This is a genomic window from Arthrobacter sp. B0427-1-12 (assembly GCF_059092905.1).
The window spans coordinates 1-55889 of record NZ_JBNHIC010000005.1 but is presented as its reverse complement, the minus strand read 5'-3'; the positions used below and the strand labels follow the sequence as shown (position 1 = coordinate 55889).

55 protein-coding genes, 1 tRNA gene and 1 pseudogene (1 of these 57 running past the window's edge) are annotated in these 55889 nt (G+C 66.4%); 32 read left to right on the top strand and 25 right to left on the bottom strand.

From position 1 onward, the window contains the following. A protein-coding gene (locus tag AC5RWU_RS05615; RefSeq protein ID WP_494030106.1) for a shikimate dehydrogenase crosses the window boundary here: on the bottom strand, nt 1-561 show its 5' portion. 306 nt of this gene lie to the left of the window's left edge; only the first 561 of its 867 coding nucleotides appear in the window; the start codon lies at nt 559-561; the stop codon falls past the left edge of the window. A 115-nt stretch (nt 562-676) separates the two neighbouring features. Between AC5RWU_RS05615 and AC5RWU_RS05610 the strand changes: the two genes are divergently transcribed. Then, on the top strand, nt 677-1984 hold the full coding sequence (locus tag AC5RWU_RS05610) for an MFS transporter (RefSeq protein ID WP_494030105.1): 1308 nt from the start codon (nt 677-679) through the stop codon (nt 1982-1984). A gap of 183 nt (nt 1985-2167) precedes the next feature. Here the strand turns inward: AC5RWU_RS05610 and AC5RWU_RS05605 are convergent, their stop codons facing one another. Continuing rightward, entirely contained in the window at nt 2168-3367 is a 1200-nt protein-coding gene (locus AC5RWU_RS05605) for a 4-hydroxybenzoate 3-monooxygenase (protein ID WP_494030104.1), read from the bottom strand. Nucleotides 3368-3479: 112 nt separating this feature from the next. Next, the gene (locus AC5RWU_RS05600) at nt 3480-4247 is read right to left on the bottom strand and encodes an IclR family transcriptional regulator (protein ID WP_494030103.1); all 768 of its coding nucleotides are present in this window, start codon (nt 4245-4247) and stop codon (nt 3480-3482) included. Nucleotides 4248-4426: 179 nt separating this feature from the next. Between AC5RWU_RS05600 and AC5RWU_RS05595 the strand changes: the two genes are divergently transcribed. Continuing rightward, entirely contained in the window at nt 4427-5191 is a 765-nt protein-coding gene (locus AC5RWU_RS05595; RefSeq protein ID WP_494030102.1) for a hypothetical protein, read from the top strand. A 140-nt stretch (nt 5192-5331) separates the two neighbouring features. Here the strand turns inward: AC5RWU_RS05595 and AC5RWU_RS05590 are convergent, their stop codons facing one another. Further along, complete coding sequence (locus tag AC5RWU_RS05590; RefSeq protein WP_494030101.1) at nt 5332-9222, bottom strand: DNA-directed RNA polymerase subunit beta'; 3891 nt, start codon at nt 9220-9222, stop codon at nt 5332-5334. Between the two features lie 99 nt (nt 9223-9321). Then, nucleotides 9322-12816, bottom strand: coding sequence for a DNA-directed RNA polymerase subunit beta (rpoB, locus tag AC5RWU_RS05585; RefSeq protein ID WP_494030100.1), 3495 nt, complete (start codon nt 12814-12816; stop codon nt 9322-9324). Nucleotides 12817-13150: 334 nt separating this feature from the next. On the opposite strand from rpoB, the gene AC5RWU_RS05580 reads away from it, so the two are divergent. Beyond that, the gene (locus AC5RWU_RS05580; RefSeq protein ID WP_494036934.1) at nt 13151-14479 is read left to right on the top strand and encodes an acetyl-CoA C-acetyltransferase; all 1329 of its coding nucleotides are present in this window, start codon (nt 13151-13153) and stop codon (nt 14477-14479) included. A gap of 27 nt (nt 14480-14506) precedes the next feature. On the opposite strand, the gene AC5RWU_RS05575 is transcribed toward AC5RWU_RS05580, so the two are convergent. Further along, nucleotides 14507-15001 (bottom strand): nucleoside deaminase, encoded by a 495-nt coding sequence (locus AC5RWU_RS05575; RefSeq protein WP_494030098.1) that lies wholly within the window; start codon nt 14999-15001, stop codon nt 14507-14509. Nucleotides 15002-15228: 227 nt separating this feature from the next. On the opposite strand from AC5RWU_RS05575, the gene AC5RWU_RS05570 reads away from it, so the two are divergent. Continuing rightward, nucleotides 15229-15711: an aminoacyl-tRNA deacylase gene (locus tag AC5RWU_RS05570; RefSeq protein ID WP_494030097.1), complete on the top strand. Its 483-nt coding sequence runs from the start codon at nt 15229-15231 to the stop codon at nt 15709-15711. Between the two features lie 110 nt (nt 15712-15821). On the opposite strand, the gene rplL is transcribed toward AC5RWU_RS05570, so the two are convergent. The 9 genes from rplL to AC5RWU_RS05525 form a co-directional block, all read right to left on the bottom strand. Then, nucleotides 15822-16199: a 50S ribosomal protein L7/L12 gene (rplL, locus tag AC5RWU_RS05565; protein ID WP_494030096.1), complete on the bottom strand. Its 378-nt coding sequence runs from the start codon at nt 16197-16199 to the stop codon at nt 15822-15824. 68 nt (nt 16200-16267) lie between these two features. After that, nucleotides 16268-16837, bottom strand: a complete 570-nt coding sequence (rplJ, locus tag AC5RWU_RS05560; protein WP_494030095.1) for a 50S ribosomal protein L10 — start codon at nt 16835-16837, stop codon at nt 16268-16270. Nucleotides 16838-17047: 210 nt separating this feature from the next. Continuing rightward, complete coding sequence (locus AC5RWU_RS05555) at nt 17048-17626, bottom strand: GNAT family N-acetyltransferase (protein WP_494030094.1); 579 nt, start codon at nt 17624-17626, stop codon at nt 17048-17050. A 46-nt stretch (nt 17627-17672) separates the two neighbouring features. After that, nucleotides 17673-18764 (bottom strand): GNAT family N-acetyltransferase, encoded by a 1092-nt coding sequence (locus AC5RWU_RS05550; RefSeq protein WP_494030093.1) that lies wholly within the window; start codon nt 18762-18764, stop codon nt 17673-17675. 79 nt (nt 18765-18843) lie between these two features. Continuing rightward, nucleotides 18844-19551 (bottom strand): 50S ribosomal protein L1, encoded by a 708-nt coding sequence (gene rplA / locus AC5RWU_RS05545; protein ID WP_494030092.1) that lies wholly within the window; start codon nt 19549-19551, stop codon nt 18844-18846. 115 nt (nt 19552-19666) lie between these two features. After that, nucleotides 19667-20095 carry a 50S ribosomal protein L11 gene (gene rplK / locus AC5RWU_RS05540; protein ID WP_494030091.1) on the bottom strand — a complete coding sequence of 143 codons (429 nt, stop codon included), beginning with the start codon at nt 20093-20095 and terminating at the stop codon, nt 19667-19669. Between the two features lie 145 nt (nt 20096-20240). Further along, a complete protein-coding gene (gene nusG, locus AC5RWU_RS05535) occupies nt 20241-21083 on the bottom strand; it encodes a transcription termination/antitermination protein NusG (RefSeq protein WP_494030090.1) in 843 nt (280 codons plus the stop codon). A 101-nt stretch (nt 21084-21184) separates the two neighbouring features. After that, nucleotides 21185-21472: a preprotein translocase subunit SecE gene (gene secE, locus AC5RWU_RS05530; protein WP_494030089.1), complete on the bottom strand. Its 288-nt coding sequence runs from the start codon at nt 21470-21472 to the stop codon at nt 21185-21187. 99 nt (nt 21473-21571) lie between these two features. Further along, nucleotides 21572-21644, bottom strand: a tRNA-Trp gene (locus tag AC5RWU_RS05525). 271 nt (nt 21645-21915) lie between these two features. On the opposite strand from AC5RWU_RS05525, the gene AC5RWU_RS05520 reads away from it, so the two are divergent. Next, nucleotides 21916-23124 (top strand): pyridoxal phosphate-dependent aminotransferase, encoded by a 1209-nt coding sequence (locus tag AC5RWU_RS05520; protein ID WP_494030088.1) that lies wholly within the window; start codon nt 21916-21918, stop codon nt 23122-23124. A 24-nt stretch (nt 23125-23148) separates the two neighbouring features. Here AC5RWU_RS05520 and AC5RWU_RS05515 read toward each other — a convergent pair whose 3' ends face one another. Together AC5RWU_RS05515 and AC5RWU_RS05510 are read right to left on the bottom strand one after the other, a co-directional pair. After that, entirely contained in the window at nt 23149-23811 is a 663-nt protein-coding gene (locus AC5RWU_RS05515; RefSeq protein WP_494030087.1) for a LuxR C-terminal-related transcriptional regulator, read from the bottom strand. Continuing rightward, entirely contained in the window at nt 23808-25229 is a 1422-nt protein-coding gene (locus AC5RWU_RS05510) for a PspC domain-containing protein (RefSeq protein WP_494030086.1), read from the bottom strand. Before AC5RWU_RS05510 ends, AC5RWU_RS05515 begins: the two co-directional genes overlap by 4 nt. 124 nt (nt 25230-25353) lie before the next feature. On the opposite strand from AC5RWU_RS05510, the gene AC5RWU_RS05505 reads away from it, so the two are divergent. The 9 genes from AC5RWU_RS05505 (at nt 25354) to AC5RWU_RS05465 (ending at nt 33397) form a co-directional block, all read left to right on the top strand. Beyond that, nucleotides 25354-27072: a PspC domain-containing protein gene (locus tag AC5RWU_RS05505; protein WP_494030085.1), complete on the top strand. Its 1719-nt coding sequence runs from the start codon at nt 25354-25356 to the stop codon at nt 27070-27072. After that, a complete protein-coding gene (locus AC5RWU_RS05500) occupies nt 27069-27374 on the top strand; it encodes a hypothetical protein (RefSeq protein WP_494030084.1) in 306 nt (101 codons plus the stop codon). Before AC5RWU_RS05505 ends, AC5RWU_RS05500 begins: the two co-directional genes overlap by 4 nt. A 27-nt stretch (nt 27375-27401) precedes the next feature. Further along, nucleotides 27402-27656, top strand: a complete 255-nt coding sequence (locus AC5RWU_RS05495) for a PspC domain-containing protein (RefSeq protein ID WP_494030196.1) — start codon at nt 27402-27404, stop codon at nt 27654-27656. Between the two features lie 145 nt (nt 27657-27801). After that, nucleotides 27802-28776, top strand: coding sequence for an ABC transporter ATP-binding protein (locus tag AC5RWU_RS05490; RefSeq protein WP_494030083.1), 975 nt, complete (start codon nt 27802-27804; stop codon nt 28774-28776). Next, nucleotides 28773-29630, top strand: coding sequence for an ABC transporter permease (locus AC5RWU_RS05485; RefSeq protein WP_494030082.1), 858 nt, complete (start codon nt 28773-28775; stop codon nt 29628-29630). Before AC5RWU_RS05490 ends, AC5RWU_RS05485 begins: the two co-directional genes overlap by 4 nt. 10 nt (nt 29631-29640) lie before the next feature. Further along, entirely contained in the window at nt 29641-30891 is a 1251-nt protein-coding gene (locus AC5RWU_RS05480) for a sensor histidine kinase (RefSeq protein ID WP_494030081.1), read from the top strand. Nucleotide 30892: 1 nt separating this feature from the next. After that, a complete protein-coding gene (locus tag AC5RWU_RS05475; RefSeq protein WP_494030080.1) occupies nt 30893-31522 on the top strand; it encodes a response regulator in 630 nt (209 codons plus the stop codon). Nucleotides 31523-31606: 84 nt separating this feature from the next. Then, nucleotides 31607-32632, top strand: a complete 1026-nt coding sequence (locus AC5RWU_RS05470) for a 6-phosphofructokinase (protein WP_494030079.1) — start codon at nt 31607-31609, stop codon at nt 32630-32632. A gap of 51 nt (nt 32633-32683) precedes the next feature. Then, a complete protein-coding gene (locus tag AC5RWU_RS05465) occupies nt 32684-33397 on the top strand; it encodes a GNAT family N-acetyltransferase (RefSeq protein WP_494030078.1) in 714 nt (237 codons plus the stop codon). A gap of 48 nt (nt 33398-33445) precedes the next feature. Here AC5RWU_RS05465 and ygfZ read toward each other — a convergent pair whose 3' ends face one another. From ygfZ to AC5RWU_RS05450, 3 genes are all read right to left on the bottom strand, one after another. Beyond that, the gene (gene ygfZ / locus AC5RWU_RS05460) at nt 33446-34543 is read right to left on the bottom strand and encodes a CAF17-like 4Fe-4S cluster assembly/insertion protein YgfZ (RefSeq protein ID WP_494030077.1); all 1098 of its coding nucleotides are present in this window, start codon (nt 34541-34543) and stop codon (nt 33446-33448) included. Between the two features lie 28 nt (nt 34544-34571). Beyond that, nucleotides 34572-35186: a heme-binding beta-barrel domain-containing protein gene (locus tag AC5RWU_RS05455; protein ID WP_494030076.1), complete on the bottom strand. Its 615-nt coding sequence runs from the start codon at nt 35184-35186 to the stop codon at nt 34572-34574. A gap of 197 nt (nt 35187-35383) precedes the next feature. Next, nucleotides 35384-36127, bottom strand: coding sequence for a hypothetical protein (locus AC5RWU_RS05450; protein ID WP_494030075.1), 744 nt, complete (start codon nt 36125-36127; stop codon nt 35384-35386). Nucleotides 36128-36318: 191 nt separating this feature from the next. Here AC5RWU_RS05450 and AC5RWU_RS05445 point away from each other — a divergent pair, with 191 nt between their 5' ends. From AC5RWU_RS05445 to AC5RWU_RS05385, 13 genes and pseudogenes are all read left to right on the top strand, one after another. Further along, a complete protein-coding gene (locus AC5RWU_RS05445; RefSeq protein WP_494030074.1) occupies nt 36319-37029 on the top strand; it encodes a winged helix-turn-helix transcriptional regulator in 711 nt (236 codons plus the stop codon). 281 nt (nt 37030-37310) lie between these two features. Beyond that, a complete protein-coding gene (gene mshD / locus AC5RWU_RS05440) occupies nt 37311-38345 on the top strand; it encodes a mycothiol synthase (RefSeq protein WP_494030073.1) in 1035 nt (344 codons plus the stop codon). A gap of 107 nt (nt 38346-38452) precedes the next feature. Further along, a complete protein-coding gene (locus AC5RWU_RS05435) occupies nt 38453-40672 on the top strand; it encodes an RNA degradosome polyphosphate kinase (RefSeq protein WP_494030072.1) in 2220 nt (739 codons plus the stop codon). Beyond that, complete coding sequence (locus AC5RWU_RS05430; protein WP_494030071.1) at nt 40672-41634, top strand: NUDIX hydrolase; 963 nt, start codon at nt 40672-40674, stop codon at nt 41632-41634. Before AC5RWU_RS05435 ends, AC5RWU_RS05430 begins: the two co-directional genes overlap by 1 nt. Before the next feature lie 128 nt (nt 41635-41762). Beyond that, the gene (locus AC5RWU_RS05425) at nt 41763-42293 is read left to right on the top strand and encodes a ferritin (protein ID WP_494030070.1); all 531 of its coding nucleotides are present in this window, start codon (nt 41763-41765) and stop codon (nt 42291-42293) included. Nucleotides 42294-42331: 38 nt separating this feature from the next. After that, on the top strand, nt 42332-42781 hold the full coding sequence (locus AC5RWU_RS05420; protein ID WP_494030069.1) for a DUF1648 domain-containing protein: 450 nt from the start codon (nt 42332-42334) through the stop codon (nt 42779-42781). 22 nt (nt 42782-42803) lie between these two features. Further along, a complete protein-coding gene (locus tag AC5RWU_RS05415; protein WP_494030068.1) occupies nt 42804-43607 on the top strand; it encodes a thymidylate synthase in 804 nt (267 codons plus the stop codon). Then, complete coding sequence (locus AC5RWU_RS05410; protein ID WP_494030067.1) at nt 43604-44146, top strand: dihydrofolate reductase; 543 nt, start codon at nt 43604-43606, stop codon at nt 44144-44146. The genes AC5RWU_RS05415 and AC5RWU_RS05410 overlap by 4 nt, the downstream gene beginning before the upstream one ends. Nucleotides 44147-44262: 116 nt before the next feature. Next, entirely contained in the window at nt 44263-44598 is a 336-nt protein-coding gene (locus tag AC5RWU_RS05405) for a GNAT family N-acetyltransferase (RefSeq protein WP_494030066.1), read from the top strand. Next, nucleotides 44546-45076: pseudogene (locus AC5RWU_RS05400) on the top strand (GNAT family N-acetyltransferase); the annotation flags it as partial. The gene AC5RWU_RS05405 and the pseudogene AC5RWU_RS05400, both read left to right, overlap by 53 nt. Nucleotides 45077-45229: 153 nt before the next feature. Next, nucleotides 45230-46396 (top strand): aspartate-semialdehyde dehydrogenase, encoded by a 1167-nt coding sequence (asd, locus tag AC5RWU_RS05395; RefSeq protein WP_494030195.1) that lies wholly within the window; start codon nt 45230-45232, stop codon nt 46394-46396. 13 nt (nt 46397-46409) lie between these two features. Then, the gene (locus tag AC5RWU_RS05390) at nt 46410-47354 is read left to right on the top strand and encodes an NAD(P)/FAD-dependent oxidoreductase (RefSeq protein WP_494030065.1); all 945 of its coding nucleotides are present in this window, start codon (nt 46410-46412) and stop codon (nt 47352-47354) included. A 31-nt stretch (nt 47355-47385) separates the two neighbouring features. Next, entirely contained in the window at nt 47386-47907 is a 522-nt protein-coding gene (locus AC5RWU_RS05385) for a hypothetical protein (protein ID WP_494030064.1), read from the top strand. Here the strand turns inward: AC5RWU_RS05385 and AC5RWU_RS05380 are convergent. Genes AC5RWU_RS05380 through AC5RWU_RS05370 form a run of 3 tightly spaced genes read right to left on the bottom strand, consistent with a single transcriptional unit; the run spans nt 47904 to nt 49939 of the window. Beyond that, nucleotides 47904-49028, bottom strand: a complete 1125-nt coding sequence (locus tag AC5RWU_RS05380; RefSeq protein WP_494030063.1) for a UDP-N-acetylmuramate dehydrogenase — start codon at nt 49026-49028, stop codon at nt 47904-47906. The two genes, AC5RWU_RS05385 and AC5RWU_RS05380, sit on opposite strands and share 4 nt — an antisense overlap. Before the next feature lie 9 nt (nt 49029-49037). Then, entirely contained in the window at nt 49038-49493 is a 456-nt protein-coding gene (locus AC5RWU_RS05375; protein ID WP_494030062.1) for a MaoC family dehydratase, read from the bottom strand. Then, complete coding sequence (locus AC5RWU_RS05370) at nt 49490-49939, bottom strand: FAS1-like dehydratase domain-containing protein (protein ID WP_494030061.1); 450 nt, start codon at nt 49937-49939, stop codon at nt 49490-49492. The genes AC5RWU_RS05375 and AC5RWU_RS05370 overlap by 4 nt, the downstream gene beginning before the upstream one ends. 156 nt (nt 49940-50095) lie before the next feature. Between AC5RWU_RS05370 and AC5RWU_RS05365 the strand changes: the two genes are divergently transcribed. Genes AC5RWU_RS05365 through AC5RWU_RS05355 form a run of 3 tightly spaced genes read left to right on the top strand, consistent with a single transcriptional unit; the run spans nt 50096 to nt 52435 of the window. Beyond that, entirely contained in the window at nt 50096-50479 is a 384-nt protein-coding gene (locus tag AC5RWU_RS05365) for an ArsR/SmtB family transcription factor (protein WP_494030060.1), read from the top strand. Continuing rightward, on the top strand, nt 50476-52152 hold the full coding sequence (locus AC5RWU_RS05360) for a SulP family inorganic anion transporter (RefSeq protein ID WP_494030059.1): 1677 nt from the start codon (nt 50476-50478) through the stop codon (nt 52150-52152). Before AC5RWU_RS05365 ends, AC5RWU_RS05360 begins: the two co-directional genes overlap by 4 nt. Before the next feature lie 4 nt (nt 52153-52156). Further along, the gene (locus AC5RWU_RS05355) at nt 52157-52435 is read left to right on the top strand and encodes a hypothetical protein (RefSeq protein ID WP_494030058.1); all 279 of its coding nucleotides are present in this window, start codon (nt 52157-52159) and stop codon (nt 52433-52435) included. A 23-nt stretch (nt 52436-52458) separates the two neighbouring features. Here AC5RWU_RS05355 and AC5RWU_RS05350 read toward each other — a convergent pair whose 3' ends face one another. Together AC5RWU_RS05350 and AC5RWU_RS05345 are read right to left on the bottom strand one after the other, a co-directional pair. Continuing rightward, nucleotides 52459-52704 (bottom strand): hypothetical protein, encoded by a 246-nt coding sequence (locus tag AC5RWU_RS05350; protein ID WP_494030057.1) that lies wholly within the window; start codon nt 52702-52704, stop codon nt 52459-52461. 22 nt (nt 52705-52726) lie between these two features. Then, entirely contained in the window at nt 52727-53293 is a 567-nt protein-coding gene (locus AC5RWU_RS05345; protein ID WP_494030056.1) for a type 1 glutamine amidotransferase domain-containing protein, read from the bottom strand. A gap of 636 nt (nt 53294-53929) precedes the next feature. On the opposite strand from AC5RWU_RS05345, the gene AC5RWU_RS05340 reads away from it, so the two are divergent. Together AC5RWU_RS05340 and AC5RWU_RS05335 are read left to right on the top strand one after the other, a co-directional pair. Continuing rightward, on the top strand, nt 53930-54925 hold the full coding sequence (locus AC5RWU_RS05340) for a pirin family protein (RefSeq protein ID WP_494030054.1): 996 nt from the start codon (nt 53930-53932) through the stop codon (nt 54923-54925). Nucleotides 54926-54976: 51 nt separating this feature from the next. Further along, complete coding sequence (locus AC5RWU_RS05335; RefSeq protein WP_494030053.1) at nt 54977-55600, top strand: hypothetical protein; 624 nt, start codon at nt 54977-54979, stop codon at nt 55598-55600. Nucleotides 55601-55889: the final 289 nt, after the last annotated feature.

The window sequence follows — 55889 nt, the reverse complement described above, 5'->3', positions numbered from 1 at the left end:
CGCGGTGGCGGCATTGACCAGGCGGTCCGGAAACATGTCCGCCAGGGCGGCGGCCCGCTCGGCAGCGCGCGCCGGGTCGATATCCGTCACGTACAGCGACTTCACGCCCGCCACGAGCAGAGCGTAGGCGACGGCGGCCCCCGCTCCCCCGGTCCCCAGCTGCACCACCATGTCCAGCTTCGGGCCGGGCAGGCCGGTGGCCAGCGCGGTGCCGAATCCGGAGAAATCCGTATTGTGGCCGACAAAGCGGCCGTCCCGGACGAGGACCGTATTGACGGCACCCAGGCGACGGGCGTCGTCGGACACCTCGTCGAGGTGCTCCAGCACCAGCTGCTTGCAGGGGTGAGTGATGTTGAAGGCGTTGAAGCCCAGGTCCCGTCCCGCGAGCAGCAGATCTCCGACGGCGGTCCCCGGCTTCCCGATCACTGCCAGGTCAATGGGGCGGTACAGGTACCTCAGGCCGTGGTGGCCGGCCTCGCGCTCATGCATCGGCGGAGTCAGCGACTTCGTGATGCCGTCGCCGATCAAACCGACCAGATAGGACTCCGCTGGAGTACTCATCCGCATTCCTTCCCTAGCAAGGGTTTTGTTCAACCAGCGCTCATTCTATACACTTGGTGAGCCAATTCACTAACTAGTGAGTTACCACTTCTCCCGAGCCAGTTAGGAACCTGTCATGTCTGCACAGACGCCATCGCAGGTGATACACAAGGCCACCCCGAAGCGCGCCGCGGTCGCCAGCTTCATGGGCAGCGCCGTTGAGTACTACGACTTCTTCATCTTCGGATCCGCCGCCGCGCTGATCTTCCCCCGCGTCTTCTTCCCGGACGCCGGCGCATCCGCCACCGTGATGTCCCTGGCCACCTTCGGCTTCGCCTACATCGCCCGTCCGATCGGCGCCGTCATCCTGGGCCACTTCGGCGACAAGTTCGGCCGCCGCAACATCCTGGTCCTGACCCTGGTCCTGATGGGCGCTTCGACGTTCATCGTCGGCTGCCTGCCGGACTTCAACACCATCGGCTGGGCCGCCCCGGTCCTGCTGGTGCTCTGCCGCCTGCTCCAGGGCCTCTCCGCCGCCGGGGAGCAGGCCGGCGCCAGCTCCATGTCGCTGGAGCATGCGCCGGACCACCGCCGCGCCTTCTTCACCAGCTGGACGCTGACCGGCACCCAGCTGGGCCAGATCCTGGCTACCCTGGTGTTCATCCCCGTGGCCGCCCTGCCGGAGGACATCCTCTACAGCTGGGGCTGGCGCATTCCATTCTGGGCCAGCCTGGTCGTCGTCGTGATCGCCCTGGTCATCCGGACCCGCCTGCACGAGCCGCCCACGTTCGAGGAAACCAAGGAGCACCACGAGGAGGCGAAGTTCCCGGTCGCCGTCCTGCTGAAGACCAACTGGCGGTCCGTCGTGCGCGTGATCTGCTGTGCCCTGATCGCCGCGGTCAGCACCGTCTTTGGCGTGCTGGCGATCAGCTTCGCCAAGGAGGTCGGCGGGGTGGATGCCTCGATCGCGCTGTGGCTCGTGGTCGCAGCCAATGGAGCGGCGCTGGTCACCCAGCCGCTGTTCGGCATGCTGGCCGACCGGATCGGACGCAAGCCGGTGTTCATCTACGGAGCCGTCGCCAGCGCCATCATGACGTTCGTCTACTTCGCCGTCATCGAATCCGGCGACGTTCCACTGATGTTCCTGACCGCCGTCGTCTTCTTCGCCTTCGGCTACGCCGCGGCGAACGCCGTCTGGCCGTCCTTCTACGCCGAAATGTTCCACACCCGCACCCGGTACTCCGGGCTGGCGATCGGCACCCAGATCGGCTTCGTGCTGGCAGGCTTCATGCCCTCCATCGTCGCCGCCCTGGGCGGCGTCACCGAGGGCGGCTGGCTGAACGTCGGCATCATCACCTCCATCGTGTGCCTCGTCGCCGCCGTCTCGGCGATGACCGCCAAGGAAAGCTTCAGGACGCCCACCAAGCTGCTCGGCGTCAAGTAGCCCCACCCCCTTAACCGCGAAACCTCAGTTTTTGCTGATTTCGGCCCCGATTTGCAGCAACAACTGAGGTTTCGCGCAAGGTGGCGGAAAAGACGCAAGGTGGGCGAGCATACAGCAAAAGGTGCGGGCCGCCGTCGCAATGATTACGACGGCAGCCCGCACCTTAGGTGCATGACTGCCGGTCTACTTGGTGAACGGCCAGCCGGTGTAAGCCTCGGCCAGGTAGGTGGACCCGGCGCGGGAGGAAACCACAGAGGCCAGTTCGCCGACCTGGCGCTTCTTCTCGAACGGGGTGGCGTCCTTGCGGGTGTGCAGCATGCTGGTCATCCAGTAGGAGAAGTTCTGTGCCTTCCAGATGCGCTTGAGCGCACGGTCGCTGTACCCGTCCAGCAGGTCTTCGGACTTGGTGGAGAAGTAGGAGTCGATGGCCTCATGCAGTACCTTCACGTCGGCCAGGGCCAGGTTCAGGCCCTTGGCGCCGGTGGGCGGAACCGTGTGGGAGGCGTCGCCGGCCAGGAACATGCGCCCGTAACGCATCGGCTCACAGACATAGCTGCGGAAGGGCAGCACCATCTGCTCGGTGATGGGGCCGCGCTTGAGCTGGAAGCCGTCCGGGCCTTCCATGCGGCTCTGCAGTTCCTCCCAGATCTGGTCCTCGGTCCACTTGGACGCGTCTTCCTTGGGATCGCACTGGAAGTACATGCGCTGCAGCGTCTCGGTGCGCTGGCTGATCAGGGCGAAGCCGCGGTCCGAGTTGGCGTAGATCAGTTCCGGCGCACTCGGCGGCGCCTCGGTCAGGATGCCGAACCAGGCGAACGGGTACTCGATGAAGTAGTCGCTGCGGTGCTCCTGCGGAATGGCCCACTTGCAGATGCCGCGGGAGCCGTCGGTGCCGGCCAGGATCTCGCACTGGATCTCATAGTCCTGGCCCTCGGCGTCCGTGAAGTGGATCTTCGGGGTGTCCGTGGTCATGTCCAGGACCTGGGAGTCAGTGACGCTGTACCGGACATCGCCGCCGTCGTGCTCGCGGGCCGCGGCCAGGTCCATGAAGACGTCGGTCTGCGGGTAGAGCCACACCGACTCTCCGACCAGTTCCTTGAAGTTGATCCGGTGGTTCTCGCCGTTGAAGCGCAGTTCGATGCCTTCGTGCTCGTAGCCGTCCTTCAGCACGCGGTCGGAGACGCCGGACTGCACCAACATGTCCACACTGCCGTGCTCCAGGATGCCCGCGCGCACGGTTTCCTCGATCTCCTTGCGGCTGCGCTTTTCCACCACGACTGATTCAATCCCGGACTTGTGCAGCAGGTGGGACAGCATCAGGCCGGCCGGACCGGCACCGACGATGCCTACCTGGGTCTTGATGACTTTGCGCTCGTTGGCCATTTGGGGTTCTCCTTTAGTGCTTGAAGTCTCCCTTCAGTGTGACGACGCCCACGGGATCCGGGGAAAGCCATTCGCATTGAATGAGAAATGTCTGGGATGGCCTTCATAGTGTTTATGGCCCGTTGGCCTCGGCCTGGCCCATGGCCCGGGCGATGCCGCGGGCGGCCGTCATCAGCGCCGGAATCGTCCCATGGATCTGCTGGTAGTCCCGGGCCACCACGACTCCGAGCGCCGCTATGGCTTTCCGGCTTCCGTCGAGCACAGGCACCGCGATACCCATGGTGTCTTCATCCACGAATCCGGGAAGTGCCGCATAGCCGTACTGGCGGATTTCCGCCAGGGTCCGCCGGAGCTGTTCCGGTTCCGTGATGGTGCTGCCGGTCAGTTTCTGCAGGTCCTTCCGCAGATACTCCTCCTGGACGTGGACCGGGGCATAGGCCAGGAGCACCAGCCCGGAGGAGGAAACGTGTACCGGCAGGCGCCCGGCCACCTTGGCCCGGTTGACCACCGACCCGGGGCTGGACAGCCGCTCGATGAACAGCACCTCGTCCCTTTGCAGGATTCCCAGCTGGGTGTGCTGGCGCACGACGGCCTGGATGTCCTCCATGAACGGCAGGGCCGCCTGGCGCAGGTCCAGCGCGGCGGAACTCCTGTTGGCCAACTCCCACATGCGGATGCCGACGCGGACCTCTCCCCCGGTATCCTTCTGCAGCAGCCCGTTGTCGGCCAGTTCCTTCACCAGCCGGTGCGTCGTGGCCAGGGGGATGTCCGAGCGCCGGGCGAGGGCCGCGATGCTCATCGCCGGCCTGGCGCTGTCGAAAGCGCTGAGGATCCGGACGATCCGGCTGATCATCGAATCCCCCGATGGCGAATTGGCCACCTGCTTCCCTTCCTCCTCCGCCCCCGCTGCACCCCTACCCGTCCTCCCCTTCCCGCGAAACCTCAGTTTTTACGGGTTTTGGGGGCTAGAACCTGCAAAAACTGAGGTTTCGGTGAAGGGGGGCACGGAGGCTGTGGATAACAGCTTTAGAGTCTATCCGGTTGGCCATGATCGTGGGTATGCCACTCCAACCCGATCCGCCGGGTAGCCCCATGGTCTTCCACGTCCGCGACGGTACCCGCCTGGGCTTCCGGCCGTCGCAGTTGCGCGCGGGCCGGCTTCAGGCTCCGTTCCGAGGCGTCCGGGCCGCCGGCCGCGGCACCTCCGGCCTGACCCTGGCGCAGCGCTGCGAGGCCGCCCGACTGCTCATCGCCGACTCTGCCGTCTTTAGCCATACGACGGCGGGACTCCTCCACCAGCTTCGGCTTCCATTCCGGCTGGAGGACTCCCCCGGCATCCACGTCACGGTCCCGGCCGCAAACCAGGAACCCCGGCTGGGCGGCATCACCGGACATCACTGCCGGCTGCTGGACATTGACAAGCGGACGGTCGGGGACCTGCCGCTGACGTCCCCGGAGCGGACCTGGCTGGATCTGGCCGGCCTGGTCACCGACGAGGAGCTGGTAATCATAGGTGACGCACTCGTCCGCCGGAACCTGCCGCCGTCGTCCATTCCGGCCATCCGCGGCTACCTGGACTGTTGTGCGGGACGACGCCATATCAAGCGGCTGCGGCCGGGGACCGACTCCGCCCAGGAAACCCGGCTGCGGCTGCTGATGGACGACGCCGGTCTGCCGGCGCCGGAGGTCAACGCCCCCATCTACGGCAACGACGGCGGCCTGCTGGGCAGAGCCGATATGAGCCTGCCGTGCTACCGCGTGGCCCTGGAGTACGAAGGCAGGGGCTGGCGTCCCCAGCCTCCCCGCCCTCCGCGAAACTGCTGAAAATGTCGATTCCGGCGCCGAACTCCCGCAGGAAGTGAGGTTTCGCGGGAGGGTGGGAGGAGGGATGGGGATGGCGGGTGGGATAAGGGTTAAATGGCGGGAGCCCCGCACCAAGGTGCGGGGCTCCCGGGACGGGCTTCCTACCGGAAGTCCTGGCCCATGTCATAGTCGTCCAGCGGAATGGCGTGGAACTCGGGGCTCAGCCCGTTGTCCACTCCGGCGTAGTCGAAGTCGCTGAAGGCGCTCGGGCCGGTGAACAGGTTGGCCTTTGCCTCCTCCGTCGGCTCGACCGTCACCTGGGTGTAGCGGTCCAGGCCGGTACCGGCCGGAATGAGCTTACCGATGATGACGTTCTCCTTCAGACCCAGCAGCGGATCGCTCTTGCCTTCCATGGCCGCCTGCGTCAGGACGCGGGTGGTCTCCTGGAAGGAAGCGGCCGACAGCCAGGACTCGGTGGCCAGCGACGCCTTGGTGATGCCCATCAGCTCCGGACGGCCGGATGCCGGCGTCCTGCCTTCGGAGACCACGCGGCGGTTCTCTTCCTCGAAACGACTGCGCTCGGCCAGCTCGCCGGGCAGCAGGTTCGAGTCGCCGGACTCGATCACCGTGACGCGGCGCAGCATCTGGCGGACGATAACCTCCACGTGCTTGTCGTGGATACCGATGCCCTGGCTGCGGTACACGCCCTGGACCTCGTTCACCAGGAACTTCTGGGCGGCACGCGGGCCGAGAATGCGCAGCACCTGCTTCGGGTCCACAGGACCGTTGACCAGCTGCTGGCCGACCTCGACGTGATCGCCGTCGCTCACCAGCAGGCGGGCACGGCGGAGTACCGGGTAGGCGATTTCCTCCGAGCCATCGTCCGGCGTCACCACAACGCGCAGCTGGCGCTCGGACTCTTCGATGGTCACACGGCCCGCGACCTCGGAGATCGGAGCAACGCCCTTGGGGGTACGCGCCTCGAAGAGCTCCTGGATACGGGGCAGACCCTGGGTGATGTCCTCGGCCGAAGCAACACCGCCGGTGTGGAAGGTACGCATGGTCAGCTGGGTACCGGGTTCACCGATGGACTGCGCAGCGATGATGCCCACGGCCTCGCCGATGTCCACCGTCTTGCCGCTGGCCAGCGAACGGCCGTAGCACAGGGCGCAGGTTCCGACGCTGGATTCGCAGGTCAGGACCGAACGGACCTTGATCTCGGTAATGCCGGCGTTGAACAGCTTGTTGATCAGCACGTCTCCGACGTCGGCACCCGCCTCGGCCAGCACCTCGCCGTTGGCGTCGACGACGTCGACGGCCAGGGTACGTGCGTAGGCAGCGTTCTCCACGTCCTCGTGCATGGTCAGTTCGCCATTGAGGTCGGCGACCGCGATCGGCACGGTCAGGCCGCGCTCGGTACCGCAGTCGGCCTCGCGGACGATCACGTCCTGCGAGACGTCGACCAGACGACGGGTCAGGTAACCGGAGTTGGCGGTACGCAGAGCGGTGTCGGCCAGGCCCTTTCGGGCACCGTGGGTGGCGATGAAGTACTCGAGCACGGTCAGGCCCTCACGGTAGGAGGACTTGATCGGGCGCGGGATGATCTCGCCCTTCGGGTTGGCCACCAGGCCGCGGATACCGGCGATCTGCCGGACCTGCAGCCAGTTACCACGGGCGCCGGAGGACACCATGCGGTTGATGGTGTTGCTCTTGCTCAGGTTCTTCCGCATGGCCTCGGCGACCTCGTTGGTTGCCTTGTTCCAGATGTCGATCAGTTCCTGGCGCCGCTCGTCGTCGGCGATCAGGCCCTTGTCGAACTGCGACTGGACCTTGGCAGCCTGCACCTCATAGCCCTCCATGATCGCCGGCTTCTCCGGCGGGGTGGCGATGTCGGAGATGGCAACAGTGACACCGGAGCGGGTAGCCCAGTAGAAGCCGGCATCCTTCAGGTTGTCCAGCGTGGCAGCCGTGACCACCTTCGGGTAGCGCTCGGCCAGGTCGTTGACGATCGCGGAGAGCTGGCCCTTGTCGGCCACCTTCTCCACCCACGGGTAGTCCTCGGGCAGGGTCTCGTTGAACAGGACCTGTCCCAGCGAGGTTTCGACCAGCGCAGGCTGTCCGGGCTCCCAGCCTTCGGGGGCTTCCCAGCCGGCGTAGGGCACGAAGTCCTGCAGGCGGATCTTCACCACGGCGTTCAGGTGCAGCTCACCGGCGTCGAAGGCCATGATGGCTTCGGCGGGCGAGGAGAACATCCGGCCTTCACCCATGGCACCTTCACGCTTGGTGGTGAGGTGGTGCAGGCCGATGATCATATCCTGCGACGGCAGGGTCACCGGACGTCCGTCAGAGGGCTTCAGGATGTTGTTCGAGGACAGCATCAGGATGCGGGCCTCGGCCTGGGCCTCCGGGGACAGCGGCAGGTGGACCGCCATCTGGTCGCCGTCGAAGTCGGCGTTGAACGCGCCGCAGACCAGCGGGTGCAGCTGCAGGGCCTTGCCTTCAACCAGCTGCGGTTCGAAGGCCTGGATGCCGAGGCGGTGCAGGGTTGGTGCGCGGTTCAGCAGGACCGGGTGCTCGGTGATGATCTCTTCGAGGACATCCCACACCTGCGGACGGTAGCGCTCCACCATGCGCTTGGCGCTCTTGATGTTCTGGGCGTGGTTGAGGTCGACCAGCCGCTTCATGACGAACGGCTTGAAGAGCTCCAGCGCCATCTGCTTGGGCAGGCCGCACTGGTGCAGCTTCAGCTGCGGACCGACCACGATGACCGAACGGCCGGAGTAGTCGACGCGCTTGCCCAGCAGGTTCTGGCGGAAACGGCCCTGCTTGCCCTTGAGCATGTCGCTCAGGGACTTGAGCGGACGGTTGCCCGGACCGGTGACCGGACGGCCGCGGCGGCCGTTGTCGAACAGCGAGTCGACAGCTTCCTGGAGCATGCGCTTTTCGTTGTTGACGATGATCTCCGGCGCGCCGAGATCCAGCAGCCGCTTGAGGCGGTTATTGCGGTTGATCACGCGGCGGTACAGGTCGTTCAGGTCGGAGGTCGCGAAGCGGCCGCCGTCCAGCTGGACCATCGGGCGCAGTTCCGGCGGGATCACCGGGACGGCGTCCAGCACCATGCCGAGCGGGCTGTTGGTGGTGGTCAGGAAGGCGTTGACGACCTTCAGGCGCTTGAGGGCGCGGGTCTTGCGCTGGCCCTTGCCGTTCTTGATGATGTCACGCAGGTTCTCCGCTTCGGCCTCCAGGTCGAAGTTCTCGAGGCGCTTCTTGATCGCCTCGGCACCCATGGAGCCCTCGAAGTACAGACCGTAGCGGTCTCGCAGCTCGCGGTACAGGCCTTCGTCCCCCTCCAGGTCGGCGACCTTGAGGTTCTTGAAGCGGTCCCAGACCTGCTCCAGGCGCTCGATGTCGGCATCGGCGCGCTTGCGGATGTTGGCCATCTGGCGGTCCGCGGAATCGCGGGCCTTCTTCTTGTCGGCGGCCTTGGCGCCCTCGCCCTCCAGACGGGCGAGCTCGTCCTCGAGGTCCCTGGCGATACCGGCAATGTCGGCGTCGCGCTGGTCGGCAAGCTGCTTCTTCTCCAGGTCGTGCTCGGCCTGCAGGTTGGGCAGCTCGGCGTGGCGGTTCTCTTCGTCCACCGAGGTGATCATGTAGGCAGCGAAGTAGATGACCTTTTCCAGGTCCTTCGGCGCCAGGTCAAGGAGGTAGCCCAGGCGGGAGGGCACGCCCTTGAAGTACCAGATGTGGGTCACGGGAGCGGCGAGCTCGATGTGCCCCATGCGTTCGCGGCGCACCTTGGCACGGGTGACCTCAACGCCGCAACGCTCGCAGATGATGCCCTTGAAGCGCACGCGCTTGTACTTACCGCAGTAGCATTCCCAGTCGCGGGACGGGCCGAAGATCTTCTCGCAGAAAAGTCCGTCCTTCTCCGGCTTCAGCGTGCGGTAGTTGATGGTTTCCGGCTTCTTCACTTCGCCATAGGACCACTCACGGATTTCATCCGCGGTGGCAAGGCCGATTCGCATGAGGCCGAATGAGGATTCGCTGGACATATGGTCCCTGTTCTCTCTTGTTCTCTAAATCTGAAAGTCTTGTGGGTTACGGGAAGAAGTACGACGGCGGGTGCCCGGCTTTGCCGGGCACCGTCACCGCTAGACCTCTTCGACAGAACTCGGCTCGGCCCGGGAGAGGTCGATGCCCAGTTCTTCCGCGGCCCGGAAGACTTCTTCATCCGAGTCACGCATTTCAATCGTGTTGCCGTCGGTGGACAGGACTTCCACGTTCAGGCAGAGCGACTGCATTTCCTTGATCAGCACCTTGAAGGACTCCGGAACACCCGGTTCGGGGATGTTCTCGCCCTTGACGATCGCCTCGTACACCTTGACGCGGCCGTGGATATCGTCGGACTTGATGGTCAGCAGTTCCTGGAGGGTGTAGGCGGCACCGTAGGCTTCCAGCGCCCACACTTCCATCTCGCCGAAGCGCTGGCCGCCGAACTGCGCCTTACCGCCCAGCGGCTGCTGGGTGATCATGGAGTACGGGCCGGTGGAGCGGGCGTGGATCTTGTCGTCCACCAGGTGGTGCAGCTTCAGGATGTACATGTATCCCACGGACACCGGATCCGGGAACGGCTCGCCGGAGCGGCCGTCGAACAGCCGGGCCTTGCCGCTGGAACCGATTAGGCGCTCGCCGTCGCGGGTCAGGTTGGTGGCATCGAGCAGGCCGCTGATCTCCGCCTCGCTGGCGCCGTCGAAGACCGGGGTCGCCACCGTAGTGCTGTCAATCTCGCGCGGCAGGTTCGGCAGGTTCTTCAGCCATTCCGGCTCGCCTTCGATCTTCCAGCCCTGCTTGGCAATCCAGCCCAGGTGGATTTCCAGCACCTGGCCGACGTTCATACGTCCGGGCACACCCAGCGGGTTCAGGACGATGTCAACCGGCGTGCCGTCCTCAAGGAACGGCATGTCCTCGATCGGGAGGATCTTGGAAATGACACCCTTGTTGCCGTGGCGGCCGGCGAGCTTGTCGCCGTCGGTGATCTTGCGCTTCTGCGCCACGTACACGCGGACCAGCTGGTTGACGCCCGGGGGCAGCTCGTCGTCGTTGTCGCGGTCGAAGATGCGCACCCCGATGACGGTGCCGGACTCGCCGTGCGGGACCTTCAGCGAAGTGTCGCGGACTTCGCGGCTCTTCTCGCCGAAGATGGCGCGCAGCAGGCGCTCTTCGGGCGTCAGCTCGGTTTCACCCTTCGGGGTGACGCGGCCGACCAGGATATCCCCGGCTTCGACCTCGGCACCGATGTGGATGATGCCGCGCTCGTCCAGCTGGGAGAGGACCTCCTCGGACACGTTGGGGATGTCACGGGTGATTTCCTCGGCACCAAGCTTGGTGTCGCGGGCATCGACCTCATGCTCCTCGATGTGGATGGAGGTCAGCACATCCTCGGAGACAACGCGCTGGGACAGGATGATCGCGTCCTCGTAGTTGTGGCCTTCCCAGGACATGAAGGCCACCAGCATGTTCTTGCCCAAGGCCAGCTCGCCGCCGTCAGTGGACGGACCGTCGGCGATGATGCTGTTGACTTCCAGACGGTCGCCCTCGGCGACGGTGACGCGCTGGTTGTAGGCGTTGCCCTGATTGGAACGGGCGAACTTCATGATCGGGTACCGGGTCTCGGTGCCGTCGTCGTTCAGCGTCACGACCTGGTCCGCGGAGACCTCGGTGACCACGCCGGCCTTGGCGGCGGTGACGGAGTCACCGGCGTCGACGGCGGCGTAGCGCTCCATGCCGGTGCCCACCAGCGGAGCCTCGGAGCGCAGCAACGGCACAGCCTGGCGCTGCATGTTGGCGCCCATGAGTGCGCGGTTGGCGTCGTCATGCTCAAGGAACGGGATCAGGGCGGTTGCCACGGACACCATCTGGCGCGGGGAAACGTCCATGTACTCGACGTCGGCCGCCTCGACCAGCACCGGTTCACCGGAGCCGCCGCGGGCGCGGACCAGCACCAGGTCTTCGGCGAAGCGCTGATCTTCCAGCAGCGGCGCGTTGGCCTGGGCGATGGTCCGCTCCACCTCGTCGTCGGCGGTCAGGTAATCGATCTGGTCCGTCACCTGGCCGTTTTCGACCCTGCGGTACGGGGTTTCGATGAAGCCGAAGGCGTTGATGCGTCCGTAGGATGCCAGCGAACCGATCAGGCCGATGTTCGGGCCTTCAGGGGTTTCGATCGGGCACATGCGGCCGTAGTGCGACGGGTGGACGTCACGGACTTCCATGCCTGCACGGTCGCGGGAGAGACCGCCCGGGCCCAGCGCGGACAGGCGGCGCTTGTGCGTCAGGCCGGCCAGCGGGTTGTTCTGGTCCATGAACTGGGACAGCTGGGAGGTTCCGAAGAACTCCTTGATGGCTGCCACCACGGGACGGATGTTGATCAGGGTCTGCGGCGTGATGGCCTCGACGTCCTGGGTGGTCATCCGTTCGCGGACCACGCGCTCCATGCGGGACAGGCCGGTGCGGACCTGGTTTTCGATCAGCTCGCCCACCGCGCGGATACGGCGGTTGCCGAAGTGGTCGATGTCGTCGATCTCGACCCGCAGCTCGTGGTCCTCGCCGTCACGGCGGCCCATGAGGGTCTTCTCACCGGCGTGCAGCGCGACGAGGAACTTGATCATGGCGACGATGTCGTCGATGTTCAGCACCGAAGCATCCGGTGCGTCCAGCGGCTTGTCGATGCCCAGCTTGCGGTTGATCTTGTAGCGGCCGACCTTGGCCAGATCGTAGCGCTTCGGGTTGAAGTACAGGTTGTCCAGCAGGGTCTGGGCAGCCTCGACCGTCGGCGGCTCTCCCGGACGCAGCTTGCGGTAGATATCCAGCAGCGCGTCTTCCTGGGTTTCGGTGGTGTCCTTCTCCAGGGTGGCGCGGATGGAATCATAGTTGCCGAAGGTCTCCAGGATCTGGCCTTCGGTCCAGCCCAGGGCCTTCAGCAGCACGGTGACGGACTGCTTGCGCTTGCGGTCAAGGCGGACGCCGACCTGGTCGCGCTTGTCGATCTCGAGCTCGAACCAGGCGCCGCGGGACGGGATGATCTTGGCGGTGAAGATGTCCTTGTCACTGGTCTTGTCCGCCGTGCGCTCAAAGTAGGCGCCCGGGGAACGGACCAGCTGGGAAACGACGACACGCTCGGTACCGTTGATAACGAAGGTGCCCTTGTCCGTCATCAGCGGGAAATCACCCATGAACACGGTCTGCTGCTTGATTTCGCCCGTGTTGTTGTTCATGAATTCGGCCTTGACGTACAGCGGGGCGGCGTACGTAGCGTCCCGGTCCTTGCACTCGGCCATCGTGTACTTGGGATCGGCGAACTCCGGTTCGGAGAACGACAGGGACATGGTGCCCTGGAAGTCTTCGATCGGGGAGATCTCTTCGAAGATGTCAGCGAGGCCGGACGTGGTCGCGATGCCCTGCTCCCCTGTTTCCAGGGCCTTCTCTACGCGCGCCTTCCAGCGCTCGTTGCCGACGAGCCAGTCGAAGCTCTCGGTCTGAAGGGCAAGAAGATTGGGAACATCCAGCGGTTCGTGAATCTTAGCGAATGACAGCCGGCTTGTGGCCGGACGCGCAGCGGTTACGTTATTAGAGGTGCTCGAGGCGACCAAGAGGGATCCTTCCACAGACCTTCAGGCTTGTTCAGCGCTTCCGCCCCTGCACTGCAGGAAGTGCTACCCGATGGATCCGCTATATGATCCATGGCCCAGGACTGCCTTTGATGAACGGACACACGCTGTGTCGTTAAAAGCAACCGCAAGGCAAAGCCCACCGCTATATGAAGGCCTGAGGTTAAAGGGGGAGACGCAAACACTCAGTCTACGCGGAAGGGCCTGCCATGTCCAATGGGTGTGGCAGGATAATGTGACCGGCCGCGCATCGCAAACCGGACGCGCCCGGAGTAGCCTAGGAACAGCCCCGATTTCAACGATGAAAGAGAGCACCATGACGCGCGACGCCACTGGCCCCAACCCCCCAAACGATGCAGCCGAGGTTATCGCGGCCGCGGACCGTTCGGCAAGTACCCCGCGGGGTACTCCTCCGGGAAATGCGGCCGGGCCGAAACCAAGCGTAGCGCATACCGCGCCAAATGGCACCGACGTCGTGATCGTGGGCGGCGCCAGGACTCCGCTGGGACGCCTCAACGGCCAGTTGGCGCCCCTGACCGCCGTCGAACTCGGTGCCCTGGCGGTGGCCGGCGCACTGGAAAAGTCCGGGGTCGGCGCCGACCGGATCGACGCCGTGGTCATGGGACAGGTTGTCCAGGCCGGCGCCGGGCAGAACCCCGCGCGCCAGACCGCTGTGAAGGCGGGCATCGGCTGGAACGTTCCGACCGTCACGATCAACAAGGTCTGCCTCTCCGGGCTTACCGCGGTAATCGACGCGGCCCGGCTGATCCGCAGTGGGGATGCGGAGATCGTCGTCGCCGGCGGCCAGGAATCGATGACGCGCGCTCCGCACCTGCTGCCCGGTTCCCGGCAGGGCTGGACCTACGGGAACATCCAGGCCGTCGACGCCGTCGCCCACGACGGGCTGACCGATGCCTTCGACAACGAGTCCATGGGTGCCTCCACCGAACGGCACAACAGCCGGCTGGGCATCGACCGCGCGGCCCAGGACGAAGTGGCTGCTGCATCGCACCAGCGCGCCGCGGCCGCGGCCGAAGCAGGTGTCTTCAAGGACGAAATCGTCCAGGTGACCATTCCGCAGCGCAAGGGTGAGCCGCTGGCCCTCACTGCCGATGAAGGCGTCCGCCCGAACACGACGGTCCAGACGCTGGCCGGGCTGCGTCCGGCCTTCGCCCAGGACGGCACGATCACCGCGGGCAACTCCTCCCCCCTGTCCGACGGGGCCGCGGCCCTGGTGCTGACCAGCCGTGACACTGCCGAACGGCTGGGCCTGGATGTCCTGGCCGTCGTCGGCAAACCGGGACAGGTGGCGGGACCGGATAATTCGCTGCACTCGCAGCCGTCGAACGCGATTGCCGCGGCCCTGGGCCGCGCCGGCTGGGAGGCGGCGGACCTGGACTTCGTTGAGATCAATGAGGCCTTCGGCGCGGTGGCCGTGCAGTCGCTGAAGGAACTCGGCCTGCCGCTGGAAAAGTGCAACCTCCACGGCGGAGCCATCGCGCTGGGCCACCCCATCGGTGCCTCCGGCGCGCGGCTGACCCTGCATGCGGCGCTGGAACTGAAGCGCCGCGGCTCCGGACGTGCCGCCGTCGGCCTGTGCGGCGGCGGCGGCCAGGGCGAGGCCCTGCTGCTGTACCGGAACTAGTCACCGGGCTACCGGCCGAGCCCCCGGTCAGTAGCCGGTGCGGGTTTCAGCGGCCAGCCAGGCCTGGAAGGGCTTGCGCCGGTCCGGCAGCTGGATCAGTTCGACGCCGGTGGGCCAGCTGACGCGGTCCCGCATGAAGAGCTCCCAGAACTCGCGGTCGTCGAAGCCGCCCTCCGCCGCGTCGTGGCGGTTGGCGGCGTAGACGACCCGGCGCAGCCGCGCCCACAGCGCCGATGCCATGCACATCGGGCACGGCTCGCAGGAGGTGTACAGCGTGGCCCCGGCCAGCCGGAAGTCGCCCGTGGCGGCGCAGGCCGCGCGGATGGCCGTGACTTCCGCGTGGGCGGTGGGATCGTTGTCGCGGGTGACGCGGTTGTGCCCGGTGGCGAGCAGTTGGCCGTCCTGCACCACCAGGGCCGCAAAGGGGCCGCCGCCGGCAGCGACATTGCCGGTGGCCAGCTCGACGGTCTTCGACAGCCAGCGCACGTCGGCTTCGTCGGGCAGGCTGCCGGCCGTATTCATGTCCGCTCCTCCAGGACGCGATTCCGAGCCGGCGGAATCGCCAGGCTTCGGGATCCACTTTAGGCGCTCCCCCGTTACTTCCCCATAACGATCCGCCGGCCGGGGCCATCCGCCCTTCCCCTTTGCCCCGGGGAAGACCGTAGACTGGCGCCACATGCGCTGCAGGCCGGTACGTCAACCGGCGTCCGCAACCGCCCGCCGGCGGGCCCTTGGAAAGGTTTTTCATCATGCACGATAAGGCGTTAACGGGGAAAGAAAGGGTCCAGGCGGATGCGGATCTGCGCGGACTGGAGCTGGACATCGTGGTTCGGCCCGCGGCCGGCAGCCTCCAGGAAGCCGCCGCGCTGCTGGGCATAGAAACCGCAGACATCGTGAAGTCGCTGGTGGTCAAGCACCAGAACGGCAGCTTCCTTTTCGCGCTCATTCCGGGCGACCGGCAGATCTCCTGGCCCAAATTCCGGACGCTTCTGGGGGTCAACAAGCTGTCCATGCCCAATGCCGATGTAGCATTCGAAGCCACCGGGTACGAGCGGGGCACCATCACTCCGCTGGGCAGCACCACACCGTGGCCGGTCTACGCCGATGAACAGATGCTGGGTAAAAGCGTATCAATGGGCGCCGGCGAACACGGTTACAGCCTCTTTGTCCACGCCGATGCGCTGGTCAAGGCGCTGGATGCCACGGTCGCGGACATCAGCGACCCCATGTAGGGCTCATAACTCGACGGCCCATAACAAGCGAAAAGCCCCGCACTCGCGGTGAGTGTGGGGCTTTTCGGCGGAACTGCCCAGCAGGGCCTGTTCCATGCTGTGAAGCGGAATTACTTGACGGTGACGGTGGCGCCGGCAGCCTCGAGAACTTCCTTCGCCTTCTCGGCAGCTTCCTTGGTCGCGCCTTCCAGCACAGCCTTCGGAGCACTGTCGACCAGGTCCTTGGCTTCCTTCAGGCCCAGGGAGGTCAGGCTGCGAACTTCCTTGATGACAGCGATCTTCTTGTCGCCGGCAGCTTCGAGGACGACGTCGAATTCGGTCTGCTCTTCAGCAGCCTCAGCAGCGCCACCAGCGGCGGGGCCGGCAACGGCAACAGCAGCAGCGGTGACGTCAAAGGTCTCTTCGAACAGCTTGACGAAGTCAGACAGTTCGATGATGGACAGTTCCTTGAAAGCTTCAATGAGCTCTTCGTTGGTGAGCTTCGCCATGGTTGGCGTCCTTCCTATAAGTGGTGCCTGCGCACCAGGAGTTTTGAGTTGGGAGAGAAGCCGTGCTTCTACTCAGCTGCCGGGGCAGCTTCTGCGGCGGGTGCCTCGTCGGCTGCGGGAGCAGCCTCTTCAGCGGGAGCAGCGGCTTCGCCGCCGTTCTCCTCGAGCTTGATGCGCAGTGCATCGACGGTGCGGGCCAGAGCTGCCATCGGCGCCTTGAGGACACCGGCAACACGGGCGAGCTGGTGCTCACGGGACTCAAGAGCAGCCAGTGCCGCGACCTCGCCGGCGTCAAGGGCCTTACCCTCGAAGTAACCGGTCTTGATGACGAGCTGCGGGTTGGTCTTCGCGAAATCCGTCAGGCTCTTGGCAGCTGCAACTGCATCACCCTTGATGAAGGCGATTGCAGTGGGACCGGCGAGCTGGCCTTCGAAGGCTTCGACACCAGCTTCCTTGGCTGCAATTGCGGTCAGGGTGTTCTTGACGACCGAGTACTTGTTGTCCTGGCCGAGCGAACGACGCAGCTCCTTGAGCTGTGCAACGGAGAGCCCGCGGTATTCGGTTAGGACTGCAGCAGTGGATTCCTTGAAATCAGTGGTGATTTCTTCAACTGCTGCCACCTTGGTTGGCGTTGCCATAACCCTCCTTCCGGGGATAGTGCCGGTGGGGTCAGGTCCCGCGCATAAAAAACGCCCCGGGCAGATGCACGGGGCTTGACCTCGGGATGGATCACGGCTGGATCACCATGGAGGTTGCGTTCGTTCACCTGCGCAGGCCGTCCCGGGCACGGGACTTTCGGTTGGATTCTGGTGGGAATTCAACGACCGACGGTCTTTGGTGTTTCCACCTTACCGGAAGGCGGACGCTGCCTCCAAATCCGCGCTGGCCGGCAGCGGCCGCTCCAGGATAAAATCATCGTGCGTTACCGCGCCCACCGTAAAATGTTTGGTGCCGACCCGGCGGAAGCCGGACTTTCCGTAGAAGGCAAGGGCACGGGCGTTCTGCTGGTTGACTCCAAGCCAGAGTACGACGGCGGTCCTTCCGTTCCGCTCCCGGCCCGCCCAGTCGATGCTCGCCTGCATCAGGGCGTGGGACAGGCCCTGCCCGTGGTGGTCAGGGTGCACATAGCACTTGCTCAGCTCGACACTCGGCGTGGCCGTCAGTGCAGCGACGACCTCCGGGTCCGCTGGCTCCTCGGCGACCAGCATGCTGTAGGCGACCAATTCGCCGTCGTCCTCGGCGGTGAACACCACCCGGGCCGGGTCGGCGATGTAGTCCGCGAACCTGGCGGCACTGAGCTGGGTGGCCAGGAAGCCGCGGATGTCCTCCGCCAGCGTCCCGGGCGGGCAGGCCAGCGGAAAGGTGACGGCGGCCAGTGCAGCGAGTTGCGCGGCGTCGGTGGCGGTGGCTTCACGGATGATGGTCACCGTCCAACTTTAACAGCGTCCAGGCACGGCCGGGCCGCGCGCGGACCTAGACGGCCCGCTGCCACAGGCCGATGTACCCGGCAGAGGCGAATCCGAGCCGGACGTTGATGGCCAGCATGTGGGCGTTCTCCGCCGCGTTCCACGTGTACAGCCGCTGCGCCTGTGGCCAGGTTTCCGCAAGCCGGCGAAGGTTCCGGGCCTTGAGCAGCATGCCCAGCCGGTGGCCGCGGTGGGCGGTGAGCACCAGCGTATCCTCCTGGTAGGCCACCTCCGGCTTGTCCGGGTAGCACTCCAGGATGGTATGCCCGGCCAGCTGGCCGGAGGGGACATGCCGGACCGCGGCGACCAGCATCCGGCCGCCCTTTTCCGCGTGGCGGCGCTCCCAGTCGCGGATCCGCGCGGCGTCCCATGCCTCTTCCTCCCACGCCAGCTCCCCGCTGGGCACATCGACGCTCATCCGCTGGCGCAGCCGCGCATACTGGTCCACCACCTCATCGGGACAGCGGTCGTCCCAGGCCAGCAGCTGGTACTCGCGCCCGACCACGGACTGTGCCGCGGCCTCCTCCCGGGTCAGGACGCCGCTGTCCGCCGGCAGCGGCAGGACGCTCATCCGCTCCACCTGCTCCAGCCGGTAGCCGAACCTCTGCGCGAACCGCACGCCGAGATCATTGCCGGGAAGGCTGCCGGTCCCGGTGGCGGGTTCGACGACGGCGGGTCCGCCCGTGTTGAAATCCGCGGCCCGCTCGCTCCAGCTTTGGAGCGTGGTGCGTCCGGCTGTGACGATGAGTGCCTCGGCCGCGGCATGCAGCGCCGAGCCGATGCCCTGCCGCCGGAAGGCCGGATGAACCATGACATACACATAGCCAAGATGCAGGTTGTCGGTACGCGGCAGTTCCACTTCCACGCTGCCGACGACCCTGCCGCCGGCCCGGGCCAGGAACAGGATCCTGTCCGCATAGTCGGTCGGACGGGACCCGGCCAGGCGCACCTCGGGACTGACCCAGTGGTCGTTGTTGCCGTAGATCACGCCGTCCACGAGGTTGGCCAGTTGCGCATAGCCGTGGAAGCCGTCGGCACCGGCCGAATCGACGGCTGCGGGAAGGTCCAGGCGTTCCAGGCGCACCGGCGTCGGGGTCATGGACTTATGGTAGCGGCTGGCGGGATACGGAAAAGGGGGCGGAACAGCTGCTGCTGTTCCGCCCCCTTCATGCCTGTGATTAGGCTTCGGTCAGGACCTTGGTGACGCTCGGGTCAACCGGGATGCCCGGACCGAAGGTGGTGGAAACCGTTGCCTTCTGGATGTAGCGGCCCTTGGAAGCGGACGGCTTCAGTCGCAGGACCTCTTCCAGTGCTGCCGCGTAGTTCTCCGCCAGCTTCTGGACGTCGAAGGACGCCTTGCCAATGATGAAGTGCAGGTTGGAGTGCTTGTCGACGCGGAAGTCGATCTTTCCGCCCTTGATGTCATTGACAGCCTTGGCGACGTCAGGGGTCACCGTGCCGGTCTTAGGGTTCGGCATCAGGTTGCGCGGGCCGAGGACCTTGCCCAGGCGTCCGACCTTGCCCATCAGGTCCGGGGTCGCGACGGCGGCGTCAAAGTCGGTCCATCCGCCGGCGACCTTCTCGATCATGTCGTCGGATCCAACGAAGTCGGCTCCGGCAGCCAGTGCGGCCTCTGCCTTGTCACCGGTGGCGAAGACCAGGACCCGTGCGGTCTTGCCGGTGCCGTGCGGCAGATTGACGGTGCCGCGGACCATCTGGTCCGCCTTACGCGGGTCGACGCCCAGGCGGAAAGCAACCTCAATGGTTGCGTCGAACTTGGAAGGATTGGTTTCCTTCGCGAGGGAAACTGCCTCGAACGGGGCGTACTGCTTGTCCGCCTCGATCTTCGCTACAGCTGCCTCATATGCTTTGCTGCGCTTTGCCATCTGCTTATTCTCCTTGTGCAGTTGTGGTCTGCGGACCGCGCCCGGCCCTGCCACGCGCCGCCGTGCATCACTGGTGTGAGCCGGAGGCCTTATGTATGTCTCTAACGGTGCCGAATTACTCGACGGTAATGCCCATGGAACGGGCGGTGCCTGCGATGATCTTGGCAGCGGCCTCGACATCGTTGGCGTTCAGGTCTTCCAGCTTCGTCTGGGCGATCTCGCGCACCTGGTCCTGGGTCAGCTTGGCGACCTTGGTGGTGTGCGGGGTAGCCGAGCCCTTCTGGACGCCTGCAGCCTTCTTGATCAGTTCGGCGGCCGGCGGGGTCTTGGTGATGAAGGTGAAGGAACGGTCTTCGTAGACCGTGATTTCCACAGGGATGACGTTGCCGCGCTGGGATTCCGTGGCAGCGTTGTACGCCTTGCAGAATTCCATGATGTTGACACCGTGCTGACCAAGGGCAGGGCCAATCGGAGGAGCTGGATTAGCAGCACCTGCCTGGATCTGCAGCTTGATAAGGCCGGTGACCTTCTTCTTGGGAGCCAATGTACGGGTCCTTCTCTATTAACTTTCCCAAGGAACAGGAGCGTCCCGTGGGCTGGTGGCCGGCATGGCGTGCCGGCCGGCCGCACCATCCGGACAAAGCAGGTCCGGAAGGCACGAAGAACAATATTACGGCAATGCCGCGCTGCTACTGGATCTTGGTGACCTGGCTGAAGGACAGCGTCACCGGGGTTTCGCGCTCGAAGATCGACACGAGGACCACCAGCTGCTGCGACTCCGGCTTGATCTCGGAGATCGTGGCCGGCAGCGTCTCGAACGGACCGTCGTTCACGGTCACGGATTCGCCGACCTCGAAGTCGACGACGGTCGCGGCGGCAGGAGCCTTGGCCGGCTTGCCGGCCTGCGGTTCGGCTGCGACGATGGTGTGCTCCAGCATGGAGAACACCTCGTTCAGGCTCAGCGGCACCGGGTTATGGGCGTTGCCGACGAAGCCGGTGACACCGGGGGTGTGGCGAACGGCGCCCCATGAGGCATCCGTGAGGTCCATCCGGACCAGCACGTAGCCGGGAATGCGGACCCGGTTGACGATCTTGCGGACCGTGTTCTTGATTTCCACGACCTCTTCCATGGGCACCTGGATCTCGAAGATGTAATCTTCCATGTCCAGAGTCTGGATTCGGGTCTCCAGGTTCGCCTTGACCCGGTTTTCATAGCCGGCGTAGGAGTGGATGACGTACCAGTCGCCCGGCTGCCGGCGCAGCTTGGCTTTGAAGGCCGCAACCGGATCCTCGGCAGGGGCTTCCGCTTCAGCGGGCGCCTCACCTTCGTCGGTGGCAGGTTCTTCAGCCGCGGCTTCAGCGGGCTCCGCTGCTTCGCCGGAGGCAGGTTCTTCGGCGGCAGCATCCTCCGCCGGAGCGTCCTCGGCAACGTCGGAAGCCGGCGTCGCGTCGACGTCGGCTTCGGCTACCTGGTCCTCGTTCCCGAGATCAATTTCCTCATCGATCTGCCGTTCGAGTTCATGCTCGGACACTTGGTATTCCTGCTTTCTTCTTCAGGGCTCTTCTTGATTCGTACCGGCTCAGGGCTGCCGGATCCCGCTGGCTCTGGTGGCCCGGGTCCCGGCCCGCGACGTTACTGGCCGCCGGCACCGTCACCGAAGATCCAGAGTGCACCGGCACCGAAGACGAAATCCAGACCGACCACGATCAGCATCATGATGATGACGAAGGTCATCACCACGAGCGTGTAGTTGAGCAACTCCTTGCGGGTTGGCGTCACTACCTTCTTCAGTTCGGCAACTACCTGGCGGACGAAGAGAATGAGCCTGGCGAAGATCCCGCGCTTCTCGGTCTTCCTGCTGCCGGAGGGGCGCCCCTTGGAGCTGCTAGCAGCCGTCTCGGTCACCACTACCTCACTCATCCGTTTCGGTCACACGGTCCCTGCAGCGGTTGCGCGTCATTGAGTGCGTGAACTGCTGCTTCAGGACCTGAATGCTGAACTGCACTTGACAGCCATGCGCAGGGCAGACAGGACTCGAACCTGCAACCTGCGGTTTTGGAGACCGCTGCGCTACCAATTGCGCCACTACCCTATGGATCGATTTCACCGGTCTGCCGCGAAGGTGCCTGGGGCCCATTCGCGAGCGCAAACCATCATGGTGATTTCAACACCGAGGGTCCAGTCTACGCAATCTTTGGCGATCCGTCGAACTGAAGCCCACCGGCTCATCGAACTTCACCCATTATGGCCCAGATCGAACCAAATCGATAAACGGCCTCGCGCCGGTGAAAGGCAACCATGCATAGACTGGACCCACGAGAATTTCTCCCTGCCAGCCTCCCCCCAGACCAGACGGGATCCTCATGTCTGCCGAACGCCGCATTTCCCAGCGCATCTCTTCCATCGCCGAATCCGCGACTCTTGCCGTCGACGCCAAGGCCAAGGCATTGAAGGCTGCGGGCAGGCCGGTCATCGGCTTTGGGGCCGGAGAGCCGGACTTCCCCACCCCCGGTTACATCGTCGACGCCGCCATCGAGGCGGCACGTCAGCCCCGGTTCCACCGCTACTCCCCTGCCGGCGGCCTGCCGGAGCTGAAGCAGGCGATCGCCGAGAAAACGAAGCGCGATTCCGGCTACCAGGTCGATCCGTCGCAGGTGCTGGTCACCAACGGCGGCAAGCAGGCGGTGTACGAATCCTTCGCCACCCTGCTGGATCCGGGTGACGAGGTCATCGTTCCGACGCCGTTCTGGACGACCTATCCGGAGGCCATCCGGCTGGCCGGCGGCGTGCCGGTGGAGGTATTCGCCGGTCCTGAGCAGGGGTATCTGGTCACCATCGACCAGCTCGAGGCTGCGCTGACCGAACGCACCAAAGTGCTGCTGTTCGTTTCCCCCTCCAATCCCACCGGCGCTGTCTACAGCCCGGAGCAGACCAGGGAAATCGGCCAGTGGGCGGCAGCCAAGGGCTTGTGGGTCGTCACCGACGAGATCTACGAGCACCTGACCTACGACGGCGTGCCCTTCACCTCGATCGCCACCGCAGCTCCGGAGCTGGGCGACAAGGTGGTCATCCTCAATGGTGTTGCCAAGACCTATGCCATGACCGGCTGGCGCGTGGGGTGGATGGTCGGCCCGCAGGATGTCATCAATGCAGCCACCAACCTGCAGTCCCATGCCACCTCCAACGTGGCCAATGTTTCCCAGATGGCCGCCCTTGCCGCTGTCTCCGGGCCCCTGACGGCCGTCTCCGAGATGAAGGTCGCCTTCGACCGCCGCCGCAAGACGATCGTGGACATGCTTAACCAGATCGACGGCGTCGACTGCCCCACGCCCAAGGGCGCCTTCTATGTGTACGCCGATGTCCGCGGCCTGCTGGGCAAGGAGATCGACGGGGTCCGCCCGGCGACATCCGCCGAGCTGGCGGCACTGATCCTCGACAAGGTGGAGGTCGCCGTCGTCCCCGGTGAGGCCTTTGGCCCCAGCGGGTTCCTGCGCCTGTCGTATGCGCTGGGCGACGAGGACTTGGCCACCGGCGTCGGCCGCATGCAGGAGTTCCTCGGCAAGGCAAAGTAGCTCCCGGCGCCCGGACCGCAGGGTTCAGAGCAGGCGGCGGGCCGCGGCCCATCGGGTGAGTTCATGGCGGGAGGACAGCTGGAGCTTGCGCAGCACCGCCGACACGTGGGTTTCCACGGTCTTGATCGAGATGAACAGTTCCTTGGCTACTTCCTTGTAGCTGTAGCCGCGGGCAATCAGCCGCATGACCTCCAGTTCCCGGGCGGACAGCCTGTCAAGCTCATCGTCGACGCTGGCCACTGCCGCCGTGCCGAAAGCATCCAGTACGAACCCTGCCAGGCGCGGCGAAAAGACCGCGTCGCCGGTGGCCACCCGGCACACCGCATCGGAAATTTCCGCGCCGGAGATCGTCTTGGTGACATAGCCGCGGGCACCGGCCCGGATCACCGTGACCACGTCCTCAGCGGCGTCGGAAACGCTCAGGGCCAGGAAGCGGGTCGAGCCCAGCATGTCCGCGCAGCCGGCCAGCACCTCGGCTCCGCCGCCGCCCAGCCCGCCGGGAAGGTGGACGTCCAGCAGCACCACGTCCGGCTGGCTTCCGCGGATGACGGCGATGGCCTCCTCCACCGTGGCAGCCTCGCCGATGACCTGGATCCGCTCATCCAGGTCGGCCCGGAGCCCGGAGCGGAAAATGGCATGGTCATCGACGATGACGATGCGGACGGGCAAAGTCGGTTCCGGATTCATGATGTTTCTCCCTCGGCTTCGTGCGGCAAGGTCAGCTGGACTTCCGTTCCGGTCGGGTCGGTCCTGATCGCCGCGGACCCGCCATGCCGCTGCATCCGGCCGATCAGGGATTCCCGGACACCCAGCCGGTCCTCGGGGATGGCATCCAGGTCGAAGCCGGGACCCCGGTCCCGGATGAACACTTCCACCCCGGTGCTTCCCGCTTCAAGGTATACGGAGATGGACCCTCCCGCATGCCTGGACGCGTTCAGCAGCGCTTCCCGGCTGGCCTGGACCAGGGCCTCCCGGGCCGGACTCATCGGTGCATCGCCCACCGCCACCACATCGATCGGGTGGCCGTAGGCGTCTTCGATCTCCGCGGCCACCGCACGGATCCGGTCGGCCAGGTTTCCGGCGTTCCGCGACGCGTCCCCGTAGAGCCACTGGCGCAGTTCCCGCTCCTGTGCCCGGGCCAGCCGGGTCACATCCTGCTCGGATGAAGCCCGGTTCTGGATCAGGGCCAGGGTCTGCAGGACGGAATCATGGAGGTGCGCGGCGATTTCGGCCCGTTCGGTCTCGCGGATGCGCCCGGTCCGTTCGGCTTCCAGGTCCCGCCAGAACTTCAGCCCCCACGGAGCCAGCACCAGCGCCACGCCGGCCAGGACGGCGAGGGAGGCCAGCAGCGAGGACCAGATCTGGGGCCATGAAGCCAGTCCGGACACCATCACCAGCACACCGACGATCACCAGCACCAGTCCGGTCACCAGCCGGAGCATTCCGAAGGCCTTGCCGGCTCCCGCCCGGTTCATCAGCCCGGTCCGGCGGTTGTCGTCCAGCTGCAGCCAGGCGATGACTGCCCCGAGGGCAATCGCGGCCACCGGCAGCCACATGTCCCAGCGGATCTCGGCTCCCAGCTGCTGGGCCAGGAACACCGCCGATGCCACCAGCAGCACAGCGCCGGTCACGATCTCCTTGATGCCCACACTCAGGCCGGTCCGTCGCGGCGCGAAGGCGGCGCCAGACGGGCCGCCGGATTGGGCAGCGCCGCTTTCCTGCCAGCCCGGCGGCACAGTACCCGGCGGCACGGTGCGGGGTTCCTCGAGACCGGGCAGCCCCGTGCCGTCCGTGCCGGCGGGCTGGGCCAAGCCGGGCTGCTGGTCACCGGGGACGACCCGCGGGCCGCCGGGCTGCACACCGACCAGGGGATCGAAATTGTCGGCGATGCTGAGCGGGTTGCGCGGTTCCTTCCGCTGCCGCTCCTCCGCCGTAGGCACCAGGATCCACAGCCAGGCATACAGGAAGATCCCGGCGCCGCCCGCCAGCGCCAGCGCGGCCATGGCCAGACGCACATGGTTGACCTGAAGTCCCAGATGGATGGCCAGCCCGGAGCAAACGCCCGCGAGCACGCGGTCATTGGAACGGATCAACGGGGGCCTCATGGGTTAATCCAAGCATGTCCGCCGGTTCCGCGGGGCATTATCCAGGGACGTCCGGGGGTGGGTCAGGGACCGTTCAGGGTAGCCCCCCATGGAATCGGATGCGGGCCGCGGACAAGATTGAAATATGAACTCACACCCAGACCCTGCCGCCGATGGCGGCAGCGGCGAAGCGGGCACGCCGCAGGAACCGCCGGCCCCACGCGGGTCCGCGAATTCCGGGTCCGCGAATTCCGGTTCCACCCTGTCCGGCTCCCCGGCTTCCGGCTCCGCGGACGCCAACCGAGGCGGTCCGGCCCCGGCGAACGACGGCGGCACCGGCGAAAGCGCGGACGCCACCGCGGGTGCCGCCCCACATGGCGCCCCGGGCGGCCCGCATGCCGGCTACCACCTGCCGCCGCAGGCAGGGACCGCCGGTTACCAGGTTCCCCCGCAGACGGGCTCCGGACAGCGCAGCTTCTTCGAATGGGTCCGCAGCCTCGGCCTGGTGCGTGGACCGGACCGGTGGGTCGGCGGTGTCGCCAGCGGTGTTGCCCACCGCTGGGACATCGATCCGATCCTGGTCCGCGGCCTGTTCGTGCTGCTGTTCTTCCTGGGCGGCATCGGCGTACTGCTCTACGGCGTCGCCTGGGCGCTGCTGCCTGAACCGGACGGCCGCATCCATGTCCAGGAAGCGGGTCGGGGTGTCTGGACGGCCGGCATGACCGGGGCGCTCGTGGTCACGATCATCGGCCTGTTCAATCCGGCCTTCAGCGTCTTTGGCTACGACGGGAACCCATTCGGTGGATTCCTCTGGGCGGTCCTGTGGATCGGTCTGGTGGTCGGCTTCGTCATGTGGCTGGTCAACCGCAACAGGAACGACGCCGGTTCCCCGCGCAGGCAATATTCCGCACCGAATGGAGAACACATGAAGCAGCAGCCGCCCGGGGCGCCCGTGCCGGGCCCGGTCCCCGGTCCCGAACACGGCCCCGGACATCCCGGCATGCACCGGTCCGAAGCGGCGACGCAGCCGATCTACCCGTCCCAGCAGGCCGGTTCCTATCCGCCGCGCCCCTCTGCGCCAGGCACCTATCCCCCGGGCCCATACTCCCCAGGGCCCATGCCGCCGGGTTCCGTGCCTCCGGGTTCCTTCCCTCCCGGCGGGCAGCGGTCCGCAGCGGCCCCGCGGCCGGCACGGCCGATCAAATACACACCGGGCCCCACCGGTGCGCAGGTCGCACTGATCACCGGCAGCGCGCTGCTGGTCGGCGCGGGTCTGATGGCACTCCACGTCGGAAACGTGCTGTCGCTGGGCGGGTTCCCCATCGCCGTCGCACTCGCGGCAGCCATGGTGGTCTTGGGAATCGGCATCGTCATCCTGGGCGCCCGCGGCCGCGGTGCAGGCATCATCAGCTTCTTCGCCGTCGCAGCGGTGGTCATGTCCGTCCTTTACGGCGCGGGCGTCGCCACCGTCAACAGCGTCATGGCCAACAGCACGACCTGGCGGCCCAGCATTACCGATCCGGCCAGCGAAGGCTATACCGTAGCGGCCGGCCGCGGCACTCTCGACCTGAGGTACCTCGGCCAGGCCGAGCCCACGGGACGGACCGTGGTCCCGGTGCAGGTAGCGGCCGGGAACATGACCATCGTGGTCCCGGACAACGTCCCGGTCGAAGTCCGGTCCCAGCTGGCCTTCAGCTCTGTCGAAGCCGTCGGGCTGGACGGAGCCGCCGACCAGGATTTCGGGCCCGAGCAGCGCCGGAACTTCACCCTGAATGACGATGGCTCCGGCAACCGCATTGTCCTGGACATCCGCGGGGCCTTCAGCTCCGTCACCATCACAACCGACATCAGCGAGGTGGAATGATGTCCACTGAATCCAGCAATAAGCCAAGTAATAAGCCGCACAACAAGCACGACGGCGAGCGCACCACGGAACTGCCTGCCCCGCCTGCCGCCCCGCTGCTGGAAGCCGAGCGCGGAACACGCGTCGGGACTATTGTGTGGGGACTGGTGATTGCCGTGATCGGCGTCCTGATCCTGGCCGCACAGCTGGCGGACATCACCTTCGACCTGGGGTATGTCTTCCTGGGGCTGCTGCTCGGCTCGGGACTGGCCCTGGTCATCGGCGGCCTGGTCGCCGCCACCCGGAAAAACTCCAAAAAGTAACCATCTGCGAAGAAAGTGGCTTCAAACATGGACAAGTTCTTCAACACGCTGCGTTCCTTCCCCATCAAGCGGGGGCCCGAACGATGGGTGGGCGGAGTCTGCGGCGGCATCGCGGCAAAGTTCGGCTGGGACGTCACGATTGTCCGCATCGCAACCCTGCTGCTGTTCCTGCTGCCGTCCGTGGGCATCGGGACCTACCTGGTGGCGTGGCTGCTGCTGCCGAAGTATGACGGCACCATCGCCCTGGAAAAGCTGATCAGCTCCGCCCGCTCCCGCCGCTAGCGGCCATCCGTTGGCATCGTCCGCCCCGGCCCTTTGGCCGGGGGCGGACGCGGTTCTGGGCAGCCTGTTGTCCTCCGGCCGGTGGACACCGGATTCAGTCTTCCGCACCTGCCGCCGGTTCCCGGTCGCACGGAACACTGGAACCATGCCAAACAGCGCCCCGGATACCGGACCCACAGCCGAATACGTCATCAGCGTCGACCGCCTCACCAAGAGCTACGCCAAACCCAAGGGCGGCACCTTCCTGGCCGTCGACGGGCTCTCCTTCAGCGTCCGGCGGGGTGAAACCTATGCGCTGCTCGGTCCCAACGGCGCCGGCAAGAGCACGACGATCGAAGTCCTCGAGGGGCACCGGAGGGCCACCAGCGGAACGGTCTCCGTCCTCGGCTGCAACCCCCACAAGGCACCGCCCGCGTTCAGGGCACGGATCGGCGTCGTACTCCAGGAAGCCACCGACGCCGGCGAGCTGAAACTCGCCGAATCCCTCCGGAACCTTGCCGCCCTGTACCCGCGGCCGCGACGCGTCGATGAGGTGATTGCCGCCGTCGGACTGGAGCACAAGGCAGGTGCGCGGATTTCCTCGCTCTCCGGCGGCCAGCGGCGGCGCGTCGATGTGGCGATGGGGCTGATCGGCAGCCCGGAGCTGCTTTTCCTCGATGAGCCGACCACCGGCTTCGACCCGGAGGCGCGCCGGCATTTCTGGGAACTGATCCGCGGCCTCGGCAAGGACGGCACCACGATCCTGCTCACCACCCACTATCTGGAGGAAGCGGAGGCGCTGGCGGACCGCCTGGGCGTGATCGCGGGCGGTTCCCTGATCGCGGAGGGGACCCCGGCGGGCCTCGGCGGGCCGGAACTGCGCGTCCCCCGCGTGCGCTGGCGCGACGGCGGCAACTGGCATGAGGAGACGACGGCGGACCCCGCCGCGCTGGTCCACCGCCTCAGCCGCGGCGGAACCGTAGAACCGGCAGGGCTCGAGGTCCGGCGCCCCAACCTGGAGAGCGTCTACCTGCAGCTGCTCGATGCCCACGCCGCAGCTGCCGCCGGCGCTGCTCAAGATGGCACCGCTGAAGGTGCAGGATCCCGCGAAGCCGCGCCCCTCGAGGAGGCCGTGAAATGAACACCTCAACCCGGCAGACACAGCCGACGGCGGAGCACTGGCGTCCTAATACGCTGGCCCTTGGCCTCAACCGGACCGTGGTCGACATCAGGATCTTCAACCGGGATCCGCTGTCCCTGGTTCTGACCTTGTTCTTCCCGGTCATCATGATGGGGCTGTTCGGCAGCGTCTTCGGCACTGAGCCGTCCTTTGGGGCGGGACCCGACGGGGCGGGCGGGATCACCCCGGCCCACTACTACCTGCCGGGCATGCTGGCCCTGGGAACCATCCTCAGCGGCTTCCAGAACCTGAGCAACTACGTCGCGGCGGAACGGTTCAACGGAGCCATCAAGCGCCTGGCCGGCACGCCGCTGCCCGTGCTCTCCTATTTCCTGGGCAAGACCGGACAGACGCTCTACGTCATCGGCGCCCAGTCCATCCTGCTGCTGCTGGCGGCCAGGTTCCTCTTCGACGTGCCCCTGCCGGAAACGGCCGAACAGTGGTTCACCGCCGGCTGGCTGATCCTGCTGGGCACGGCGGCCTGGTCCGCCATCGGCATCGCCTTCGCCTCCCTTCCGCGTACCGCCCAGAGCGCCTCGGCGCTCGCCGTGATCCCGGTGCTGCTGTTGTCCTTCACGTCCGGAGTCTACTTTCCCTTCAGCCAGCTGCCGGAGTGGCTGCAGAACCTGTCCAACCTGTTTCCGCTGCGGTGGACCGCCAGCGGGCTGCGTTCGGTCTTCCTGCCGGAGGAGTTCGCCGCCGCGGAACCGGCCGGTGTGTGGAACGTCGGCCTCAGCGCGGCTGTGCTCCTGGCCTGGCTGGCGGTGGGGCTGCTGGCAGCGCGGCTTACCTTCAAATGGCCGCCCGGAAAATAGAGTTGCAGCCATGACGCACGGAATCGCTGCCGCCCGGAGGGACCGGAAACACCGGACGGCCGGGACGGACCATCTGCTCCCGGACCATTCTGTCTGGGCCCGCACCATGCACTGGTGGCACATCGCGTTCTATGCCGCGCTGGCCGTCCTGGTGCTGTTCATCCTCACCGTCGATTCCGACCAGACCACGGACTTCCGGCTCTTCGGTGCCCTGGCAGTGCTGGGGGCAGCCTATCCGTTCCTCACCCGCCGGCAGGACATGGGCACGTGGCGCCCCAGGTTCTATCTGGGCATCCTGGTGGCAGTCATTACCTTCCTGGCCTTCACCTCCAATGCCGGGCTGATGGTCCTCTTCATCGCGTTCCCACAGATCTGGATGTTTTCGCAGGACCGGCGGCTGGGCCTGCTGCTCACCGGACTTGTCTGCGTCCTGATAGCTGCCGGACAGATCACCATGCGCGGCGGACTGAACGGCGCTTCTGTGGCCTCATCCTTGGTCCAGTCCAGCATCTCCTTCATCGCCAGCACGGCCCTGGGCCTGTGGATCTACAGGATCATTGAACAGAGCGAGGAACGTGCCGAACTGCTGGCCAGACTGGACGCGGCCCAGTCCGAGCTGGCCTCCGCCCACAAGGCTCAGGGCGCGCTGATGGAACGCGAACGGATCGCCCGGGAAATCCACGACACCCTGGCCCAGGGCTTCACCTCGATCGTGATGCTCACCGAAGCGGCCCAGGCCCAGCTGCGCAAGGATCCGGGCGCCTCCGTAGCGGACCGGCTGGAAGCCATCCAGTCCACCGCCCGGGACAACCTGCATGAGGCCCGGGCGCTGATTGCAGCGTCGGGGCCAGCGCCGCTGCAGGGCGGCAACCTGCTCGGGGCGCTGCACCGCCTGCGGTCCGCCTTTCCCGCCGGCGGCCGGACGGCGTTGGCACTGGAGCTGCCCCGGGTGTTGCCGCCGCTCACACCCATCCAGCAGGTTGCCGTGCTGCGCACGGCGCAGGAGGCACTGACGAATGTCCGCCGCCATGCGCAGGCGGCAACGGCCAGGCTGGCGCTGGCCCAGGATTCCGGCGTCCTGTCCCTCACCGTGGACGACGACGGCGTCGGCTTCGACCCGGACTCGCCGCGGGAAGGGTTCGGGCTGCGGTCCATGGCCGCGCGGATCGCGGAGATCGGCGGCAGCATGCAGGTCGATTCCGCCCCGGGACGCGGAACTCAGGTGTCCGTGTCCGTTCCCGTCGATCCGGAAGGAGCTTGAGGTGGACGCTGAACCAATCCGCGTCGTCATTGCGGACGACCATCCCGTAGTCCGTGCCGGCCTCGCCGGCCTGCTGGCCACGGAGGATGGCATTGTGGTCGTCGGCGAAGCGGGCGACGGCGCCGCGGCGCTGGCCGCCGTCGTCGAACATTCCCCCGATGTGGTGCTGATGGACCTGCGCATGCCGGGCATGGACGGCGCGGACGCCACGGCCCAGCTGCGCGCATCCCACCCGGCCGCGAAGGTCCTGGTCCTGACAACCTACGACGGCGACACGGACATCATGCGCGCGGTGGAGGCCGGCGCCGTCGGCTATCTGCTCAAGGACACGCCCGGAGAGACCATTATCGACGCGGTGTTCGCAGCGGCCCGCGGGGAAACGGTACTGGCGCCGCCGATCGCCGCCAAACTGATCTCCCGCATGCGGCAGCCGGAGCTGCCGGCGCTGTCGCCCCGGGAGATCGAGGTGCTCCGTTCCGTTGCCCAGGGCCTGAGCAATCCGGAGATCGCAGCACGCCTGTTCATCGCGGATACCACGGTCAAGACCCACCTGCTGCGGATCTTCGGCAAGCTCGACGTCGACGACCGGACTCGGGCCGTCGTGGTGGCCATGCAGCGGGGTATCTTATGAGCGGTGCGATACCTGCCGCTAGACTCGGAGAGGGCCCAATGGGGTGCCCTTCCTGTTTCGGTACCTTGGAGGATTTGGGCCTTTATGAAAATCGGCATTCTCACCAGCGGCGGCGACTGTCCCGGGCTTAACGCCGTCATCCGCGGCGCAGTGCTCAAAGGCGTCAAGGTCCACGATCTTGAGTTCGTTGGTTACCGCGACGGCTGGCGGGGTGTTGTCGAAGGCGATGTCATGGAACTCGACCGGCAGGCCGTGCGTGGCATCTCCAAGCAGGGCGGCACGATCCTGGGCACGTCCCGGACCAATCCGTTCGAGAACGGCGGCGGACCGGAAGCGATCCAGAAGATCATGAAGCATCTGGGCATCGACTCCATCATCGCCATCGGCGGCGAGGGAACGCTGGCGGCCGCCAAGCGGCTGACCAATGAGGGCATCAAGATCGTCGGCGTCCCGAAGACGATCGACAACGACCTCAACGCCACGGACTACACCTTCGGCTTCGACACCGCCGTCCAGATCGCCACCGAGGCGATCGACCGGCTCCGCACCACCGGCGAATCCCATCACCGCTGCATGGTGGCCGAAGTCATGGGCCGGAATGTCGGCTGGATCGCCCTCCACGCCGGCATGGCCTCCGGCGCCCATGCCATCCTGATTCCGGAACAGCAGGTCAGCATGGACCAGATCGCTGAATGGGTCACGGAGGCGCGCGACCGCGGCCGCGCCCCGCTGGTTGTGGTGGCCGAGGGCTTTGTGCCCGAGGGGCAGCAGATCGCACATTCGGAGCGCGGCCTGGACACGTTCGGCCGTCCCCGCCTGGGCGGCATCGGCGAACTGCTGGCGCCGGAGATCGAGGCCCGGACCGGGATCGAGACCCGCGCAACCGTGCTGGGGCACATCCAGCGCGGCGGAGTGCCCAGCGCCTTCGACCGGGTCCTGGCCACCCGTCTGGGCATGGCCGCCGTCGACTCCGTCGTCGAGGAACGCTGGGGCACCATGGTCTCGCTGCACGGAACCCATATCGAGCACCGCACTCTGGAGAGCGCCCTGGGCAACCTGAAGACGGTTCCGCAGGACCGGTACGACGAAGCAGCCATCCTCTTTGGCTGAAAGCCGCGCTGCTCTGGCCAGCCATTTCCGCCGGACTGTAGCGTGTTTGCTATGACGCTGGATCCAGGTACCACCGCGATCGTTCAGCTTGCATGGTCCCGGCGGCTGGGCCTGCCGGACGGCGCCCTGGCTGCGGCCGCCGGTGCCGGGGACCGCCTGCTCCGCACCGATGAAGAGGCCTCCAAACTCAGCTTTGTCCGGCTTTTCGGAACCTCTGTCCTGGCCGGGCCGTCGTGGGCCCTGGACGCCGCCGGGGACCTGACGGATGAGGAACTGGCCGAGCACCGGACGCTGCTGAACCTGTGCCGCGGACACGGGGGGCGCGGACTGGGCGCCGCCGCGCTCTACTTCACCGACGACTTCCTGGACGTGGTTCCGTCCCGGAGCACGGTGGTGTCCTTTGACAGCAAGCACAGCCTCAAGCTCGAGGAGCTGTGTCCGCCCGACGACGTAGCGGAGGTCGGCCTCTCCGGCCTCGACCGGCAGTTCGTGCTGCTGAAGGAGGAGGACCAGCTGCCGCTGGCCGGTGCCGGCTTCGAGATCTGGGAAGGGATACTGGCGCACATGGGCGTCCTGACCGCCCCCGCTGTGCGGCGCAAGGGGCTGGCCAGCTATATCGCGGCCATCGCCCTGGAGGAGGCGCTGAGCGAGGGCCTGGTCCCGCAGTGGCGCGCGGACGTCGGCAACCTCGCCGCCCGCCGTACGGCCGAAACCCTCGGCTTCATCGAATGCGGCAGCCAGACCTCCGTGCTCCTGGGCCAGTAGCGGCCTGCGGCAGCAGCAGCTCCGGCGGCCACCGGGGCCTGCGGAATCCTAGTGCGGGCCGCGCAGGAAGCCGGTCCGGCGCCCCACCACCTGGCCGGCGTCCGGCGCAACGATGACCTCCTGCGCCGCGGCGTACAGCTCACCGTCGTCGTCGACCGTCAGGTCGGCGGCGGGATCAACCGACCGCTTGATGACCGCCAGTGCCACCGGACCCATCTCATAGTGCTGGGCCACGGATGTCACCGCACCCACCCTGCGCTCGCCGAGAACGACGGCGGCGCCGGCCTTGGGCAGCGTGTGCTGGGAACCGTCCAGTTGCAGGAAGACCACCCGCCGCGGCGGATGGCCCAGGTTGTGGACCCGGGCAATCGTTTCCTGGCCCTTGTAGCAGCCCTTGGCCAAATGGACGGCGGTGCGGATCAGGTCCAGTTCATGCGGGATCGTCTTGTCATCGGTTTCCGCCCCGAACCTCGGGCGCCAGGCCGCGATGCGAAGGGCCTCTGCGGCCCACACCCCGGCCAGCACGGTCCCGTCTGCCTCCAGGGCCGCCACCGCGGTTTCCAGTTCCGACGCGGGCAGCAGGTACTCATGCCAGGGGCGGTCGAGTCCGGGATGGGCGTCTTCCGCCACTGGGGTGTAGGCGTAGCCGCCCGTGCCCACGTGCGGCCACGGATCGGTCCAGACCGGCCGGCCGGTCCAGGCCCCGATGGGCCGCACCGATCCGACCACCGCCCAGTCGGCGGAGACATCCGCCACCTCGACGCGGAGCATGAACTTCATCCTGGTCAGCCAGTCGGCCAGGCCAGCGGCCTCGGCCGCCTCGACGATCAGCCAGGTGGCCGTGCCGTCGTCGATCACCTGCGCATCGTATTCAATCCGGCCCTGGACGGTCAGCAGCAGGGTTTCAGTGCTCTGGCCGGGTTCCAGGCCCAGCAGCAGCTGCGAAGACAGGGTATTGAGCCAGCTCAGGCGATCCGGTCCGGCCACGGTGACCACGCCCAGGTGGGACAGGTCGACGACTGCGCCCGCCATGGCCAGGGCGCGCTGCTCACGCAGCGGCTCCCCGTAGTGGGCAGCAACGCCCGCATCCATGCCGGTGGCTTCGACGGCGCCGGGGCGCGAAAGCAGGGGGCTCTTGTAGGTCATATCGGGTGAACGCTCCTTCGGGCCGGTACTATTCCGCCTGCCGGGCGGAGACCTTCTTCAGGATCGCGGAGGCATGCGCTTCCAGCGCCCCGCCTGGGGTGGCGACGTCCCAGCGCCAGTACAGGTCCCCCTGGACCAGGCCGAAAATGCGGGTCGCGGCGGAGTATTCCTTGGAATGGACACCGCGCATCACCACGTCGGTGGAGAGCTGGATCTGCGGACCCTTGATCTGCCCGTAGTACAGCTCGGCGATTCCGCCCGGATGGACCACCGTGGCCGTGATGTCGAACCCGCCGTCCGCATTGCGCAACTGCTCCACTTCATCCGCGGACTTCAGTGCGGGCACGATGTCCGCGGGAACCAGGCCCGGCCCAACATCGGCGTCAACCAGCTTTCGGTCCAGCGCCCAGAAGCCGGTTTCGACGGAGAGGGGACGCAGCTTTGTGCCCTCCTCATCCGTGAGCCAGCTCTCCGCGCTGTACCGCAGGAAGGGCAGTCCGTTCTGGCTGAAGGACATGGACTGGAAGAAGTATTCCGAGTCCGCGTGCCCCTCGCCCAGGCGTCCGTTGCCCTCCCACGTCCCCAGCAGCCATGACAGCGGCACGAGTTCGGGTGTCAGGTCAGTCGGAATCTCAATAGGCATGAGGCGGACCGTTTCTGAAGGGTCGGTTACTTCTGGCCCTTGAACAAGCGTCCAACAACCAAGGCGGCAACTCCAGCCATGGCCAAGCCGGCAATAACAATCAGGACAATGAAGAAGATTTCAAGAGCTACAAGCGACATGGCTTCATCCTAACCCGAGGTTCCGCCTAAAACTGACTTTGCCGCGCGCACGTAACGCTAGGCCAGCAGCAGCTTGTCGATGAAGTACACCAGCGAGCCGATGGCCAGCACCGGTGCTCCCGCCAGCGACAGCGCTGCCAGCCAGTTTCCCGGCCCCTTGCCGGCCAGGATCAGGCGGCGGAAGGACGCCAGCACCGCCGCAGCGGCGGCGGCAACCGCGGCGGCCACCGCCGGAGGGACGCCCGCGAACAGCGCGGCGGCCAGCGCTCCTGCGAGTGCGGCCATGACGACGGCCAGAGGCGCCACAATGCGGTCCGGCCAGGGGATCTCGCAGACCGCCAGCGCCACGAGCATGGTCAGTCCGGTGACCAGCATTATCCCCGGCTTGGCCGTACTGGCCGCCAGCCGGTCGGCGGCGACCCAGCCCGATCCCATGCCTGCCAGCAGGACGCCGGTGGCGGCACCGAGGGTGGATTCCAGCCGGTGGCTCTGACCGGTTCCGCGCAGCAGCTGCACGACGAAGACCGCAGCTACGCCGAGCGCGACGGCGGTGGGAAGCCACATCAGGAGGCTGCCGGCGGGAGCAAGCAGGGCAGCAGCCACGGCGGCCAGACCGCTCAGCGCAATAACGGTTGAGAGCGTCTTCCTGGCCGGCACCTCCAGCAGGTGCGGCCAGCCGGCAGCCACCATCACGGTGACCAGCCCCACAACTGTTACCAGCACGTTCAGGGACAGATACGATGCCGCGACGATACCGGAAATTGCCAGCGCAGCGACAGCCGCCATGCTCCAGGTTTTCACCCTGCCATCCTGCCCTACCGGCGGGTTTTTGTGTGAACCGGACCAATTTACGGGGCGCAGCCGGGGGCACCTAGGTATAATTCGACCATTCATCTGCGGGGAGCACGGTCCAGGTGCCGGTGTGCATGGGGACGTGCTGTACCCCGCGGATCCGCCCACCGCTGTGCGCAATTCAATCCCTTGGAGGACACATGCCGCACATTCTGCTGTTGACCAATAGCACCGGGCCGTCCATGGAGGTCCTGCCTGCCCTGGAGCTGCTGAACCACAAGGTCCACATCCTGCCGGCCGAGCCGACGGCGCTGCTGGACACCGATCCCTGCGACGTCATTCTGGTGGATGCGCGCAAGGACCTGGTAGGGACCCGCTCGCTGACCCAGCTGCTGCGCACCACGGGGCTGAGCACGCCGCTGATCCTGGTGCTGACCGAGGGCGGGATGGCTGCGGTCTCGGCGAACTGGCAGGCGGACGACGTCGTCCTTGACACTGCCGGCCCCGCGGAAGTTGAAGCCAGGCTGCGCCTGGTCATGGCTCGGGCCAGCACGGCCGAAGCGGAAAGCAGCACCGAAATCCATGCGGCCGGCGTCGTCATCGATGAGGCGAGCTATACGGCGCGGGTGGGCGGAACCCCGCTGAACCTCACTTACAAGGAATTCGAGCTGCTCAAGTACCTCGCGCAGCATCCGGGCCGGGTCTTTACCCGCGACCAGCTGCTGCACGAAGTCTGGGGCTACGACTACTTCGGCGGCACCCGCACCGTCGATGTCCACGTCCGGCGCCTGCGCGCCAAGCTGGGACCCGACCACGAAGGCCTGATCGGCACCGTCCGCAATGTCGGCTACCGTTTTACCCTGACCCGCGTCCCGGAGGACCAGAGCAACGGCATCGGCGCGGAGACCTGACCGGGCCGCCCTGCTGCCGGCACCGGCGCCTCAGCAGGGGGACGGATACCTTAAACACTGCAGGACCCGCCGTCTATCGGGTCCTGCAGTGTTTAAGGAGTCTGTGGAGGACATACGGGTCGAACGTATCGCGGGCACCCCACTGGTGCATCCCCCTCGCGCTGCCGCCGGCAACCGGCGCAACAACGAGAAATGACTATACCCAAGGAAATCCGGCGGCCCAAATCGAACGGCCCGCGGCACCCCTCCCTTTCACCGCACGGCCGGGATACCCTGACTCCATGAACGCAACGCAATCGGTCAACTGGCCCGTCCTGACGATCCATGGCACGCCCGATCCCGACACCCTGGCGGACATCACCGCCCTGGTCGCCGCTGCGGAGGAGGATGACGGAAACCCGCCGCTGTCGGAGCAGACGCTGGTCAACCTGCGCTCCTCCGAGACCGACACCGATGCGCTGCTGCTGTTCGCCACCTACGCCCCGGAAGACAAGTCCGATCCGTCCACGGCGCAGGCGCTGGCGGGCATCGCCGTCGTCAGCCTGCCGCGCCCGGCGGACCAGGACGCCTCGGCCGTTGCCGAACTGGTGGTCCACCCGCTGTACCGCACCGAGGGCGTGGGAACCAGCCTGGCGCAGGCGCTCACCACCAGCGCGGCCGTGCCGCCGCTCAAGGTGTGGTCGCACGGAAACCATGAGGCCGCCGTCGCACTGGCCGCGAAATTCGGCTACGAACCGGTGCGTGAACTGTGGCGGATGCGGCTGACCCGGCCCGCACCGGAACTGCAGGCGGAAACGCTGGAGGCGCAGGCGCCGTCCTTCACGCTGCCCGACGGCGTCATCCTGCGCCCGTTCGTGCCCGGACAGGATGAAGAGGCCTGGCTGAAGGCCAACGCCGAGGCCTTTGCCCACCACCCGGAGCAGGGCGCCATGACGCTGGCCGACCTGCAGGCCCGGACCGCCGAACCGTGGTTCGACCCGGCCGGCTTCCTGCTCGCCGTCCGGCAGGACAACGACGCCCTGCTGGGTTTCCACTGGACCAAGATCCATCCCGCCGGTGTCAATGCCCGGCACGGCAAGCACCCGGCCATCGGCGAAGTCTATGTCGTCGGAGTCACCCCGGCGGCCCAGGGCATGGGCCTGGGGAAGGCTCTGACCATTGCCGGAATCGAATACCTGCACAAGGCCGGCCTCCAGGCGATCATGCTGTACGTCGACGCCGACAACGAGGCCGCCGTCGCACTGTACCGGAAGCTCGGGTTCACCATCTGGGACGTCGACGTGATGTACGCGCCGGTGTCCGGCTCGGCGGGCTAGTAAAGTGGTGCCGGGCGGATTTCAGGACGCGTCCGCCTGCCACACCCCCGGCCCGGCACCGCAGCCCTGAGACTTTTGCCATCGCCTCTAGCACCACAGGAGACTCCATGGAACCCGATACCGTTGCTCCATCCCCAGCACGATTCGGCTCGGAAGCAGCACCTGCCCGGGCCACCCAGGACCGCATCGACATTCCGGAGTTCGCCCCGACCCTGCTGCCTGAGGGCGATTTCAGCCTGGACCGCTTCCTGGACCGGGAACTGAGCTGGCTCGCGTTCAACGCCCGGGTGCTGGAACTGGCGGAGGATCCCGAGCTGTACCTGCTGGAGCGGGTCAACTTCCTGTCCATTTTCGCCTCCAACCTTGACGAGTTCTTCATGGTCCGCGTAGCCGGCCTCAAGCGCCGCATCGCCGCCGGCCTGGCCGTGCCGTCGGCTGCCGGCCTCAGCCCCGTGGAGCAGCTGGAGCAGCTCCGCGAATCCGCAGAAGCCCTGCAGCAGCGCCACTCGCGCGTCTTCACCGAGATCATCCGTCCGGCACTGGCCGAGGAAGGCATCATTCTGACCTCCTGGGACGAGCTGGACGAACCGGCGCGGGACAACCTGACGGCGCTGTTCGAGGAAAAAGTCTTCCCGATCCTCACCCCGCTGGCCGTCGATCCGGCGCACCCGTTCCCGTACATCTCCGGGCTCTCCCTGAACCTGGCCGTCGTCGTCCGCAACCCGGTGAGCCAGAAGGAACTCTTTGCCCGGCTCAAGGTCCCGGACCAGCTGCCGCGCCTCATCTCCGTGGACGGCCCGCGCGCCGGCACTGTGCCGGGCCGCAAGGCGCGGTTCATCTCCCTGGAGGAAGTCATCGCCGTCCACCTGGACCGGCTCTTCCCCGGTATGGAGGTGCTGGAGCACCATGTCTTCCGCGTGACCCGTAACGAGGACCTGGAGGTCGAAGAAGACGACGCCGAGAACCTCCTGCAAGCCCTGGAGAAGGAACTGCTGCGCCGCCGCTTCGGCCCGCCCGTCCGGCTGGAAATCACCACAGACATGAACCCGAGCGTCCGCTCGCTGCTGGCCCGGGAACTGGGCGTGGAGGATGCAGAGATCTTCGCCCTCCCGGCGCCGCTGGATCTGCGCGCGCTGAGCGTCATCGCCGGCATCGACCGGACGGACCTGCACTACCCCAAGCAGGTGCCGCACACCAGCCGGTACCTGAAGGAAAACGAGACCTCCAAGCCGGCCAATGTCTTTGCCGCCATGCGGCGCCGCGACATCCTGCTGCACCACCCCTACGATTCCTTCTCCACCTCCGTGCAGGCGTTCCTGGAGCAGGCCGCGGCGGATCCGCGGGTGCAGGCGATCAAGCAGACCCTGTACCGCACCTCGGGTGATTCCCCTATCGTGGATGCGCTGATCGATGCCGCCGAAGCCGGCAAGCAGGTCCTGGCCCTGGTGGAGATCAAGGCGCGCTTCGACGAGCAGGCCAACATCACCTGGGCGCGCAAGCTGGAACAGGCCGGCGTGCACGTGGTGTACGGCATCGTGGGCCTGAAGACCCACTGTAAGCTCTCCCTGGTGGTCCGCCAGGAAACCGACGGACTGCGTCGTTACTGCCACGTCGGCACTGGAAACTACCATCCCCGTACGGCCCGCTACTACGAGGACCTGGGCCTGCTGACCGCCAACGAACAGGTCGGCGAGGACCTGTCCAAGCTCTTCAACCAACTTTCCGGCTATGCACCCAAGTCCACCTTCAAGCGGCTACTGGTGGCTCCGCGGTCAGTGCGGTCGGGACTGATCGACCGAATCGAGAAGGAGATCGCCAACCGCAAGGCCGGGCTCGCCGCACGGGTGGTGATCAAGGTCAACTCGATGGTCGATGAAGCAATCATCGATGCCCTCTACCGTGCATCGCAGGCCGGGGTGCGGGTGGACATCATCGTCCGCGGCATCTGCGCGCTGCGCCCCGGCGTCCCCGGACTCAGCGACAACATTACGGTCCGGTCGATCCTGGGCCGGTTCCTGGAGCACTCGCGGGTATTCGCCTTCGCCAACGGCGGCCGCCCCGCGGTCTTCATCGGCTCGGCCGACATGATGCATCGCAATCTGGACCGGCGCGTCGAGGCGCTGGTGCAGCTGGCCGCCGAGGACGACATCGCCGACCTGCTGGCCCTGCTGGACCGGTACGTGGATTCGGGAACGGCCAGCTGGCACCTGGACAACCAGGGCGAATGGACCCGGCACCATCTGGACGAGGCCGGTACTCCGCTCAGCGATGTGCAGTCGTGGCTGCTGGCATCGCGCTCGCGGCAGCGAGCCATGGCCCGCCGCTAATGCCCGCAGTATCAGTAACCGGATCCGGGATCGGGGATCCGGCTGTTGCCGTTGTGGCCGCCGGCGCCCTGTGCTGGCGGATCAACCAGGGAAAACTGGAAGTCCTGCTCATCCACCGCCCCCGCTACCAGGACTGGTCCTGGCCCAAGGGCAAACTCGACGACGGCGAAACCCCACCCGAGGCCGCAGTCCGCGAAGTGCAGGAAGAAGTAGGGCTCGATATCCGGCTGGGCATCCCCCTGCCCTCCATCCGCTACCAGGTCTCCGCCGGCCTCAAGGCCGTCCACTACTGGGCGGCCAAGGTGGACAGGGCTACCCCGGTCGCCGACGGCGAGGAAGTCGACAAGCTGCTGTGGTGCCCGCCGGACCGCGCGTTCGAACTGCTCACCAATCCCTCCGATGAAGAACCGCTGGAGGCGCTGCTGACCGCCTACCACCGCGGGGATCTGGACACCTGGCCCCTGCTGGTCGTCCGTCATGCCAAGGCGAAACCGCGTTCTTCCTGGACCCGCGCGGAGGGGGAACGCACGCTGGCGGCCACCGGCCGGCGGCAGGCGCTCGCCATCCAGCGACTGCTGATGGCATGGCAGCCGGACCGGGTGATCTCCAGCCCCTGGACCCGCTGCATCCAGACCATCACGCCCTATGTCAAAATCCGGAAACTGAAGATCAAGCGCTGCGAGGCCATCACCGAGGCGAGCCACCACCGCAAGCCGAAGAAGGCAGCAGCGTTCCTGGAAAGCCTCTTCGACAAGCGGAAACCGGTAGTGGTGTGCACGCACCGCCCGGTCCTGCCCACGGTCATCAAGGAAATGTCCAGGCACATGCAGGACAGCATGAGCGACAGGTTCCCGAAATCGGATCCGTACCTATCGCCCGGGGAGGTCTGGATCATGCAGGTCAGCTGCATGCACCACGGCCGGATCGTGTCCCTGGAGCAGTACAAACCGTTGGACCGCTGAGGGCCGGGCTGACGGATGCGGGTGCTGCAGCTGGTGCGGGGAAAGCCGGCAGGTTAGCCAAGGCGAGCCTCATTGAGCGAAGCCTTGCCAGCCTATCCAAGGTCATCCGGGGATCCTAAAGTAGCCCCATGAGCAAATTCTACGATCTCCTGTCCGCCCAGCTCGGGAACGAATTCGACGCCTCCCACCAATATCTGGCGATCGCCGTGTGGTTCGACAACCAGGACCTCCCCCAGCTCGCCAAGCACTTCTACCGGCAGTCCCTTGAGGAGCGCAACCACGCCATGATGCTGGTGCAATACATGCTCGACCGCAACCTGAAAATCACCATTCCGCCGGTCAGCGCGGTCCGCAGCGATTTCGACAACATCCGCGAACCCATTGGCCTGGCCTTGGCGCAGGAGAAGCAGGTCACGGGGCAGATCGAGGCCCTCTTCGCGGCCGCCCGCGCGGAAAACGATGCCTTGGGCGAGCAGTTCATGCTCTGGTTCCTGAAGGAACAGGTTGAGGAAGTCGCCTCCATGACCACCCTGCTCAACATCGCCGAACGCACGGAGAATAATCTCTTCGACATCGAGAACTTCATGGCCCGCGAATCTGTCGGCGACAACGGCCGCCACGATTCGGGCGCGCCGGCGGCGGCAGGCGGCTCCATCTGATCGAAGGGCCCTTCCGGCCGCTGGATCGAAGGAAGTGCGTGCCAAACCAACGACCGCGCCCCGAACGGCCCCGCCCGGCCTACGGCTGGTACATTGCAGCGGCGGCGCTGCTCATCGCCACCCTCGTGTTCGGCTCGACGCTCTACGCCGACCTGCCGGATCCCGTCCCCGTCCACTGGCGTGGGGACGGAACTTCGGATGGCTTTGGCGCCAAGGGCTTCTTCTCGGTCTTCTCCGCGCCGCTGATCGGGCTGGGAATGACCGGTTTCCTGCTGGTCGTCTCGCTCTTCGCCGGGCGCGCCCCGCTCAAGCTGGTTCCGCCCCTGGACCGCGAGGAAGCTGAGCGGCGGGCGCTGGCAGGAGTGCGCGCGAACCTTCGCTTCATGAGCGTGGTGGCCTTCCTGCTGGCCATGGGCACGGCCGGTCTGCTGGCCTACCGCGGGTACCAGCGGGAAACGGCGGCAGTGCCTGCACCCGGCCATAGGTAGGGGCCATAGGTAGGATGGGACCGTGACGATCCCAACCCCCTATGAAGACCTGCTGCGCGACGTCCTGGCCAACGGCACGTCGAAGTCCGACCGGACCGGCACCGGCACCCGGAGTGTTTTCGGCCGCCAGATCCGCTACAACCTGGCGGACGGCTTCCCGCTGATCACCACCAAGCGCGTCCATTTCAAGGGCGTCGCACTGGAACTGCTGTGGTTCCTGCGCGGGGACTCCAATGTGAAATGGCTGCAGGAACGCGGCGTGACGATCTGGAACGCATGGGCCGACGACGACGGCGAGCTGGGTCCCGTCTACGGCGTCCAGTGGCGTTCGTGGCCTACGCCGGACGGCGGCAAGATCGACCAGATCGCCGAACTGGTCCGGAGCCTGAAGGCCAACCCGGATTCACGCCGGCACATCGTCTCCGCCTGGAACGTGGCGGACATCAAGAATATGGCGCTGCCGCCCTGCCACGCTTTCTTCCAGTTCTACGTCGCGGACGGCAAGCTCTCCTGCCAGCTGTACCAGCGCAGCGCAGACATGTTCCTGGGCGTACCGTTCAATATTGCCTCCTATGCGCTGCTGACGCTCATGCTGGCCCAGCAGGTGGACCTGAAGCCGGGGGAATTCATCTGGACCGGCGGCGACTGCCATATCTACGACGACCACGTGGAGCAGGTCACCGAACAGCTCACCCGCGACCCGTACCCCTATCCGCAGCTGCGGATCACCCGACGGCCGGACTCCATCTTCGACTACGAGTTCGAGGACTTTGAAGTGTCCGGTTACCGGCACCACCCTACGATCAAGGCACCGATCGCCGTATGAGCACCCAGCAGAGCACAGCCAGCATCGGCCTGATCTGGGCGCAGACAACCGGCGGGGTCATCGGCGCCGAGGGTGTCCTGCCGTGGCACCTGCCCGAGGACCTGGCACACTTCAAGCGCACCACCCAAGGACATCCGGTGGTCATGGGCCGCCGGACCTGGGAATCCTTTCCGGACAGGTTCCGCCCGCTGCCGGACCGGACCAACATCGTCATCTCGCGCCAGGCGGAACTGACGCCCGCGCTGGAAGCGGCGGGCGCCGTCGTCGTCGGTTCACTGGCGGAGGCGCTGGCAGCCGCCCGGACCAGCCCGGGCGGCGAGGAAATCTGGATCATCGGCGGCGGCCAGATCTTCGATGCCTCCCTGTCCCTGGCTGATACCGCGTCCGTGACCATCATCGACGCCGAGATCGCCGGGGATACCTACGCCCCCGGGCTCGATGCCGGCTGGCGGCTCGGCGAGGCGGAGCCGGCGGGCGGCGGCTGGCAGGAGTCGAAGAACGGACTGCGCTTCCGAATCGAGACCTGGCGGCGCAGTTAAGGGGCGCTGCCGGGAGGCATAGCTAACGGGGGTGGCTGCGCTTAGGATCGGAGGGTGGCCACCATGTTGGAACATGGGGCCAATGGTGTGCCGTCGATTCGAGCGCAGGAGGAACCATGGCTGTTTCCAGGCATCGGACGTCCGGACAGGACGTCCCCAAGGTCGCCCATGGCCATCTTCGGCTGGTCCACGATACGGACCGGGACCGTTATGAACTCTTCCAGAAAGACTCGTTCATCGGCTTCGAAGGTTATGACGTCGGCGAGGACGGCGTCATCACCCTGCTGCATACGATCATCGACGAAAAGTACGGCCGCCAGGGGTATGCGCGTGCCCTGGTGACCCTGATCCTCGAGGACATGCGGGCCAAGGACCAGAAGATGAAGCCCGTGTGCACCTATGTGCAGGGCTACCTGGAGCGGTTCCCGGAGTACAAGGACCTCGTTGCCTGACACCGCCGCCCGCCTGCCGGCTGAAGTGCGCACCCAGCGGCTGGTGCTGCGCCGCTGGCAGGCGTCCGACCTGGTCCCCTTCGCAGCCCTGAACGCGGACTCGGACGTCATGGAGCACTTCCCCTCCACCTTGAGCCGGGCCGAATCCGACGCCATGGTGTCCCGGATCGAGACCGCCTTCGAGACGCGGGGCTACGGCCTCTGGGCCGTCTGCCTGAGGCAGGACCCTGGCCGGGAGGAGTTTCTCGGCTTCACCGGGCTGACGAATCCGACGTTCAGGCCGGAGTGGGACGAACCGCCGCAGGAGAGCCCTCCGGTGGAGGTCGGCTGGCGGTTCAAACGCTCTGCCTGGGGCCATGGCTACGCCACCGAGGCTGCGCGCGCCGCCGTCGGATTCGGCTTCGCCGCGCTGGGGCTGCGGGAGATTTTGAGCTTCACCACCGTAGGCAATATCCGCTCCCAGGCGGTGATGAAGCGGCTGGGCATGCGGTTCGGCGAGTTCTACGACCATCCCATCCCGGGCGGCGCTCCCCTCCCCTCCGTCCTGTACCGACTGGCAGCCAAGCTGACCTGCCGCCGTCGTAATCAGCCTCACGACGGCCGGTCCGTGACCTCCCGTAAAATGAAGTGCATGACTCTTTCTGCAGCTGCCACAAACGCGTCCCCTGGCTCCGCCCCTTCCGTCGGCCTGGTGGGGTGGCGCGGCATGGTCGGCTCCGTCCTCATGCAGCGCATGCAGGACGAAGGCGACTTCGACCTGATCAACCCCGTCTTCTTCTCCACCTCGAATGCCGGAGGTGCCGCCCCCGCGTTCGCCGGTGATGCCGGCACGCTGGAGAATGCCTACGACGTCGAGACACTGGCCAAGCTGCCGATCATCGTGACCGCCCAGGGCGGCGACTACACCTCTGAGGTCTTCCCCAAGCTGCGCGACGCCGGCTGGGACGGCATCTGGATCGACGCCGCCTCCACGCTCCGCATGGCCGAGGATGCGATCATCGCCCTGGACCCGGTCAACCGCGACGTCATCGACGCCGGCCTGTCCAGCGGCATCCGCAACTTCATCGGCGGCAACTGCACTGTCTCCTGCATGCTGATGGGCCTGGGCGGGCTGTTCCGCAACGGCCTGGTCGAGTGGGGCACTTCCATGACCTACCAGGCGGCCTCCGGCGGCGGTGCCCGCCACATGCGCGAACTGCTCAACCAGTTCGGTTCCCTCAACGGCGCCGTGGCGAAGCAGCTGGCCGATCCCTCCTCCGCAATCCTGGAGATCGACCGCAAGGTGCTGGCCCAGCAGCGGAACCCGGAACTGGACGCTTCCCAGTTCGGTGTGCCGCTGGCCGGATCCGTCATTCCATGGATCGACAAGGACCTGGGCAACGGCCAGTCCAAGGAAGAATGGAAGGCCGGCGCGGAAACCAACAAGATCCTCGGCCTGGACGCCGCGGACAAGGGCCGGATCCCCTTCGACGGCCTGTGCGTGCGCATCGGCGCCATGCGCTCCCACTCCCAGGCGCTGACCCTCAAGCTCACCGAGGACCTGTCGGTGGCCGAAATCGAGCGGCTCATCGACGCGGACAACGAGTGGGCCAAGGTGGTGCCCAACACCAAGGAGGCCACCATGGAACAGCTCACCCCCGTGGCGGTCAGCGGCACGCTCGAGATTCCGGTCGGGCGCATCCGTAAGCTGGAGATGGGCCCGGAGTACATCAGCGCGTTCACCATCGGTGACCAGCTCCTGTGGGGCGCGGCTGAACCGCTGCGCCGCATGCTGCGGATCGCCACGGGCAACCTGTAGCCGGCACGTGGCCATGATGGGCGGAAACCAGCAGCACGACGTCGTTATTATCGGTGGCGGCGCGGCCGGCCTCAGCGCCGCCATCGTCCTGGGCCGGATGCGGGTTTCCGTGCTCCTCATCGACGCCGGCCAGCCGCGCAACGCCGCTGCCGGGCACTCCCACGGCTTCCTGACCCGCGACGGTGCCGCGCCGGCGGAACTGGCCACCATCGGCCGGACCGAAGCTGGGCGCTACGGGGCAGATTTCCTGGTCGACGCCGTCACCGGGCTGGAGCGGACCGGCGGCGGCTTCCGCGTTACGGTGGCCAACCACGATGCCGTCACTGCCGGCCGCGTCATCGTCGCCACCGGGGCGGTGGACCAGGTGCCGGATCTCCCGGGACTGCGGGACGTCTGGGGCAGGGCGGCCATCCACTGCCCGTACTGCCACGGCTGGGAGTACCGGGACCGCGGCACTGTGGTCTGGATTGCCGCCGAAGTCGACGTCCACAAGGCGCTGATGGCCACTCAGTTCACGGACCGGCTGACGCTGGTCATCGAGGATCCGGGCGGCTCTCCGGTCAGCGACGAGCAGCGCCGCCAACTGCTCGCCGCGGGCGCGCACCTGGTGGATGGCCCCGTCCAGGAGCTGGTCCTCGACGGCGGAACGCTGACTGGGGTGCGCACCCCCGGCGGTGTGGTCCCGGCCGAGGTCTTCTACACCAGCCCGCCTGTGCGGCCCCGGGATGCCCTGCTGCGCGGCCTGGATGCTGCCATACGGGACCTGCCGACCTGCGATATCCAGGTAGTCGACGTAGATGAAGAAGGCCGGACCTCGGTGCCCGGGCTGTGGGCGGCCGGAAATGTGGCCGATCCGAGTACGCAGATTATCCAGGCTGCGGCGGCTGGCAGCACGACGGCGCAGGCGATCTTTACCGAGATCCTGGCCGAACGCCTCAAGGCGGCGGACCCCGCCTGAAACTGTCACCGGCGGCTGCCAGAATCCTGCCATGGAAACTCCAGCAGCAGACCAAGTCCTCCGACACTTCCTGACCGTTTCCGCTCAGGGCAAGCAGGCCCGCACCGTGGCGCGCTACCGGCGGATTGACACGCACCTAAGGCAGTTCCTCGAAATCGAGGGGCCGCGGTTCCTGGAGCCGCCGCAGGAACGGCTGCTCGCGCTGGAACGGGATGTGGATCCGAACGGCGCCTTCTGCCGGCTTTTCTATGCCGAGGACATGGTCTTCGCCCTGCCAGCGTTCCTGCGGGAGCCCTGGCTGGTGCTCGAGGCCGGCGAGCGCCGGACGCAGATCAGCCAGGTGTCCCGGCTGGTGCACTGGATCTGCAGCCACGGACTGATCGACCACCAATGGTACAGCTGCGCACTGATCGAAACGCGCATAGCGGTCGAACAGGCACGCCAGGGATACACCACGGATCCCCGGCTCGGGCCCAGAGGAACAGATCCGGGAGGAACCGGGCCGGGGCTGTCCGGGCCGGGATGCGGGCATGTCCGCTCAGGCGCGGACTAAAGCGCGCAACCGATCAGCAGGGGTTCGGGAACCAGCCGGATGCCGAAGGTGCCGGCCACACCGTCCCGGACGGTGCGGGCGATCGCCACGACATCAGCCGCGGTAGCCTCGCCGCGGTTGCTGATGGCCAGCGTATGCTTCGTGGACAGCGAGGCCCGTCCGCCGGCCACGGAAAAGCCATCGATCCGGCGGCCGGACACCGTGGCGGCCGTGCCTTCGAGGCCGAAGCCCTTGCTGAAGCCTGCTCTGTCGATCAGCCAGGCGGCACTGAGCTTCACCATGCCGTCGGCGCCCGCCGGATACCGCGGGGCGTCATCCGGCAGGTCCGCTGCGGCCGCATGGTCGAGGATCGGGTTGGTGAAGAAGGATCCGGTGCTGAAGGTGTCCCGGTCCGACTCGTCGTGGACCATGCCCTTGGAGGCGCGCAGCCGCAGCACCTCGCGGCGCACATCGTTGGAGTAGGCGCGCTGGCCCGGTTCCACGCCGAGGGCCTTGGCGAGTTCGGCGTAGCGGATCGGCGCGCTCATGCGGCCCAGACCCAGCTGGAAATCCACGGTCAGCACCACAAAGCGCGGCGAACCGTCGACCGTGGTCTGCTTCAGCATGGAGTCGCGGTAGCCGAATTTCAGCTCGAAGTTGGTGAAGGTCTTCACGGCGTTCGCTTCGCGGTCCCAGGTCCGGATGCTCGCAATGGTCTGGGACACGTCGGCTCCGTAGGCGCCGACATTCTGCACCGGGGTGGCACCGGTCAGCCCGGGGATGCCGGAAAGCGCCTCGAGACCGGACCAGGCGTGCAGAACGGTGGAGCGCACCAGTTCATCCCACGGCTGTCCCGCCTGGACGCGGAGGAAGACGCCCCCGCAGGTCGCGTCGTCGTCGTTGACCGTGTAGCCGGTGGTGGCGATCCGCAGCACTGTACCGGGCCAGCCGTCGTCGGAAATGACCAGGTTGGAGCCGCCGCCGAGGATCAGCAGCTGCTCCCCGGCCGCGTCCGCTTCCAGGACCGCCTCGATGATCTGCGCTTCGGTGGTCGCTTCGATGAATTTTCCGGCCGGCCCGCCGACCCCCACGGTGGTCAGCGGGCCCAGCTGCGTCCCGACAGTCGTATCCTGTGTGCTCACTGTTTCAGGCTACGCGATCCGGACCACGGCCTGGGCCTTCACCAGGACCTTCTGCCCCGCGGCCGTAACCGCCAGGTCCACGCGGGCGGTCGAATTCTCCGGATCCAGGGCTCCGATCACGCCGGCGACTTCGATCACGGCACCGGCGGCCGCCTGGTCGCCGGTGGTATCTTCGACAACCACCGGCTTGGTGAAGCGTGTCTGGTAGTCGACGACGGCGGCAGGATCGCCGATCCAGTCCGTCACCAGCTGGACGGCCGCCCCCATGGTGAACATGCCGTGCGCGATGACCCCCGGCAGCTCCACCTGCCGGGCGAAGGCCTCGTTCCAGTGGATGGGATTGAAGTCACCGGAAGCGCCGGCGTATTTCACCAGGTCCTGGCGGGTCACCTGGATGCTGGTCCGGCCGATCTCCTGTCCCACGGCCAGGTCTGCCAGCCTGAGGGACTGCTGCTGTTCACTCACTGGCCTTCTCCTCGCACCAGAATCGATGACGTCGTCGTGGCGACCTTTTCGCCGTCGACCGTGGAAATCTCGGCGCGGGTGGTGATCATGGCGCCGCCTCCCATCCCACGGACCTGATCCACATGCAGTTCCGCGACCAGTTCGTCGCCGGCGATGATCGGCCGGTGATGCGTGAACCGCTGGTCTGCGTGGACCACGCGGGAGAAATCAATGCCCGCCCCGGGGTCCTCGATCAGCTGCGCGTCCGCCTGCTGCGCGACGATGATGGCGAAAGTCGGCGGTGCCACCAGATCCGCATGGCCGAGCGCATTGGCCGCATCGACGTCGTAATGGGCCCGATGGGTGGCCTTGACTGCCCGGGCGAATTCCCGGATCTTTTCGCGGCCGACGCTGTAGACGTCGCCAGCCGGGTACCGGCGGCCGGCCAAGTCCGGATTAATAGGCATGGAACTCCTCGATCTGCGGTGCAGGATTCCCCTCAAGCCTACCGCCGCTCCCCGCCTCCTCCGGCAGCACAGCGAGCCAACCACTGTATGATGGATTGATAAATCCATCATTTGCGTGCCCTCCGGCCGCATGGGAGTCAGGGGACCCAAAAAGCGATGACTGCACTGCCCACGCCTCATCAGCCGCTGTATGAGATCAAGGCCAACTTGTTCAAGGGCCTGGCCCATCCCATGAGGATCCGCGTCCTCGAACTGCTGGCCGCGGCGCCGGAGCAGACCGCTCCGGTGAGCTACCTCCTCGCAGAAACAGGGATGGAGGCCTCCCACCTGTCCCAGCACCTGGCCACCCTCCGCCGCCACGGCGTGGTCACCGCCACCCGGACGGGCAACGCGGTCGATTACCGGCTCGCCCACCCCAAGATCGCCGAACTGCTGGCGATCGCACGCGTCTTCCTGGTCGACACCCTGGCCAGGTCGCAGGATCAGCTGGCCGCAGCCCGCCTGCTCAGCGAGCCGGACAGCACAGAGCGGCAGGCATGAGCACAGCAGCACGCTGGCATACTGCCGCCGCACGCTTCCTGCCCAACCGGGACGATTACGCCGCCCTGAAGTCATCATGGCGGGTGGACCTGACCGCCGGCATCACCGTCGGCATCGTGGCCCTTCCCCTGGCGCTGGCCTTCGGTGTCAGCTCGGGCGTCGGGGCTGCGGCAGGGCTGATCACCGCCATCGTCGCCGGACTGGTCGCCGCCGTGATGGGCGGGTCGAATGTGCAGGTCTCCGGACCGACCGGCGCCATGGTCGTCGTGCTGGCGCCGATCGTGGCGCAGTACGGCGTCGGCACCATGGCACTGGTCAGCATCATGGGGGGCCTGCTCGTCCTGCTGCTCGGCCTGTCCCGCCTGGGCCGGGCCGTGGCCTACATCCCCTGGCCCGTAGTGGAGGGGTTTACTCTCGGCATCGGGACGATCATCTTCCTCCAGCAGGTGCCGCTGGCCACGGGCACAGCCAGCGAACCCGGCCACAATACCGCCGTCGCCGCCTGGGAAGCGGCAGCTTCGGCCAGCTGGCCGACCGTCGGGCTCACCCTCGGCCTGGTGGCGCTGGTGGCACTGATCGTGCTCCTGGCCCCCTCAGTCCACAAGTCGCTGCCGGGCAGCCTGATCGGCGTCGTCGTCGCGACCGTCGCCGCCGAACTGCTCAAGCTGGAGGTGCCGCGGATCGGCGAGCTGCCGGATTCCCTTCCGGCGCCGTCACTGCCCGCGTTCGACGCCGGACTGGCCGGCACGCTGCTGATGCCCGCGGTCGCCGTCGCGGTGCTGGCCGCCATCGAATCCCTGCTCTCAGCCCGCGTCGCGGCCGGACTGACAGGCCCCGATGGGAAAGGCACCGGAACCTACAATCCCGACCGCGAGCTCACCGGCCAGGGCCTGGCCTCGATTGCCGCCGGCCTGTTCGGCGGCATGCCCGCCACCGGAGCCATCGCCCGTACCGCCGTCAATGTACGCAGCGGAGCCAAGACCCGGTTCGCCTCGATCGTCCATGCCCTGGTACTGCTGCTGGTGGTCTACGTCGCCGCGGGCCTGGTCTCCCGGATTCCGCTGGCCGCCCTGGCAGGTGTGCTCATGGTGACCGCCACCCGCATGGTCTCCCGGCACACCATGGCCGCCATCCTCCGGTCCACCCGTGCGGATGCAGCTGTCTTCATCCTGACCGCACTCATTACCGTGGCCTTCGACCTGATCGTGGCGATCCAGATCGGACTGGTGGCCGCCGCGTTCTTTACCCTGCGGCAGTTTGCGCAGCTTTCCGGAGTGCGGCGGGAGGACATCCCCGGCAAAGCGCATCCGGGCGACGAGCACATCGCCGTCTTCCGCCTGGACGGGGCCATGTTCTTCGGTGCGGCGGAACGGGTCCTGCAGGAGATCGGACGGGTCCGCGACATCGAAGTCGCCATCATCCGGCTCTCCCACCTGCGCCTGCTGGACGCCACCGGTGCCCACGCCCTGGTGGAAATCATCAGCGAACTGGAACAGCGCGGCATCACTGTGCTGCTCAAGGGAGTCCAGCCGGAGCACTTGCAGCTCGTCACGAATGTGGGCGTCATCCGATCGCTGCGCCACCACCGGCACCTGTTCGAGGACCTGCCCGCCGCCATCGAGCACGCGCGCAGCCATGTAGCGCGCAATGCCGCAGCCCGGGTGGGAGGATAGAACCATGAGGCCCGCAGACAACGGCACCCCGTCCAGTGACCTGCCACCGGGAAACGGCCGCAGGGATCCCTTTGGCTTCCGCACCGGCGTGCGCAGCACGGGGGTGGCCGAAGCCTTTGCCGTGCTGATCTTTGTGCTGGCTACGGCGCTCGTGGTCTACGGCGTCGTAACGTTCGCCGCCACCGGCCAATGGGGCCTTGTAGTGGTCATGGTGCTGCTGGAGGCCGCTTTCGCGGCCGGTTTCGGAGCACTGATCCACATGGCGCGGCAGCGCCGGAAGTAAGCACGACGGCGGCACCCGGCTGCTCAGCGGCCGTGGCCCGCCCGCTGCTCCCGCTGGCGACGCTTCATGTCCCGGGCCCGCACCACCAGCCCGGCGACGTGGGCGGCGAGACCCAGCCCAATGATGGGCATCCCCAGCAGCATGAGTTCCTGGACGCGGACGTTGGCGCCGATGATGGCCACGATAATCCCCAGGCCGGTCAGGGCCATCGCGGAAATCACGAGGATCCGGTAGAGCGGTGATCCGTTGTCCCAGGGCGTATTGAGCATAGGTCCAGAATACCGGGCGGGCCTACGCAGTCTGGCCGGAGTGCCGGCCTTCGGCGATTTCCTCCAGCAGTTTGGCGTTGAAGGCCTCCAGATCCCCGGGATGGCGGCTGGTCACCAAGCCCTGGTCCACCACCACTTCCTGGTCCACCCAGTCGGCGCCGGCATTCTTCAGGTCGGTCTTCAGCGTATGGTAGGACGTCAGCTTGCGCCCGCTGACCGCACCGGCTTCGATGAGGATCCAGGGCCCGTGGCAGATGGCGGCCACCGGCTTGTGGCCGGCGAAGAACGCTCGGGTGAACTCCACCGCGTCACGGTCCACCCGGAGGTGGTCCGCATTCACTACGCCGCCGGGCAGGACCAGCGCATCATAGTCATCCGCCTTGGCCTCGCTGACGGCGATATCGACGTCGAAGCTGTCCGCGGGATCGGTCCCCTTGAAACCCTTCAGGGTTCCGGTTTCGGGTGCCACCAGGACGGGCGTGCCGCCGGCCTGCTTGATGGCTTCCCAGGGGCTGGTCAGCTCCACCTGCTCCACCCCGTCGGTCAACAGAAAGGCGATCTTCTTGCCGGAAATATTCTGTATGGACATGCTTCCTCCCAAAGTCAGAGCGTGGATGTCTTGCAATCCCAGCCTAGGAACAGGGGGGACTGCTAAGCAAGCTGAGCATTCCAGGACGCGGGGCGCTTGCCAGGTCCTTGGCTCCGTTCCCTTTTCCGGCTTCCGGGCGTAACGTGCCTGATAACGTGCCGGTCACCGAGGCACGCTGCCCACCATCTGAGACAGAGGCCAGCCATGAGTGATTTCCGGGTTTACTCAGACGCCGAAAAGGCCAGTTATGTGGCTCCCAAATGCGAGCTCTGCGGCCAGCACCGGCATATCCGCTGGAAGGAGCAGGAATCGGCGGACGGCAAGCGCTGGATCCCCAGGGACGCGGGGTGCAGCAATGAGGCCTGCCCTGATTACCGCTGACCGCGGATCCGTTCAGCCGCGCCTCGTTCCATATAGTCCAATGATGCCTTCTCCCTGCGCGGAGACGGTGGGACGATAGCTGCATGAGCGAAAAGGCCTCCGCGGCCGCTCATGCTTTCCCGCACCGCGGCTGGGGACAAACCTGCACGGCGCGTCGAAGCGGCAAAGGGATCATCAGGCCATCAGAACCTATCCGCCATCCTTTCCCGGTTCTGCACAATATCCGGCGGTGAAAACATGCAGGGAACGAACCCTGTGGAACGCGTCCAATCCGAAGGTTCCGGTGCCACCGCGGCAATGCTTCCGGCCGGTGCCCTGACGGAAATTCTTCAGCCGCGGAGCGTCCCGCCGCACTGGCCGGGGGCCGTTGCCGTCCGGCGGACCCTGCCGAACCGCCGGAGGTTCCTCCTCGGCCCGTGGTGCCTGGCCGACTTTTTTGGGCCGGAGGATGTCTCCGTCACAGGGGTGCAGTCACCCCCGCACCCGCACATCGGTACACAATCGTTCAATTGGCTTTTCAGCGGAGAACTCGAGCACTGGGACAGCGCCGGCAACCATGCCGTGGTCCGCCCCGGCGAGCTCAACCTCATGTCCGCCGGAAGCGGTATCTGCCATTCGGAGGCAGCCACCGGCGGCAACGCCGTGCTGCAGGGAGTCCGGCTCTGGATTGCCCTGCCCTCGGTTGCACGGTTCACGGACCCCGGCCTTGCCCGGTATATCCCGCCTGTCACCGCCGGAGACGGGTATGAGGCGCGGGTGCTGCTGGGCTCCCTATTCGGAAGCTCCTCCCCCGTCCGGACATTTTCGCCCCTCCTGGGAGCCGAAATCCGCCTCGGTCCGGATGCGGAAGTGCAGCTGGCGGCGGAAGCGGCCTTCGAATACGGGGTACTTGTCGCCAGCGGCAGTCTCAGCTGCAACGGAACTACGCTCATGCCCAACGAGTTGGGATTCCTGCCGGCCGGAACCGAGTCCATCGCGTTGTCCGCCCTGGGCCGCCAGCCTGCACTGATCGTGGTCCTGGGCGGCAGGCCACTAGGCGAGCCCATCGTCATGTGGTGGAACTTCGTTGGCCGCTCACACGAGGAAATCGCCGACGCCCGCTCCGACTGGGAGGAACAGATCGGCGGGGAGCCCTTCTCCCCCACCCCGCTGGGTCAGCGCCCGGCAAGGTTCGGGAGCATCGCCGGAAACAGGCTCGCGCCGCTGCCTGCCCCACACCTGCCGCCGTCCCGGCTCCGCCGCCACGCCTGACCCCGCGGAGTCCCGGTTCAAAGTGTCTAACGGATGAGGCGGACGGTTGCCATGGACCTCCTGGACGGAATCAGTATTGACTGGTTCACATCCATCACCTGGCTGCTCGCGATCGCGGTGTTTCTGCTGATGTTCTTTTGGCACCCCCGGAAACTGCACTGGGCAGCCCTTGGCTCTGTGACCGTGTTCATGACGTCCAGTGCCGGCGTCGGGGTTTATGTGGTGTCTCGTCCGAACGACCCGCGCTGGTCCGGCACTGAAACCCTGACTGCGCCATCGTTGTCAGATACTCCGGTGATCGGGCGGTTCATGGAGCCGCTCGACACATTCCTGGGCAGCGTGGTGGGCGGCATCAATGATCTGCGCGCCTTCCAGAACGCTCTTCCCGTGGCCTTCGAGTTTTTCACCATGGCGGGGTGGGCTGTGCTCACTGCCGTACCCCTGGCATTCTTCGCGATGTTGGCCAGCGCTGCCGAGTACAGGCGAAGAAAGGCAGAAGTCACCAGGTACAAGAGCATCGTGGAGGAACTCCAGAAGCAGCTCGATGATGTCAAACGGTTCATAAACTACCCGCCGGCCTCCGAATCGAGCGAAGACGACGATCAGGGCACCTCGTTAAGTGACGACAGCCAATTCCATGCTCGCCGCGGTCGCGGAGCTGTAAACCGCCGTTAACGGGACAACCCGGATCGCGTTTCCCACCTGTCCGTCGGCTGTCACTTACCCGTCATGTTTTCTAAGTCCTGCAAGGGGCTCTTGAGGGACAACCGCCGATAACAGCGCATATGTCTCGTTGCCGGTCGGTATCAGTTGGTGGCCGGCCCGTCGGCGTAGCTCCCCCGGGTGTCCCGTCTCATCTAAGTTAGATGAGACAGCGGTCCAGGGGCGCTGCCGCGCCGTGGGGGTTGAAAGTCTGCCCGTCGCGTTCCGGGGATCCGTGGAGGCCTGACGGGACAGCGGAGGC

Coding starts and splice junctions, on each gene's coding strand:
- AC5RWU_RS05570 (WP_494030097.1), top strand. CDS start 15,229: ATGCACGATAAGGCGTTAACGGGGAAAGAAAGGGTCCAGGCGGATGCG.
- AC5RWU_RS05405 (WP_494030066.1), top strand. CDS start 44,263: ATGGCTGTTTCCAGGCATCGGACGTCCGGACAGGACGTCCCCAAGGTC.
- AC5RWU_RS05355 (WP_494030058.1), top strand. CDS start 52,157: ATGAGGCCCGCAGACAACGGCACCCCGTCCAGTGACCTGCCACCGGGA.
- rplA (WP_494030092.1), bottom strand. CDS start 19,551: ATGGCAAAGCGCAGCAAAGCATATGAGGCAGCTGTAGCGAAGATCGAG.
- AC5RWU_RS05470 (WP_494030079.1), top strand. CDS start 31,607: ATGAAAATCGGCATTCTCACCAGCGGCGGCGACTGTCCCGGGCTTAAC.
- AC5RWU_RS05520 (WP_494030088.1), top strand. CDS start 21,916: ATGTCTGCCGAACGCCGCATTTCCCAGCGCATCTCTTCCATCGCCGAA.
- AC5RWU_RS05335 (WP_494030053.1), top strand. CDS start 54,977: ATGGACCTCCTGGACGGAATCAGTATTGACTGGTTCACATCCATCACC.
- AC5RWU_RS05485 (WP_494030082.1), top strand. CDS start 28,773: ATGAACACCTCAACCCGGCAGACACAGCCGACGGCGGAGCACTGGCGT.
- rplJ (WP_494030095.1), bottom strand. CDS start 16,837: ATGGCAACGCCAACCAAGGTGGCAGCAGTTGAAGAAATCACCACTGAT.
- AC5RWU_RS05465 (WP_494030078.1), top strand. CDS start 32,684: ATGACGCTGGATCCAGGTACCACCGCGATCGTTCAGCTTGCATGGTCC.
- AC5RWU_RS05480 (WP_494030081.1), top strand. CDS start 29,641: ATGACGCACGGAATCGCTGCCGCCCGGAGGGACCGGAAACACCGGACG.
- AC5RWU_RS05435 (WP_494030072.1), top strand. CDS start 38,453: ATGGAACCCGATACCGTTGCTCCATCCCCAGCACGATTCGGCTCGGAA.
- AC5RWU_RS05610 (WP_494030105.1), top strand. CDS start 677: ATGTCTGCACAGACGCCATCGCAGGTGATACACAAGGCCACCCCGAAG.
- AC5RWU_RS05350 (WP_494030057.1), bottom strand. CDS start 52,704: ATGCTCAATACGCCCTGGGACAACGGATCACCGCTCTACCGGATCCTC.
- rplL (WP_494030096.1), bottom strand. CDS start 16,199: ATGGCGAAGCTCACCAACGAAGAGCTCATTGAAGCTTTCAAGGAACTG.
- secE (WP_494030089.1), bottom strand. CDS start 21,472: ATGAGTGAGGTAGTGGTGACCGAGACGGCTGCTAGCAGCTCCAAGGGG.
- asd (WP_494030195.1), top strand. CDS start 45,230: ATGACTCTTTCTGCAGCTGCCACAAACGCGTCCCCTGGCTCCGCCCCT.
- AC5RWU_RS05455 (WP_494030076.1), bottom strand. CDS start 35,186: ATGCCTATTGAGATTCCGACTGACCTGACACCCGAACTCGTGCCGCTG.
- AC5RWU_RS05505 (WP_494030085.1), top strand. CDS start 25,354: ATGAACTCACACCCAGACCCTGCCGCCGATGGCGGCAGCGGCGAAGCG.
- AC5RWU_RS05385 (WP_494030064.1), top strand. CDS start 47,386: ATGGAAACTCCAGCAGCAGACCAAGTCCTCCGACACTTCCTGACCGTT.
- ygfZ (WP_494030077.1), bottom strand. CDS start 34,543: ATGACCTACAAGAGCCCCCTGCTTTCGCGCCCCGGCGCCGTCGAAGCC.
- mshD (WP_494030073.1), top strand. CDS start 37,311: ATGAACGCAACGCAATCGGTCAACTGGCCCGTCCTGACGATCCATGGC.
- AC5RWU_RS05445 (WP_494030074.1), top strand. CDS start 36,319: ATGCCGCACATTCTGCTGTTGACCAATAGCACCGGGCCGTCCATGGAG.
- AC5RWU_RS05595 (WP_494030102.1), top strand. CDS start 4,427: ATGCCACTCCAACCCGATCCGCCGGGTAGCCCCATGGTCTTCCACGTC.
- AC5RWU_RS05425 (WP_494030070.1), top strand. CDS start 41,763: ATGAGCAAATTCTACGATCTCCTGTCCGCCCAGCTCGGGAACGAATTC.
- AC5RWU_RS05550 (WP_494030093.1), bottom strand. CDS start 18,764: ATGACCCCGACGCCGGTGCGCCTGGAACGCCTGGACCTTCCCGCAGCC.
- AC5RWU_RS05430 (WP_494030071.1), top strand. CDS start 40,672: ATGCCCGCAGTATCAGTAACCGGATCCGGGATCGGGGATCCGGCTGTT.
- AC5RWU_RS05490 (WP_494030083.1), top strand. CDS start 27,802: ATGCCAAACAGCGCCCCGGATACCGGACCCACAGCCGAATACGTCATC.
- AC5RWU_RS05370 (WP_494030061.1), bottom strand. CDS start 49,939: ATGCCTATTAATCCGGACTTGGCCGGCCGCCGGTACCCGGCTGGCGAC.
- AC5RWU_RS05580 (WP_494036934.1), top strand. CDS start 13,151: ATGACGCGCGACGCCACTGGCCCCAACCCCCCAAACGATGCAGCCGAG.
- AC5RWU_RS05605 (WP_494030104.1), bottom strand. CDS start 3,367: ATGGCCAACGAGCGCAAAGTCATCAAGACCCAGGTAGGCATCGTCGGT.
- AC5RWU_RS05345 (WP_494030056.1), bottom strand. CDS start 53,293: ATGTCCATACAGAATATTTCCGGCAAGAAGATCGCCTTTCTGTTGACC.
- AC5RWU_RS05365 (WP_494030060.1), top strand. CDS start 50,096: ATGACTGCACTGCCCACGCCTCATCAGCCGCTGTATGAGATCAAGGCC.
- AC5RWU_RS05360 (WP_494030059.1), top strand. CDS start 50,476: ATGAGCACAGCAGCACGCTGGCATACTGCCGCCGCACGCTTCCTGCCC.
- AC5RWU_RS05410 (WP_494030067.1), top strand. CDS start 43,604: ATGAGCACCCAGCAGAGCACAGCCAGCATCGGCCTGATCTGGGCGCAG.
- AC5RWU_RS05495 (WP_494030196.1), top strand. CDS start 27,402: ATGGACAAGTTCTTCAACACGCTGCGTTCCTTCCCCATCAAGCGGGGG.
- AC5RWU_RS05590 (WP_494030101.1), bottom strand. CDS start 9,222: ATGTCCAGCGAATCCTCATTCGGCCTCATGCGAATCGGCCTTGCCACC.
- AC5RWU_RS05510 (WP_494030086.1), bottom strand. CDS start 25,229: ATGAGGCCCCCGTTGATCCGTTCCAATGACCGCGTGCTCGCGGGCGTT.
- AC5RWU_RS05390 (WP_494030065.1), top strand. CDS start 46,410: ATGATGGGCGGAAACCAGCAGCACGACGTCGTTATTATCGGTGGCGGC.
- AC5RWU_RS05500 (WP_494030084.1), top strand. CDS start 27,069: ATGATGTCCACTGAATCCAGCAATAAGCCAAGTAATAAGCCGCACAAC.
- AC5RWU_RS05515 (WP_494030087.1), bottom strand. CDS start 23,811: ATGAATCCGGAACCGACTTTGCCCGTCCGCATCGTCATCGTCGATGAC.
- AC5RWU_RS05575 (WP_494030098.1), bottom strand. CDS start 15,001: ATGAATACGGCCGGCAGCCTGCCCGACGAAGCCGACGTGCGCTGGCTG.